At 45.7% G+C, this 55732-nt stretch carries 73 protein-coding genes and 1 other annotated feature (1 of these 74 cut by a window edge); of the genes, 69 read left to right on the top strand and 4 right to left on the bottom strand.

Annotated elements, in window-relative coordinates:
• The 3 genes in view from radA to pssA are tightly spaced (at most 45 nt apart) and all read left to right on the top strand, a layout consistent with a single transcriptional unit that may run on beyond the window.
• Positions 1-560: the end of a DNA repair protein RadA gene (radA, locus tag QVE09_RS30570; protein WP_036671578.1), read on the top strand. It extends 808 nt beyond the left edge of the window; the window shows 560 of its 1368 coding nt (coding positions 809-1368); the start codon falls outside the window, past its left edge; its stop codon occupies positions 558-560.
• A gap of 13 nt (positions 561-573) precedes the next feature.
• Positions 574-1650, top strand: coding sequence for a DNA integrity scanning diadenylate cyclase DisA (gene disA, locus QVE09_RS30565; RefSeq protein WP_315939811.1), 1077 nt, complete (start codon positions 574-576; stop codon positions 1648-1650).
• A 45-nt stretch (positions 1651-1695) separates the two neighbouring features.
• The gene (gene pssA, locus QVE09_RS30560; RefSeq protein ID WP_062836169.1) at positions 1696-2427 is read left to right on the top strand and encodes a CDP-diacylglycerol--serine O-phosphatidyltransferase; all 732 of its coding nucleotides are present in this window, start codon (positions 1696-1698) and stop codon (positions 2425-2427) included.
• A 126-nt stretch (positions 2428-2553) separates the two neighbouring features.
• Here the strand turns inward: pssA and QVE09_RS30555 are convergent, their stop codons facing one another.
• Positions 2554-2949: a nucleoside triphosphate pyrophosphohydrolase family protein gene (locus QVE09_RS30555; protein ID WP_017692049.1), complete on the bottom strand. Its 396-nt coding sequence runs from the start codon at positions 2947-2949 to the stop codon at positions 2554-2556.
• 173 nt (positions 2950-3122) lie between these two features.
• On the opposite strand from QVE09_RS30555, the gene QVE09_RS30550 reads away from it, so the two are divergent.
• The 63 genes from QVE09_RS30550 to QVE09_RS30240 all read left to right on the top strand — a co-directional run bounded on the left by QVE09_RS30550 (position 3123) and on the right by QVE09_RS30240 (position 51697).
• Positions 3123-4208: a PIN/TRAM domain-containing protein gene (locus QVE09_RS30550; RefSeq protein WP_315939810.1), complete on the top strand. Its 1086-nt coding sequence runs from the start codon at positions 3123-3125 to the stop codon at positions 4206-4208.
• 82 nt (positions 4209-4290) lie between these two features.
• Positions 4291-4986 carry a 2-C-methyl-D-erythritol 4-phosphate cytidylyltransferase gene (ispD, locus tag QVE09_RS30545; protein ID WP_091039159.1) on the top strand — a complete coding sequence of 232 codons (696 nt, stop codon included), beginning with the start codon at positions 4291-4293 and terminating at the stop codon, positions 4984-4986.
• A complete protein-coding gene (ispF, locus tag QVE09_RS30540; RefSeq protein ID WP_315939809.1) occupies positions 4983-5459 on the top strand; it encodes a 2-C-methyl-D-erythritol 2,4-cyclodiphosphate synthase in 477 nt (158 codons plus the stop codon). Before ispD ends, ispF begins: the two co-directional genes overlap by 4 nt.
• A gap of 33 nt (positions 5460-5492) precedes the next feature.
• Positions 5493-6950 (top strand): glutamate--tRNA ligase, encoded by a 1458-nt coding sequence (gltX, locus tag QVE09_RS30535; RefSeq protein WP_315939808.1) that lies wholly within the window; start codon positions 5493-5495, stop codon positions 6948-6950.
• Between the two features lie 538 nt (positions 6951-7488).
• A complete protein-coding gene (gene cysE, locus QVE09_RS30530) occupies positions 7489-8148 on the top strand; it encodes a serine O-acetyltransferase (protein ID WP_036607155.1) in 660 nt (219 codons plus the stop codon).
• Positions 8149-8190: 42 nt separating this feature from the next.
• Entirely contained in the window at positions 8191-9591 is a 1401-nt protein-coding gene (gene cysS, locus QVE09_RS30525; RefSeq protein ID WP_315939807.1) for a cysteine--tRNA ligase, read from the top strand.
• The gene (locus tag QVE09_RS30520; protein WP_315939806.1) at positions 9588-10067 is read left to right on the top strand and encodes a Mini-ribonuclease 3; all 480 of its coding nucleotides are present in this window, start codon (positions 9588-9590) and stop codon (positions 10065-10067) included. The genes cysS and QVE09_RS30520 overlap by 4 nt, the downstream gene beginning before the upstream one ends.
• A gap of 43 nt (positions 10068-10110) precedes the next feature.
• Positions 10111-10857, top strand: coding sequence for a 23S rRNA (guanosine(2251)-2'-O)-methyltransferase RlmB (rlmB, locus tag QVE09_RS30515; protein ID WP_315939805.1), 747 nt, complete (start codon positions 10111-10113; stop codon positions 10855-10857).
• A gap of 5 nt (positions 10858-10862) precedes the next feature.
• A complete protein-coding gene (locus QVE09_RS30510; RefSeq protein ID WP_036607162.1) occupies positions 10863-11384 on the top strand; it encodes an NYN domain-containing protein in 522 nt (173 codons plus the stop codon).
• 171 nt (positions 11385-11555) lie between these two features.
• On the top strand, positions 11556-12200 hold the full coding sequence (sigH, locus tag QVE09_RS30505) for an RNA polymerase sporulation sigma factor SigH (protein WP_017692059.1): 645 nt from the start codon (positions 11556-11558) through the stop codon (positions 12198-12200).
• 304 nt (positions 12201-12504) lie between these two features.
• A complete protein-coding gene (gene rpmG / locus QVE09_RS30500; protein ID WP_072735843.1) occupies positions 12505-12654 on the top strand; it encodes a 50S ribosomal protein L33 in 150 nt (49 codons plus the stop codon).
• Positions 12655-12671: 17 nt separating this feature from the next.
• Positions 12672-12863, top strand: coding sequence for a preprotein translocase subunit SecE (secE, locus tag QVE09_RS30495; RefSeq protein WP_017692060.1), 192 nt, complete (start codon positions 12672-12674; stop codon positions 12861-12863).
• 21 nt (positions 12864-12884) lie between these two features.
• Positions 12885-13418 carry a transcription termination/antitermination protein NusG gene (gene nusG, locus QVE09_RS30490; protein WP_024633599.1) on the top strand — a complete coding sequence of 178 codons (534 nt, stop codon included), beginning with the start codon at positions 12885-12887 and terminating at the stop codon, positions 13416-13418.
• Between the two features lie 68 nt (positions 13419-13486).
• Positions 13487-13912 carry a 50S ribosomal protein L11 gene (rplK, locus tag QVE09_RS30485; RefSeq protein WP_017692062.1) on the top strand — a complete coding sequence of 142 codons (426 nt, stop codon included), beginning with the start codon at positions 13487-13489 and terminating at the stop codon, positions 13910-13912.
• Between the two features lie 94 nt (positions 13913-14006).
• On the top strand, positions 14007-14699 hold the full coding sequence (gene rplA / locus QVE09_RS30480) for a 50S ribosomal protein L1 (protein WP_017692063.1): 693 nt from the start codon (positions 14007-14009) through the stop codon (positions 14697-14699).
• Between the two features lie 68 nt (positions 14700-14767).
• Positions 14768-14914, top strand: a sequence feature (ribosomal protein L10 leader region).
• Positions 14915-14938: 24 nt separating this feature from the next.
• Positions 14939-15442 (top strand): 50S ribosomal protein L10, encoded by a 504-nt coding sequence (gene rplJ, locus QVE09_RS30475; protein ID WP_017692064.1) that lies wholly within the window; start codon positions 14939-14941, stop codon positions 15440-15442.
• Between the two features lie 71 nt (positions 15443-15513).
• Positions 15514-15873 (top strand): 50S ribosomal protein L7/L12, encoded by a 360-nt coding sequence (gene rplL, locus QVE09_RS30470; RefSeq protein ID WP_062836176.1) that lies wholly within the window; start codon positions 15514-15516, stop codon positions 15871-15873.
• Between the two features lie 96 nt (positions 15874-15969).
• Entirely contained in the window at positions 15970-16590 is a 621-nt protein-coding gene (locus tag QVE09_RS30465) for a class I SAM-dependent methyltransferase (RefSeq protein ID WP_036607169.1), read from the top strand.
• Between the two features lie 394 nt (positions 16591-16984).
• A complete protein-coding gene (rpoB, locus tag QVE09_RS30460) occupies positions 16985-20530 on the top strand; it encodes a DNA-directed RNA polymerase subunit beta (protein ID WP_091020534.1) in 3546 nt (1181 codons plus the stop codon).
• 113 nt (positions 20531-20643) lie between these two features.
• Complete coding sequence (gene rpoC / locus QVE09_RS30455) at positions 20644-24258, top strand: DNA-directed RNA polymerase subunit beta' (RefSeq protein ID WP_315939804.1); 3615 nt, start codon at positions 20644-20646, stop codon at positions 24256-24258.
• Positions 24259-24463: 205 nt separating this feature from the next.
• Positions 24464-24712, top strand: a complete 249-nt coding sequence (locus QVE09_RS30450; protein ID WP_047841123.1) for a ribosomal L7Ae/L30e/S12e/Gadd45 family protein — start codon at positions 24464-24466, stop codon at positions 24710-24712.
• Between the two features lie 153 nt (positions 24713-24865).
• Positions 24866-25288: a 30S ribosomal protein S12 gene (gene rpsL / locus QVE09_RS30445; protein WP_017692070.1), complete on the top strand. Its 423-nt coding sequence runs from the start codon at positions 24866-24868 to the stop codon at positions 25286-25288.
• A gap of 87 nt (positions 25289-25375) precedes the next feature.
• On the top strand, positions 25376-25846 hold the full coding sequence (gene rpsG / locus QVE09_RS30440; protein WP_017692071.1) for a 30S ribosomal protein S7: 471 nt from the start codon (positions 25376-25378) through the stop codon (positions 25844-25846).
• 49 nt (positions 25847-25895) lie between these two features.
• Positions 25896-27974 carry an elongation factor G gene (gene fusA, locus QVE09_RS30435; RefSeq protein WP_076216857.1) on the top strand — a complete coding sequence of 693 codons (2079 nt, stop codon included), beginning with the start codon at positions 25896-25898 and terminating at the stop codon, positions 27972-27974.
• Between the two features lie 95 nt (positions 27975-28069).
• Entirely contained in the window at positions 28070-29260 is a 1191-nt protein-coding gene (gene tuf / locus QVE09_RS30430; protein ID WP_017692073.1) for an elongation factor Tu, read from the top strand.
• Positions 29261-29696: 436 nt separating this feature from the next.
• On the top strand, positions 29697-30005 hold the full coding sequence (rpsJ, locus tag QVE09_RS30425; RefSeq protein WP_017692074.1) for a 30S ribosomal protein S10: 309 nt from the start codon (positions 29697-29699) through the stop codon (positions 30003-30005).
• A gap of 46 nt (positions 30006-30051) precedes the next feature.
• Complete coding sequence (gene rplC / locus QVE09_RS30420; RefSeq protein WP_017692075.1) at positions 30052-30675, top strand: 50S ribosomal protein L3; 624 nt, start codon at positions 30052-30054, stop codon at positions 30673-30675.
• 25 nt (positions 30676-30700) lie between these two features.
• Positions 30701-31324 carry a 50S ribosomal protein L4 gene (gene rplD, locus QVE09_RS30415; protein ID WP_017692076.1) on the top strand — a complete coding sequence of 208 codons (624 nt, stop codon included), beginning with the start codon at positions 30701-30703 and terminating at the stop codon, positions 31322-31324.
• The gene (rplW, locus tag QVE09_RS30410; protein ID WP_017692077.1) at positions 31324-31614 is read left to right on the top strand and encodes a 50S ribosomal protein L23; all 291 of its coding nucleotides are present in this window, start codon (positions 31324-31326) and stop codon (positions 31612-31614) included. Before rplD ends, rplW begins: the two co-directional genes overlap by 1 nt.
• A 30-nt stretch (positions 31615-31644) precedes the next feature.
• A complete protein-coding gene (gene rplB, locus QVE09_RS30405; RefSeq protein WP_017692078.1) occupies positions 31645-32475 on the top strand; it encodes a 50S ribosomal protein L2 in 831 nt (276 codons plus the stop codon).
• Positions 32476-32546: 71 nt separating this feature from the next.
• A complete protein-coding gene (gene rpsS, locus QVE09_RS30400) occupies positions 32547-32825 on the top strand; it encodes a 30S ribosomal protein S19 (protein WP_062836183.1) in 279 nt (92 codons plus the stop codon).
• Between the two features lie 35 nt (positions 32826-32860).
• Positions 32861-33193, top strand: a complete 333-nt coding sequence (gene rplV, locus QVE09_RS30395; RefSeq protein WP_024633583.1) for a 50S ribosomal protein L22 — start codon at positions 32861-32863, stop codon at positions 33191-33193.
• A gap of 15 nt (positions 33194-33208) precedes the next feature.
• Positions 33209-33874, top strand: coding sequence for a 30S ribosomal protein S3 (gene rpsC / locus QVE09_RS30390; protein ID WP_076216858.1), 666 nt, complete (start codon positions 33209-33211; stop codon positions 33872-33874).
• Between the two features lie 2 nt (positions 33875-33876).
• Positions 33877-34311, top strand: coding sequence for a 50S ribosomal protein L16 (rplP, locus tag QVE09_RS30385; RefSeq protein ID WP_017692082.1), 435 nt, complete (start codon positions 33877-33879; stop codon positions 34309-34311).
• A complete protein-coding gene (gene rpmC / locus QVE09_RS30380; protein ID WP_017692083.1) occupies positions 34301-34498 on the top strand; it encodes a 50S ribosomal protein L29 in 198 nt (65 codons plus the stop codon). Before rplP ends, rpmC begins: the two co-directional genes overlap by 11 nt.
• Positions 34499-34546: 48 nt before the next feature.
• The gene (gene rpsQ / locus QVE09_RS30375; RefSeq protein ID WP_017692084.1) at positions 34547-34813 is read left to right on the top strand and encodes a 30S ribosomal protein S17; all 267 of its coding nucleotides are present in this window, start codon (positions 34547-34549) and stop codon (positions 34811-34813) included.
• Between the two features lie 34 nt (positions 34814-34847).
• Positions 34848-35216 carry a 50S ribosomal protein L14 gene (gene rplN, locus QVE09_RS30370; protein WP_017692085.1) on the top strand — a complete coding sequence of 123 codons (369 nt, stop codon included), beginning with the start codon at positions 34848-34850 and terminating at the stop codon, positions 35214-35216.
• A gap of 39 nt (positions 35217-35255) precedes the next feature.
• Positions 35256-35609: a 50S ribosomal protein L24 gene (gene rplX / locus QVE09_RS30365; protein WP_017692086.1), complete on the top strand. Its 354-nt coding sequence runs from the start codon at positions 35256-35258 to the stop codon at positions 35607-35609.
• 32 nt (positions 35610-35641) lie between these two features.
• On the top strand, positions 35642-36184 hold the full coding sequence (gene rplE / locus QVE09_RS30360; protein ID WP_047841121.1) for a 50S ribosomal protein L5: 543 nt from the start codon (positions 35642-35644) through the stop codon (positions 36182-36184).
• Between the two features lie 73 nt (positions 36185-36257).
• Positions 36258-36443: a type Z 30S ribosomal protein S14 gene (locus QVE09_RS30355; protein WP_013312154.1), complete on the top strand. Its 186-nt coding sequence runs from the start codon at positions 36258-36260 to the stop codon at positions 36441-36443.
• Between the two features lie 32 nt (positions 36444-36475).
• The gene (gene rpsH / locus QVE09_RS30350) at positions 36476-36874 is read left to right on the top strand and encodes a 30S ribosomal protein S8 (protein WP_017692088.1); all 399 of its coding nucleotides are present in this window, start codon (positions 36476-36478) and stop codon (positions 36872-36874) included.
• Between the two features lie 30 nt (positions 36875-36904).
• The gene (rplF, locus tag QVE09_RS30345) at positions 36905-37447 is read left to right on the top strand and encodes a 50S ribosomal protein L6 (protein ID WP_017692089.1); all 543 of its coding nucleotides are present in this window, start codon (positions 36905-36907) and stop codon (positions 37445-37447) included.
• 117 nt (positions 37448-37564) lie between these two features.
• Complete coding sequence (gene rplR, locus QVE09_RS30340) at positions 37565-37933, top strand: 50S ribosomal protein L18 (protein WP_017692090.1); 369 nt, start codon at positions 37565-37567, stop codon at positions 37931-37933.
• Between the two features lie 27 nt (positions 37934-37960).
• A complete protein-coding gene (gene rpsE, locus QVE09_RS30335; protein WP_017692091.1) occupies positions 37961-38458 on the top strand; it encodes a 30S ribosomal protein S5 in 498 nt (165 codons plus the stop codon).
• 13 nt (positions 38459-38471) lie between these two features.
• A complete protein-coding gene (rpmD, locus tag QVE09_RS30330; RefSeq protein ID WP_017692092.1) occupies positions 38472-38657 on the top strand; it encodes a 50S ribosomal protein L30 in 186 nt (61 codons plus the stop codon).
• A gap of 43 nt (positions 38658-38700) precedes the next feature.
• Positions 38701-39141, top strand: coding sequence for a 50S ribosomal protein L15 (rplO, locus tag QVE09_RS30325; protein WP_017692093.1), 441 nt, complete (start codon positions 38701-38703; stop codon positions 39139-39141).
• The gene (gene secY, locus QVE09_RS30320) at positions 39141-40439 is read left to right on the top strand and encodes a preprotein translocase subunit SecY (protein ID WP_047841120.1); all 1299 of its coding nucleotides are present in this window, start codon (positions 39141-39143) and stop codon (positions 40437-40439) included. The genes rplO and secY overlap by 1 nt, the downstream gene beginning before the upstream one ends.
• Positions 40440-40529: 90 nt before the next feature.
• Complete coding sequence (locus QVE09_RS30315) at positions 40530-41174, top strand: adenylate kinase (protein WP_315939803.1); 645 nt, start codon at positions 40530-40532, stop codon at positions 41172-41174.
• 3 nt (positions 41175-41177) lie between these two features.
• On the top strand, positions 41178-41930 hold the full coding sequence (gene map, locus QVE09_RS30310; RefSeq protein WP_036607191.1) for a type I methionyl aminopeptidase: 753 nt from the start codon (positions 41178-41180) through the stop codon (positions 41928-41930).
• Between the two features lie 10 nt (positions 41931-41940).
• The gene (locus QVE09_RS30305; protein ID WP_091039171.1) at positions 41941-42249 is read left to right on the top strand and encodes a KOW domain-containing RNA-binding protein; all 309 of its coding nucleotides are present in this window, start codon (positions 41941-41943) and stop codon (positions 42247-42249) included.
• A 3-nt stretch (positions 42250-42252) separates the two neighbouring features.
• Positions 42253-42468 carry a translation initiation factor IF-1 gene (gene infA, locus QVE09_RS30300; RefSeq protein WP_017692098.1) on the top strand — a complete coding sequence of 72 codons (216 nt, stop codon included), beginning with the start codon at positions 42253-42255 and terminating at the stop codon, positions 42466-42468.
• A gap of 152 nt (positions 42469-42620) precedes the next feature.
• Positions 42621-42734, top strand: a complete 114-nt coding sequence (gene rpmJ, locus QVE09_RS30295; protein ID WP_003333770.1) for a 50S ribosomal protein L36 — start codon at positions 42621-42623, stop codon at positions 42732-42734.
• Between the two features lie 20 nt (positions 42735-42754).
• Positions 42755-43123, top strand: a complete 369-nt coding sequence (gene rpsM, locus QVE09_RS30290; RefSeq protein WP_062329455.1) for a 30S ribosomal protein S13 — start codon at positions 42755-42757, stop codon at positions 43121-43123.
• 19 nt (positions 43124-43142) lie between these two features.
• Positions 43143-43538 carry a 30S ribosomal protein S11 gene (gene rpsK, locus QVE09_RS30285; protein ID WP_017692100.1) on the top strand — a complete coding sequence of 132 codons (396 nt, stop codon included), beginning with the start codon at positions 43143-43145 and terminating at the stop codon, positions 43536-43538.
• A gap of 136 nt (positions 43539-43674) precedes the next feature.
• Positions 43675-44619 carry a DNA-directed RNA polymerase subunit alpha gene (locus QVE09_RS30280; protein WP_017692101.1) on the top strand — a complete coding sequence of 315 codons (945 nt, stop codon included), beginning with the start codon at positions 43675-43677 and terminating at the stop codon, positions 44617-44619.
• Between the two features lie 34 nt (positions 44620-44653).
• Positions 44654-45019, top strand: a complete 366-nt coding sequence (gene rplQ, locus QVE09_RS30275; protein WP_017692102.1) for a 50S ribosomal protein L17 — start codon at positions 44654-44656, stop codon at positions 45017-45019.
• 159 nt (positions 45020-45178) lie between these two features.
• Positions 45179-45952, top strand: coding sequence for a tRNA pseudouridine(38-40) synthase TruA (gene truA, locus QVE09_RS30270; RefSeq protein WP_315939802.1), 774 nt, complete (start codon positions 45179-45181; stop codon positions 45950-45952).
• Positions 45953-46157: 205 nt separating this feature from the next.
• Positions 46158-46595 carry a 50S ribosomal protein L13 gene (gene rplM, locus QVE09_RS30265; protein ID WP_024633564.1) on the top strand — a complete coding sequence of 146 codons (438 nt, stop codon included), beginning with the start codon at positions 46158-46160 and terminating at the stop codon, positions 46593-46595.
• 19 nt (positions 46596-46614) lie between these two features.
• A complete protein-coding gene (gene rpsI / locus QVE09_RS30260; RefSeq protein WP_017692105.1) occupies positions 46615-47007 on the top strand; it encodes a 30S ribosomal protein S9 in 393 nt (130 codons plus the stop codon).
• Between the two features lie 800 nt (positions 47008-47807).
• A complete protein-coding gene (locus tag QVE09_RS30255) occupies positions 47808-48500 on the top strand; it encodes a phosphoadenylyl-sulfate reductase (protein ID WP_315939801.1) in 693 nt (230 codons plus the stop codon).
• 23 nt (positions 48501-48523) lie between these two features.
• Positions 48524-49693, top strand: a complete 1170-nt coding sequence (gene sat, locus QVE09_RS30250; RefSeq protein WP_315939800.1) for a sulfate adenylyltransferase — start codon at positions 48524-48526, stop codon at positions 49691-49693.
• A gap of 68 nt (positions 49694-49761) precedes the next feature.
• Entirely contained in the window at positions 49762-50517 is a 756-nt protein-coding gene (gene cwlD / locus QVE09_RS30245) for an N-acetylmuramoyl-L-alanine amidase CwlD (RefSeq protein ID WP_278298126.1), read from the top strand.
• A 79-nt stretch (positions 50518-50596) separates the two neighbouring features.
• Complete coding sequence (locus tag QVE09_RS30240; RefSeq protein ID WP_315939799.1) at positions 50597-51697, top strand: Mrp/NBP35 family ATP-binding protein; 1101 nt, start codon at positions 50597-50599, stop codon at positions 51695-51697.
• 87 nt (positions 51698-51784) lie between these two features.
• Here the strand turns inward: QVE09_RS30240 and gerD are convergent, their stop codons facing one another.
• Positions 51785-52537: a spore germination lipoprotein GerD gene (gerD, locus tag QVE09_RS30235; RefSeq protein WP_315939798.1), complete on the bottom strand. Its 753-nt coding sequence runs from the start codon at positions 52535-52537 to the stop codon at positions 51785-51787.
• Positions 52538-52662: 125 nt separating this feature from the next.
• Between gerD and QVE09_RS30230 the strand changes: the two genes are divergently transcribed.
• Positions 52663-53295, top strand: coding sequence for a KinB-signaling pathway activation protein (locus tag QVE09_RS30230; protein ID WP_315939797.1), 633 nt, complete (start codon positions 52663-52665; stop codon positions 53293-53295).
• A gap of 101 nt (positions 53296-53396) precedes the next feature.
• Here QVE09_RS30230 and pdaB read toward each other — a convergent pair whose 3' ends face one another.
• Complete coding sequence (gene pdaB / locus QVE09_RS30225; protein ID WP_315939796.1) at positions 53397-54173, bottom strand: polysaccharide deacetylase family sporulation protein PdaB; 777 nt, start codon at positions 54171-54173, stop codon at positions 53397-53399.
• A gap of 122 nt (positions 54174-54295) precedes the next feature.
• Here pdaB and QVE09_RS30220 point away from each other — a divergent pair, with 122 nt between their 5' ends.
• Together QVE09_RS30220 and QVE09_RS30215 are read left to right on the top strand one after the other, a co-directional pair.
• A complete protein-coding gene (locus QVE09_RS30220; protein WP_315939795.1) occupies positions 54296-54913 on the top strand; it encodes a stage II sporulation protein M in 618 nt (205 codons plus the stop codon).
• Positions 54914-55067: 154 nt separating this feature from the next.
• Positions 55068-55298 carry a hypothetical protein gene (locus QVE09_RS30215; protein ID WP_017692114.1) on the top strand — a complete coding sequence of 77 codons (231 nt, stop codon included), beginning with the start codon at positions 55068-55070 and terminating at the stop codon, positions 55296-55298.
• A 176-nt stretch (positions 55299-55474) separates the two neighbouring features.
• On the opposite strand, the gene QVE09_RS30210 is transcribed toward QVE09_RS30215, so the two are convergent.
• A partial coding sequence (locus QVE09_RS30210; RefSeq protein WP_315939794.1) for a hypothetical protein occupies positions 55475-55732 on the bottom strand: 258 nt, incomplete at its 5' end.

Raw genomic sequence — 55732 nt, 5'->3', positions numbered from 1 at the left:
ATGGACTTCGTGAGGTAGGCAATCCGTCCGAACTCTTTTTGTCGGAACGTCCACTGGGTGTAGCAGGTTCAACGGTAGTTGCCAGTATGGAGGGGACACGTCCTCTGCTCGTGGAATTGCAGGCGTTGATCTCGACCACCCATTTCCCTTCTCCTCGCCGTATGGCAACAGGGGTAGATCTGCATCGATTAAATCTGATCATTGCAGTGCTGGAGAAACGAATGGGCATGTTTTTACAGACCCAGGATGCGTATCTGAACGTGGCTGGTGGAGTAAGGCTGGATGAGCCCGCTGTAGATTTGGCGGTTGCTGTCAGCATTGCATCCAGTTTGAGAGATGTACCGACCAAACCGGATGACGTCATCTTTGGCGAGATTGGTCTGACAGGTGAGGTTCGAGCCGTATCACGGGCCGAACAACGAGTGAAGGAAGCCGCGAAGCTGGGCTTCAAGCGAGTCATTTTACCGGAAAAAAGCTTAAAGGGCTGGAAACATCCTCGCGGGATACAACTGATCGGTGTGAATACCGTGGCAGATGCACTAGCGGTTGCTTTAGATTAGGGGGCATAACAAGATGAAAGATTCGAGCCAACTGGATAAAATGAATGAATTGTTAAGGCTGATCGCACCAGGTACACCTTTCCGCGAAGGTCTGGAAAATGTGCTGCGCGCCAAGACGGGCGCACTGCTTGTTGTAGGATACAGCCCTGAAGTAATGGAAGTGGTGGATGGGGGATTCTCGATTAACTGTGATTTCTCCCCGAACTATCTGTACGAACTCGCCAAGATGGATGGAGCCATTATTCTTAGCGAGGATTTGAAGCGTATTCTTTACGCCAATACCCAGTTAATCCCGGATTCTTCGATCTCTTCATCAGAGACGGGGATTCGTCACCGGACGGCAGAGCGTGTAGCGAAGCAAACGGGTAAATTGGTCGTATCCATATCACAGCGCCGGAATATCATTACCTTGTATCAGGGAACACTTCGTTATTCCCTCAAGGAAATCGGGGTTATTTTGACCAAAGCGAATCAAGCGATTCAAACCCTGGAGAAATACAAAGCGGTATTAACACAGTCCCTTACGAATCTGAGTGCCTCTGAATTTGAGGAGCTGGTGACGATTCCTGAAGTGGTTAATGTGATTCAGCGTACTGAAATGGTGATGCGGATCAAAACGGAAATCAAACGATACATTCATGAACTCGGGAATGAGGGAAGACTCATTTCAATGCAAATGGAAGAACTCGTGGGTACAACGGAAGAAGAAGCCTGGTTATTGTATAAGGACTATGCCCGTGACGACAGTGATGACAAAATCCGTGAAATTATCGTGGGACTGAAAAGATTGTCGGACGATGAGTTGCTGGATGCACATCATATTGTCCGTCTTCTCGGCTATCCTTCATCAGCGGCTACTTCTGAGGATTCGGTTGCCCCTCGTGGATTCCGGGTATTAAATAAGATCCCCCGCCTGCCCAATGTCATTATCCATAACCTGGTGGATCAATTCGAACAATTACCTCATGTTATTATGGCTACAATTGAAGAACTGGATGAAGTGGATGGTATTGGTGAAGTTCGTGCCCGGACCATTAAGGAAGGCCTCAAACGTTTGCAGGAGCAGATGTTTATCGACAGACAGATGTAAGGGTTTGCCTATATAAAGGCTTGAAATGGATGAGGTGAAACAACGATGCTAACCAGATTCATTCCGAATCTCTTTACCCTGGGTAATCTGTTTCTTGGAATGATGGCAATTTTGCTTGCGATTGATGGAAATTACAGTTTGGCTGCCATTATGGTCATTGTAGCGATGCTGCTGGATGGTCTGGATGGCCGAGTGGCACGTGCACTCAATGCCCAAAGCGAATTCGGCAAGGAACTGGATTCCTTGTCTGACATGGTTTCCTTTGGTGCAGCACCAGCCCTGATCATATTTATGGTGTCATTTCAAGATTCGATGCCGATGCTCGCCTGGATCGCAACAGCGGCTTTTCCGATCTGTGGAGCCATTCGTCTGGCTCGGTTTAATGTTCGTCCCGGAATTCCCGGGTACTTCACAGGTCTGCCGATTCCGGCAGCCGGCGGAGTGCTGGCTACACTGTCCTTGTTCAACAAGGATATCGGCCCGATCAGCATGATGATTGCTACGTTGCTGTTATCATACCTGATGGTGAGTTCGCTTAAATACCCCAATTTTAAAAAGGTCGGTTTGCCACGCAAGGCAATCTGGATTGCACCATGGGTCGTGTTATTTGCCATAGCCGTAGCCGTTATTTTCCCGGAGCAGTTATCCAAATTGATCTTTATTCCGCTGGTGTTATACGCCTTGTATGGAATGAAGCATAATGTGCGAACAGCGGCCTCACGTAGTCGGGCGAAAAAGAGAAAGGATGAGAAATCTTCCCGTCCTTCCGATCGTTAAGTAACCTTGGGGACAGACACTATACAAAGAAAGCACGTACTCTCCTGAACTGGAGAATGCGTGCTTTTTGTTTATTCAGATCTATTTACGGTAAAAGAAACCCTTGCGAACGATATACATATCTTCTTACGACAGATTAAACATCCCTAATGTTGAACACTTCTGTGATTCGTGATTTACGACCTCTTCCATGTTAATGTCCAGCAGATTACAGAGAGCCGACATGTAGAACAGGTTCCGCCCTAGTTCAGAGCTGATGACCTCTCTGCAGTTCTCACACAACTCACCTTCCACATGCGTTTCCAGCAGGCCCTTGGTTTGAGCGATATCGCTCTCGGGGGCATATTTCTGCTTGGTGGCGTGCAGCTCGATGCAGCCGCATTCGGTAATGGCTTTGGACACGGCACGGTTAACAGACGCTCCGGCTTGTCCCGTTTTGGACAGTACATCAATCAGGCTGCGATGACGCAACAACAGTTCAGAAACTTGATCCTGGAAAGCCTGTAAACTTAGCGTACTCATTTTGCCACTCACCTCGGGATATGAATTGAATTCATTATATGCCAATAATTTACCTACTTTCAACTGACGATTGCAACATTTCCAAAAAGTTCTTGCGGATGGGATTAGCATTTCAGGAATTGGATCATACTGGATATAAAGATCAAGATACATTGAAGGAGGTGCAGGGACTAATGTGGAAAAAAGGCATTTTAACTTTTACAGGATTGTGCGGTGCATGGTTCGGCTACACGGCATATCATCTGGCAGGAAAATCGGTCCCATGGATGGCGGAGTGGATTCAGTCAGCAGGATTACTGGGAGCTGGTATATCGACGCTGCTGGGGGCTGTAATATTTATGGGCGTATGTAATATTGGTGGAACATTGATGGCAGATAGGCTGCATAGTGTAATCAATTCATTGGCAAAAGTACCTATGAACGAACTGGCGGCAGGTGCCGCAGGTACCGTTGCTGGGTTGCTGGTGGCCTTGTTGCTTTACCCTGTTGTGGGATGGATGGGGACGGCAGGAGAAGTGCTGCAAGTGGCGCTGACGGTGATTAGTGCTTATTCCGGCTACACCCTTGCCATGGCAAAGAAAGACGATCTGGGGGCCTTCTGGATGTCTGGGCGATGGGGTCATCCCGAGGTGGACGAGGATAGACGCATGGAAGAACATAAAATTCTGGATACTAGTGTAATTATCGATGGGCGTATCGCTGATATATGTAAAACCGGGTTTATTGAGGGCACAATCGTAATTCCGGAATTTGTTCTGGAGGAGTTACAGCATATTGCCGATTCATCGGATCTGCTCAAGCGGAACAGAGGACGGCGTGGACTGGACATTTTGAACAAAATCCAGAAGGAACTCGATGTAAAAGTCTTGATCTACGAAGGGGACTTCGAGGAAATCTCCGAGGTGGACAGCAAGCTGGTTAAACTGGCTAAAGTGCTCCAGGGCAAAGTGGTCACCAATGACTTTAACCTGAACAAAGTGTGCGAACTCCAGGGTGTATCTGTGTTGAACATTAATGATCTCGCCAATGCGGTTAAGCCGGTTGTTCTGCCAGGTGAGGAGATCATGGTGCAGATCATCAAGGATGGCAAGGAGCATGGTCAGGGTGTAGCCTATCTGGATGATGGCACAATGATCGTTGTAGAAGGCGGACGCGAGTATATCGGCATGATGATGGAAGTGCTCGTGACCAGTGTGCTGCAGACTTCAGCGGGACGAATGATTTTTGCCAAGCCTAAACTGTTGGAAAAAGCCCAATAAAGCGGTATGATGGGTAGTGTATCGTTGAATGATATTGTATATCTTTGGACGATAAACTGACAGACAAGGCAGGGATTGCGGCATGGATAAAGGGTGGGGCGTTGTCATTGTGGCAGCAGGTCGCGGAACCCGGATGGGGACGACCGAGAGCAAACAGTTTCTGTTGCTGCAGGACAAGCCCGTTTTCATACATACGCTTGAGGTATTTGCTGCGCTGGACGAGATCCGCGAGATGGTGCTGGTCACAGGAGCTGCAGATGTTGAACGCTGCCAGGATTGGGTAAAAGAATACCAACTGGATTCACGTGTCCGTGTTATCCCCGGAGGGAAAGAGAGACAACATTCTGTCCATAAAGGCCTTGAGGCACTTGGGACGGATTGGGTTCTCGTTCACGACGGGGTACGTCCTTTTGTGAACCATGAGCAGATCAAGGGATGCATGGCGGCCGCCATATCCGGTGGTGGAGCAGCTGTACTGGCGGTTCCCGTGAAGGATACGATCAAACAAGTGAATGCGGAAGGAGTCGTTACGGCGACGCCAGACCGCAGCAGTCTGTGGAGCATTCAAACCCCGCAGGCTTTTCGTCTTTCTTCCCTGCTCTCCGCCTACGAATCAGCCGAGCAGGACGGATTTCTGGGGACAGATGACGCCATGCTGGCTGAACGTCAGGGAATGTCGGTCAAGGTTGTGGAAGGCAATTATACCAATATCAAATTAACAACGCCGGAAGATTTGCAATACGCTGCGTTTTTGCTGGGGGGAGAGAAGAAGCGATGATACGTGTAGGACAGGGATTTGATGTACATCAGCTGGTAGAGGGACGCCCGTGTATTATTGGCGGAGTATCGATTCCTTATGAAAAAGGACTGCTGGGCCACTCGGACGCAGACGTGCTGTTGCACGCGATTAGTGATGCCATTTTGGGTGCGTTGGCACTTGGGGATATTGGCAAGCACTTCCCGGATACCGATCCGGAATTCAAAGATGCCGACAGCCTGAAATTGCTGGAGCATGTATGGCAGCTTGTGAAGGATCGCGGGTATAAGCTAGGGAATATCGACTCAACGATTATTGCCCAGAAGCCAAAGATGGCTCCTTATGTCCCACAGATGGCTGAGGTTATTGCCAAGGCACTGGAAGCGGATGTAACGCAGGTGAACGTGAAAGCAACAACGACAGAGCAACTGGGGTTCCCGGGACGGGGAGAGGGCATTGCCGCTCAATCCGTTGTTTGCCTTGTACGTGTGTGATATCATCAATCAATTAGTGACGGAGGGGATCATATGAGCACGGAAATTCGTGTGCGTTACGCGCCGAGTCCAACGGGACACCTGCATATCGGGAATGCCCGTACGGCGTTGTTTAACTATCTATATGCCAAACATAATAACGGTAAATTCATTATTCGTATTGAAGATACGGACGTGAAACGGAATATTGCCGGTGGTGAAGAAAGCCAACTGAAATACTTGAAATGGCTCGGAATTGAGTGGGACGAAAGTATTGACGTGGGCGGAGAATATGGACCATACCGTCAAACGGAACGTCTGGACCTCTATCGTAAATATACGCAAGAATTGCTGGATAAAGGTCTGGCTTACCGTTGCTTCTGCACGGAAGAAGAATTGGAGCAAGAGCGCGAGGAACAGTCCGCACGTGGAGAAACACCGCGTTATTCTGGCAAACACCGTGACCTGACTCCAGAGCAAATTAGTGCGTTTGAAGCGGAAGGCCGTGTAGCGAGTATTCGTTTCCGTGTGCCGGAAGAGCGCATATATACGTTTGATGATATGGTTAAAGGCACAATCTCGTTCAACAGCAAGGAATCCGGTGACTTCGTCATTGTGAAAAAAGACGGCATTCCCACATACAACTATGCCGTTGCTGTGGATGATCACTTGATGAAGATCTCCCACGTCCTGCGTGGGGAAGATCACATCTCGAACACGCCGCGTCAACTGATGATCTATGAAGCGCTTGGCTGGGAGCCGCCGCAATTCGGTCATATGACGCTGATTGTGAATGAAAATCACAAGAAGCTGAGTAAACGGGATGAATCCGTTATTCAGTTTATTGAGCAGTATGATCAGCTTGGCTATCTGCCTGAAGCGATGTTTAACTTCATTTCCCTGCTTGGCTGGTCGCCGGAAGGGGAGGAAGAGATCTTCTCGCAAGAGCAGCTGATCTCCATTTTTGATACGAAACGTCTGTCCAAGAGCCCGGCGGTATTTGATACGCACAAGCTGGCTCACTTGAACAACCACTATATCAAACATGCTGACCCTGAACGTATTGCTGAAATGGCCATTCCGCATCTGCAAAAGGCTGGACGTATCTCATCCGAGCTGTCTGCTGAACAAAAAGAATGGGCTTATACTCTGGTACACCTGTACCAGGAGCAGATGAATTCTGCCTCCGATATTGTGGAATTGTCCGAAGTGTTCTTCCGTTCCAATCTGGAGCTGGAAAGCGAAGGAGAAGTAGTGCTTGCGGAGGAGCAGGTGCCAACCGTGCTGAAGGCATTTGCCGATAAAGTACAGGCGAGCGAAGAGTTTACTCCAAGCAAAATGGCTGCATTAATCAAGGAAGTACAGAAAGAAACCGGCTTTAAGGGCAAACAGCTCTTTATGCCAATTCGTGTAGCCTTGACTGGACAGACACATGGACGGGATCTGAACCAAACGATCGTGCTTCTAGGTCGTGATACGGTGATCGAACGTTTGCTTGCGCAAGTAAAATAAGCTTATTCAAGGACATTCCGTTTATTTGGAATCCGAACACAGTCTTATGATGGATGGATTACGTAGGAGGCTGTTGTCAGTCTGAGGCCTTTTCGCTATAATAACAACACAACGAATAATTGATATGATTTATCTAATAGAACAGCAAAGATCGGGAGGAGTAGACTGACCCGGACAGATTCAGAGAGGATGGTCCCGCAGCAAAGAAAGATTTCTTTGGTAGCGGTGGCTGTGAACCATCCACTGTCCATCAGTCGAAATGCGCCCGTGAGCTGCACAGCCGAATCCAGCCCCGCCTTTGTCAATCATGACATGGGAAAACGTTAGGATAGGTTGTGACGATTGGTTTCCGTTACCAAACCGCTTGAGGGCTCATTCTATTTAAGAATGGACCGAGCAGAGTGGGACCGCGATAAACGCCTCTGCAGCTAAATGCTGCAGGGGCGTTTTTTTGTTTAGGCGAGTGTGCAGTACACTACCAAGGAACGCGCCGTCCGGTAAGCCGGAGGACGGGAACCTGAACAAGAGGGGAACGAGCATGTTCAAGAAGATCAGATCAGATATCCAGGCGGTGTTTGAAAACGATCCGGCGGCCCGAGGTTGGTTTGAAGTGGTATTCACCTACTCAGGGCTGCATGCGATATGGGCACACCGGATCGCTCATTTTTTATACAAGCGAAGATGGTTCTCGGTTGCCCGGTTCATTTCGCAGGTTAGTCGATTTATGACAGGAATCGAGATACATCCTGGAGCTACGATCGGAAATCGGTTGTTTATTGACCATGGAATGGGCGTCGTTATTGGGGAAACATGTGAGATTGGCGATGATGTCGTTATCTATCAGGGGGTTACCCTGGGCGGAACAGGGAAAGAAAAAGGAAAGAGACATCCGACCATTGGTAATAATGTGGTTATCTCATCCGGAGCAAAGGTGCTGGGTTCATTTAGCGTGGGGGATCAATGCAACATTGGTGCGAACTCCGTTGTGCTTAAGGAGGTCCCTTCCAATAGTACCGTGGTAGGTATACCGGGCAGAATTGTTAAACAGGATGGTCGACGGGTAGATCGCCTCAGTCAACAATTGCCCGATCCGGTCGTTGACTCCTTGCGCGGTATGCAAAAAGAACTCGAACGATTGCAGGAAGAAGTACGTACACTGCAGAATGCCCGTGAAAATGAGACTGTGCGTGATACGTGATACAATAAATAAAGGCAGTATAGGATGAAAGGATAAGTGACCATGACGCTTCAGATTTATAATACGATGAGTCGTACCAAAGAGGAGTTTGTTCCCCAAGAACCAGGGAAAGTAAAAATGTATGTCTGCGGACCAACGGTATATGACTACATTCACATCGGGAATGCACGCCCGGTTATCTTTTTCGACACGGTTCGTGGATACCTGGAACAGACAGGACATGATGTGAACTATGTGGTGAACTTCACGGATGTGGACGATAAGCTGATTCGCAAAGCAGAACAACTTGGAACAGACGTCCCTCATGTCGCGGAGAAGTTTATTGCGGCTTACTATGAAGACCTTGAGGGATTGGGTATTCCTAAGGCAAGCAGCAACCCGAGAGTAACGGAAAACATGCCGCTGATCATTGATTTTATCCGTGAGCTCGTTGAAAAAGGATTTGCGTATGAAAATGGCGGTGACGTCTATTATCGTACAGGCAAATTCAGCGAATATGGCAAACTTTCGAAACAAAACCTGCAGGAACTGCAATTCGGAATCCGTGTGGGTGTGGATGAGCGCAAAGAGCATCCCGAAGATTTTGTGCTCTGGAAGGCTGCCAAACCCGGTGAGATCTATTGGTCCAGTCCTTGGGGCGATGGTCGACCAGGTTGGCATATTGAGTGCTCCGCCATGGCTAGGGAGTACCTTGGGGATACACTGGACATTCACGGGGGTGGACAGGATCTACAATTCCCGCACCATGAGTGCGAATGCGCCCAATCCGAGGTATTAACAGGTAAACCACTTGCGAACTACTGGATGCATAATGGATTCATCCGGATTGATAACGAGAAGATGTCAAAATCACTCGGTAATGGTGTTCTTGTTAAAGACTTGCGGAATCAATATAAACGCGAAGCGATTCGTTATTTCATGTTGTCTACCCATTATCGCAACCCATTGAACTTCACGGATGATACGATGGAGCAGGCACAGAACAGTGTGGACCGCATTGCAAATGCGGTAGGTAACCTGAACCATCGTCTGAATGCAGTAACTGTTGATCAGGATATCACAGCAGAGTTTGCGGCAAGACTCGACCAAATTCGTCAGCAGTATCACGAGAAGATGCAGGATGATTTCAATACTCCTGATGCGATTACAGCTATGTTTGAGTGGGCAGGGGAAGCCAACCAACTGCTGCAGCAAGAAGTAGTTAATGCGGCTGACATTCGTGCGCTCCTCGAATTGTTCAATGAACTGAATGCTGTGCTGCGCATCTATACTGACGCAGAGCCAGAACTTCTGGATGAGGAAGTAGAACGTCTGATTGAAGAGCGTGTAGAAGCGCGCAAGTCCAAAAACTGGGCAAGAGCGGATGAAATTCGCGATGAATTGTCTGCACGTGGCATTCTGCTTGAAGATACGGCACAGGGCATGAGATGGCGGCGCAAATGAGCGAAGGACATCCAAATACACCAAAACAACAGGAGCAGGTCACAGAGGGAGGATGGTTCCCGTATCCTCCTTCCAGACCTGCGAGGTTGATTCCACCTATTGCACTGGCCTATATTGGTGATGCGGTATATGAGGTAGCTGTTCGTCAATATCTGTTGTCGAAGGCTAACATGCGTCCCAATCATTTGCACCGTAGTGCAACCGGATTGGTATCAGCGAAGGCACAGAGCCGCATACTTACAACGATTGAGGCTGAACTGACAGAAGAAGAACGTGATATCGTCCGGCAAGGGCGGAATGCCAAGTCGGGTAGTGTACCCAAAAATGCAGATGTGTTGGAGTACAGACATGCCACGGCTTTTGAATGTCTCATTGGTTACCTCTATAGCAGTGGTCATCATGATCGCATGATTGAACTGATCGGGCTTGGCATTGAGCACGCGGAACAACAATCGCCATTGCCGACAAAAAAATAGAAATTTCAACAAAACAACGCATTACAGAGAGGATCGAACAACGATGGAAGAAGAATGGATCGCCGGTAAACACTCCGTAACGGAGGCGCTGCGTTCAGGCCGGACCATTAATAAAATATGGATTGCCGATACAGCACAGAAACATCTGACTCAACCTGTTATCTCGGAAGCTAAAAAACTTGGTATTGTCATTCAACACGTGGACAAGCGTAAGTTGGATCAAACGGTACCAGGCATTCAGCATCAGGGGGTAGTTGCTCAGGCGGCACCTTACGCTTATGTGGAGGTAGAAGACATTCTTGCCGCAGCAAAAGCGAAGAATGAGCATCCTTTCCTGATTCTGCTGGATGAGATTGAAGATCCTCATAACCTGGGGTCGATTTTGCGGACAGCGGACTGTACAGGTGCGCATGGCGTCATTGTACCCAAACGTCGCTCTGCAGCGGTAACCGTGACGGTATCCAAAACATCAGCAGGCGCCGTGGAGTACGTGCCAGTGGCTCGTGTAAGTAATCTTGGCCAGACCATCGATCGCCTCAAAGAGGAAGGTGTATGGGTTGTAGGGACAGATGTCACGGCTCATGAAGGTGTCTTTGGTAATGGAGTCTTTACTGGCCCTGTGGCATTGGTAATCGGAAATGAGAACAAGGGAATGGGACGACTTATTCGTGAAAAATGTGATGTGCTGATCAAACTACCAATGCAAGGTCAGATTAATTCCCTGAATGCTTCCGTGGCAGCCGGGGTTGTCATGTACGAAGTGCTCCGCTCGCGTCAAGCGCAGGAATAGAAGGTATGGCTGATTCCCGTGATGTGCTTCTTGTAGACGGGTACAACATGATTGGCGACTGGCCGGAATTAACCAAACTGGCGGAAAGTGGGCTCGAAGAGGCACGTAACAGGCTTCTCTTTCGTCTTGCAGACTACCAGGCTTTCTCCGGCCGGCGAGTCATTGTTGTGTTTGACGCCTACCTCGTGCCTGGACTCGGTAAATCCTTTACTCAGAGCAAAGTGCAGATCTATTTTACAAAGGAAAAAGAGACGGCAGACGAATGCATTGAGAGACTCGTTCGGGAACTAAGCATGCGAAGACGCCAAATCTATGTGGCTACGAGCGATATGGTAGAGCAACATGTCATTTTTGGACAGGGAGCGCTACGTGTATCTGCAAGGGAGTTGCTAATTGAAGTTGAGCAGAACGAAAAAGAATTAAAAAAACGACTGGAAGAAGATCAGGCGAAGACCACGCGTAACACACTCGGGGGCAAGTTGAGTCCGGATGTATTAAAAGAGTTTGAGCGATGGCGCCGGGAATAACAGTGCGTTTTTACAAAATTTAGAATATTGAAACTCTTGACATTTATGTTATTGATGTTCTTTTTTAGGCAGAGCGTGGTTGACGGTGTAAGGTACCATCATATATACTGATCCTATATTTCATAGAGTAGAGTAACGGGGTACCTTGCGTTGCAGCCGGAGGGATTGTCTGTGAGTGTCGACCTCAAAGATATCATGTTATCTAAGTATGATTACCAAAGTGACGAAGACATTGTCGAAGCTTTCCGTGAAGGCGAAAGCGAAGCGTTAGAGTTTTTGATTAACAAATATCGTAACTTTGTACGCGCCAAGGCAAGATCTTATTTTCTGATTGGGGCAGACCGGGAAGATATTATTCAAGAAGGAATGATTGGCCTCTACAAATCCATTCGAGATTTCAAAGGGGACAAGCTGGCTTCGTTCAAGGCTTTTGCCGAACTGTGTATTACAAGACAGATCATCACGGCGATTAAGACAGCAACACGTCAGAAGCATATTCCACTTAATTCTTATGTATCTCTGGACAAGCCTATTTATGACGAAGAGTCTGATCGTACGTTACTCGATGTGATTTGTGGAACCCAGGTCAGTGATCCGGAAGAATTGATCATCAATCAGGAAGAGTTTGTGGGCCTGGAAGATAAAATGTCCGAGATTCTGAGTGATCTGGAACGTAAAGTATTGATGTTGTATCTGGACGGGAGATCTTATCAAGAGATTGCAGTAGATTTGGACAGACATGTAAAGTCCATTGATAATGCACTTCAGCGCGTCAAGCGCAAACTTGAAAAGTACCTGGAAGTTCGAGATAATTAAACACATGTTGTCGTTGACGGAAAAGGCTCGGTGTTTGAGTCTTTTTTTAGTGTCTCAAGTTTATAAAATCTAAGAATGTTTATACTAGTAATCGCTCGGTCCATGCAGGAGAAGAGAAAAACAGAGATGAGAAACGAATGTACGTTGTACGGAAGTAATACCCAATGAATGAAAGGCTATTCTTTCATTGACATGGTTATACCCTTGTGATAAAGTGTTTTAGGTAGGCCTAAATTTATGGCTTTTTTTCAGGATCAATTTAGAGACTCTGCTTGAATGTGGAAGTCTTCGGGAGGTGTACATCATGCGGGTAATTATTACTTTGGCTTGTACTAACTGCAAACAAAGAAATTACACTACGACAAAAAACAAGCGTAATCACCCCGACCGCATGGAGATGAAGAAATTTTGCAAGTTTTGTAACGAGCAGACTTCTCATCGCGAAACCAGATAGTTTTTGGAGGTGTCGGCGTGAAACGAAGTTTCAAATCTCTGATTTCCTTTTTCTCAGAAAGCTGGGCTGAACTTAAAAAAGTTCGCTGGCCTAATCGTAAAGAGCTGACCAACTACACATTGATCGTACTTGGTACTGTTGTGGTTATGACGCTGTTTTTTTGGGTCATTGACATTGGCATCTCCTTTGTGATCGAAGCGATTATTTAAGAAGGGTTCCGGTGGCTTGATATGGAAAAAAGATGGTACGTCGTTCATACCTATTCAGGGTATGAGAACAAGGTCAAGGCCAATTTGGAAAAACGCGTCGAGTCTATGGGCATGGAAGACAAGATATTCCGCGTTCTTGTTCCTATGGAAGAAGAAGTGGTAAACAAGGACGGTAAGAAAAAAACCGTTATGCGTAAAGTTTACCCCGGTTATGTCTTGGTGGAAATGGTACAGACGGATGATTCTTGGTATGTTGTTCGCAACACACCAGGTGTTACAGGATTTGTCGGTTCGACAGGTTCTGGGTCCAAACCAACTGCATTGTTGCCTGAAGAAGTGGAACAAATTCTGAAGCACATGGGTATGGTTGAACCTAAGCCGAAAATTGAGTTCGATATTAAGGAATCCGTACGTATTAAAGTCGGTCCTTTTGCGAATTTCGTAGGCTCCGTGGAAGAAATTTTGGTAGACAAGAGCAAGTTGAAAGTGCACGTGAACATGTTTGGACGGGAAACACCGCTTGAGTTGGAATATACGCAAGTGGAGAAGATATAGTCTCTTCAAGTTTCTTGTGGGAGGGTTGGAAAACCCGTTAACCACTATTTTGCAAGGAGGTGTCAATCATGGCGAAAAAAGTTATTAAAATGGTAAAACTGCAGATTCCAGCAGGTAAAGCAAACCCAGCACCACCAGTAGGTCCAGCTTTGGGTCAAGCAGGTGTCAACATCATGGCATTCTGTAAAGAATTCAACGCTCGTACAGCTGATCAAGCGGGATTGATTATTCCAGTTGAAATTTCTGTATTCGAGGACCGTTCCTTTACTTTCATCACTAAAACTCCACCAGCAGCAGTTCTGTTGAAAGTGGCAGCTAAAGTTGAAAAAGGATCCGGCGAACCGAACAAGAAAAAAGTTGCTACTGTTAAACGTGATGCGGTTCGTCAAATCGCAGAAACAAAAATGCCTGACCTGAATGCAGCAGACGTTGAGTCCGCTATGCGTATGGTCGAAGGTACTGCCCGCAGCATGGGTATCACCATCGAAGACTAATTTTCATAAGAAACATGGCTTCGTAAAACCGGTCGATTCGCGACCGGTTGATGTGGGAGGTATATCCGCTAACACCACAAAGGAGGAATAAAACATGGCTAAACACGGTAAAAAATACCTGGAAGCTGCTAAGCTGATTGACAGCGAAGCAACTTACGAGCCTTCAGAAGCTGTAGAGCTTGTGAAAAAGGCAGCTACTGCAAAATTCGATGAAACAATCGAAGCAGCAGTTCGTTTGGGCGTAGACCCTCGTAAGCAAGACCAGGCTGTACGTGGTGTTGTTGTCTTGCCACACGGCACAGGTAAAACACAACGCGTATTGGTATTTGCAAAAGGTGACAAAGCGAAAGAAGCGGAAGCGGCTGGCGCGGACTATGTTGGTGATGCAGACATGATCAACAAAATCCAACAAGGCTGGTTCGAATTCGACGTCTGCGTAGCGACACCAGATATGATGAGTGAAGTAGGTAAATTGGGCCGACTGCTCGGCGGTAAAGGTCTGATGCCTAACCCTAAAGCCGGAACGGTAACTTTCGATGTAACTAAGGCTGTTCAAGAAATTAAAGCCGGTAAAATCGAATATCGTCTGGATCGTGCAGGTCAAATTCATGCACCGATTGGTAAAGCTTCTTTCTCTTCTGAGCAACTTAATGAGAACTTCAAAGCTCTCATGGAAGCTCTGAATCGTGCTAAACCAGCGGCAGCAAAAGGTGTTTATCTGAAGAATGTTAGTCTTTCTTCCACGATGGGCCCTGGCGCACGCGTGAACGCAGCAGCTTTTAGATAATATCTCTTGACAGGCTTGTCCTGTTTTTGATAAGATATAAAAGTTGTGAGTCCGAGTGACTGACCGTTGACATTTGAATATGCTTGCCGTAGACAGTAGGTGCCATTTGGCTTAATTTCCTGCCGAGGTGTGATTATAGAACTTAGAACGATGCAAATCGATGATGAGTATATATCAAGCCTTCGTGATTCTACGGAGGCTTTTCTTAATGGGATAAATTTGATCAGGAGGTGTACAGATTGGCAAACGCAAAAGTGATTCAAGCAAAACAAGAGTCCGTTGATGCAGTAACAGCAAAATTGCGCGAGAGCGTTACAACTGTTGTTGTTGACTATCGCGGATTGAACGTTGCCCAAGTAACTGAGTTGCGTAAGCAACTTCGTGAAGCAGGGATCGAATTCCAAGTGCTGAAAAACTCGTTGCTTCGCCGTGCAGCTGCAGCAGCAGAACTGACAGAACTCGATAGTGTTCTTACAGGTCCTACTGCAATTGCATTCAGCGTAGATGACGTTGTGGCTCCAGCTAAAATTCTGAACGACTTCGCGAAAAAGAACGATGCACTGGAATTGAAAGGTGCAGTCGTAGAAGGTCGCGTAATCGGAGTAGAAGAAGTTAAGGCATTGGCAGAACTGCCATCCCGCGATGGACTCCTCTCCATGCTCCTCAGCGTGCTTCAAGCGCCAGTGCGCAACTTCGCGCTTGCGGTTAAAGCAGTTGCAGAAAAAGAAGAACAAGGCGCGTAAGCAACTTGATCTGAATGCTGCTTAGGCGGCAAATGAATTAAAAAAATAATATTATATATGGAGGTTCACTCATGAGTAAAGAGCAAATCTTGGAAGCAATCAAAGGCATGACTGTACTGGAATTGAACGATCTTGTTAAAGCAATCGAAGAAGAATTCGGCGTAACTGCTGCAGCTCCAGTAGCTGCTGCAGGTGCAGTAGCTTCTGCTGAAGCTGAGCAATCCGAGTTCGACGTAATCTTGACTAACGCTGGTGCTTCCAAAATCAACGTTATCAAAGCAGTTCGCGAAATCACAGGTCTTGGCCTGAAAGAAGCAAAAGAACTGGTTGACAACGCTCCAAAAGCATTGAAAGAAAAAGTTGCTAAAGAAGAAGCAGAAGCGGTTAAAGCTAAGCTTGAAGAAGCTGGCGCTACAATCGAAGTTAAATAATTTAGCTTTTATAAGCTAGATGAACAAAACAACAAACCCCTTGACTTATATCAAGGGGTTTGTTGCTGTAATTGTAAATGGAAAGTGAGTGAGGGCATGTCCAATCATTATTATTCGGACAAACCGCAAGTAGCGCATGATCGCAGAGCAACTGAAGCGGTTCTTCGCGGATTCAGTCTGCGATTCGTGACGGACGCCGGTGTGTTTTCCAAAAACGGAATCGATTATGGCAGCAGAGTATTGATTGATGCGATAGAGTTGCCATCAGGGGCTCATGTTCTCGATGTGGGTTGTGGATACGGGCCGATGGGTCTTACAGCAGCCAAACTTGTACCGGATGGACATGTCACCATGATCGATATCAACGAGAGAGCCGTTGAACTTTCCAGGGAAAATGCAAAAGCAAACGGAATTAACAATGTTACGGTATTGCAAAGTAATCTACTGGCTGAAGTGAAAAAGCAAGATTTTGACGTTATCCTAACCAACCCGCCTATACGGGCTGGGAAAGAGACGGTTCATACTATTTTCGAACAGGCACATCGCCATCTGAAGGTAGGCGGTTCGTTGTGGATTGTCATTCAGAAGAAACAAGGAGCCCCGTCAGCGAAAGCGAAATTGGAATCTTTGTTTGGAAGAGTGGAAGAAGTGACGAAGGATAAAGGCTATCGGATTTTCAAAGCGGTGAAATCGGAAGAGGTATCTACTAAAAGCTGAATCCGAGTTTGTAAAGTAAGCAGGGGATCATTTTTTTTGCAATAGGACTATTGACTTGAAATTCAGGTCGTGGTATAGTTGTAAAATGTCAGTATTAAGATGCCCTACTTGGCTTTAGCTAACTAAAAATGTCAACCTTTTTTTACGCCGAACGGGCTTATTATGCCTACGTTTGGCGTATAATATGTACATTTTGGGCAAACTGGGGATAAGAATGATTTGGAAAGACATCCGCCGATCAAAGTTGCTCTTTTTTCGAACGACATTTCGAGTAAGGGCTTTTCTTTATTTGTGGATGCATTGCTTTGCTCTGTATGTGTACCATTATAAGGTTACAAACAGAGGTTCGCAACGAAATTTTTAAAGTGAGTAGACATTGAGGGGTGAGTTTAAGTTGGCAGGACATCTTGTTCAATATGGTCGACGCACTCGGCGCAGTTATGCACGAATTAACGAGATACTCGAAGTTCCTAACCTGATTGAAATCCAACAAAAATCCTATGATTGGTTTTTGGAGGAAGGGTTGCGCGAAATGTTCCAGGATATCTCGCCGATCCAGGATTTTACAGGTAACTTGATTTTGGAATTTATCGATTACAGTCTCGGTGAACCGAAGTATACAGTAGACGACGCGAAAGAGCGTGACGTTACGTATGCAGCACCGCTTCGGGTCAAAGTCCGGCTCATTAATAAGGAAACCGGCGAAGTCAAAGAGCAGGAAGTATTCATGGGAGATTTCCCGCTGATGACCAACACGGGCACATTTATTATTAATGGTGCGGAACGGGTTATTGTCAGCCAGTTGGTTCGCTCTCCTAGCGTTTACTTCAGTACCAAAGTAGATAAAAACGCCAAAAAAACGTATACCGCTACAGTTATTCCTAACCGCGGCGCTTGGTTGGAACTGGAGATGGACGCGAAGGATGTTGTTTATGTCCGGATCGACCGTACACGTAAAATACCGGTTACGGTTCTCTTGCGTTCACTTGGTTTTGGCACAGATGCTGAGATTCTGGATCTGCTCGGTAATGACGAATATATCCGCAACACACTGGACAAAGACAACACGGATTCCACGGAGAAAGCACTCATTGAGATCTATGAGCGTCTTCGTCCGGGCGAGCCTCCAACGTTGGATAATGCGAAAAGCTTGCTCGTAGCACGTTTCTTTGATCCAAAACGTTATGACCTGGCTAATGTAGGTCGTTACAAAATGAATAAAAAACTTCACATCAAAAACCGTTTGTTTAACCAACGCTTGGCTGAGTCACTTGTTGACGCTGAAACAGGTGAAATCATTGCTGAAGCAGGTCAAATGGTTGATCGTCGTTTGTTGGATGAAATCATGCCGTATCTGGAGAAGAGCGTTGGATTCCGCACGTATCACGTGGGTAACGGCGTTTTGGATGCCAATGATATCCCTATGCAAACGATTGATGTGTTCTCACCAACTGAAGATGGTAAAGTGGTCAAACTGATTGCCAATGCAAACATTGACAAGTCCGTTAAAAACGTGACACCGGCGGATATCATTTCGTCCATCAGTTATTTCCTTAACCTTCTGCAGGGAATTGGTAGCACGGATGATATCGATCATCTGGGTAACCGTCGTTTGCGTTCGGTGGGTGAACTCCTGCAGAACCAGTTCCGTATCGGTTTGTCCCGTATGGAGCGTGTGGTTCGTGAGAGAATGTCCATTCAGGATGCTAACGTAATTACACCACAGGCTTTGATTAACATACGTCCTGTTATTGCATCCATTAAAGAGTTCTTTGGTAGCTCTCAGTTGTCACAGTTTATGGATCAAACGAACCCGCTGGGTGAGTTGACACATAAACGTCGTTTGTCCGCACTCGGACCCGGTGGTTTGACGCGTGAGCGCGCAGGTATGGAAGTGCGTGACGTCCATCCATCCCACTATGGCCGTATGTGTCCAATCGAGACTCCAGAGGGACCAAACATTGGTTTGATCAACTCCTTGTCTACATTCGCTCGTGTGAATGAATATGGCTTCATTGAAGCTCCATATCGTTGGGTTGATCCGAAGACAGGTATTGTGACCGAGCAAATTGATTACCTGACAGCGGACGAAGAGGACAACTATGTTATCGCGCAAGCGAATGCGAAGTTGAACGAAGACGGTACATTTGAAGAAGAAGCGATCATTGTACGTTACAACAAACAGTCGGATAACATCCTTACGATGCCGAGTGAGCGAGTTGACTACATGGACGTATCTCCTAAACAGGTTGTATCCGTCGCTACAGCGCTGATCCCGTTCCTTGAGAACGATGACTCCAACCGTGCACTCATGGGATCCAACATGCAGCGGCAGGCGGTTCCACTCTTGATTCCTAAAGCACCACTTGTAGGAACAGGTATGGAGCACAAAGCTGCAAAAGATTCTGGTGTATGTATTGTCTCCGATTATGACGGAATTATTGAACGTTCTTCTGCGAACGAGATTTGGGTCCGTCGTGTCGAAGAAGTGGATGGTCAGGAAGTTAAAGGCGATATCGTTAAATATAAATTACACAAATTTATGCGTTCGAACCAAGGAACATGCATTAACCAGCGTCCGATTGTCAAAAGAGGTGCCGCTGTCAAAGCTGGTGATATCCTCGCTGATGGTCCTTCAACGGAAATGGGTGAATTGGCTCTGGGACGTAACGTTGTTGTTGCCTTCATGACTTGGGAAGGTTACAACTACGAGGATGCCATCTTGCTCAGTGAAAAACTCGTTAAGGAAGATGTATACACATCCATCCACATCGAGGAGTATGAGTCAGAAGCACGTGATACCAAGCTCGGACCTGAAGAGATCACACGTGATATCCCTAACGTTGGGGAAGAAGCGTTGCGTAACTTGGATGAGCGCGGTATTATCCGCATCGGTGCCGAGATCAGTGCTGGCGACATTCTGGTTGGTAAAGTAACACCTAAGGGTGTAACAGAGCTGACAGCAGAAGAACGTCTCTTGCATGCGATCTTTGGTGAGAAAGCACGTGAAGTACGTGATACTTCCTTGCGTGTACCACATGGTACTGACGGTATCGTAGTAGACGTGAAAGTATTTACCCGTGAAAACGGTGATGAGCTGCCTCCAGGCGTTAACCAACTCGTTCGTGTATATATCGCTCAAAAACGGAAAATTTCCGAGGGTGATAAAATGGCCGGACGTCACGGTAACAAAGGGGTCGTGGCCCGCATCTTGCCGGAAGAAGATATGCCTTTCCTGCCAGACGGTACACCGGTTCAGATCGTTCTTAACCCACTGGGCGTACCTTCCCGGATGAATATCGGTCAAGTACTCGAGGTTCACTTGGGTATGGCGGCGATGCAACTGGGTATTCACGTAGCAACTCCTGTATTCGACGGAGCGAAGGAGTATGACGTCTTCGATACGATGGAAGAAGCAGGTATGCAACGTAATGGTAAAACTGTCCTGTATGATGGTCGTACAGGTGAAGAGTTTGAACGTGAAGTTACCGTAGGTGTCATGCACATGATCAAATTGGCACACATGGTTGATGATAAAATCCATGCCCGTTCCACGGGTCCTTACTCACTTGTTACGCAACAGCCATTGGGTGGTAAAGCCCAATTTGGTGGACAGCGTTTCGGGGAGATGGAAGTATGGGCGCTTGAGGCATACGGTGCTGCTTATACACTGCAAGAAATCTTGACTGTTAAATCCGATGACGTTGTTGGTCGGGTTAAAACGTATGAATCCATTGTCAAAGGTGAGAATGTTCCAGAACCAGGTGTTCCTGAATCATTCAAAGTATTGATCAAAGAGCTGCAAAGCTTGGGTATGGACGTTAAGATTTTGAGCGAAGATGAGCAAGAGATTGAAATGAGAGAAATGGACGATGAAGATGACGCTGCGAGCGATAAGCTCAGCCTCAACCTTGAGGGTACAGAGGTCGGAGCGGAATAAACCGCTTCGAGCGCATGATGACCGGCGTTTTTCATCAGGCTCACGTCTTGCTCCGGCTTCGGCCGGAGTGGGCGTAACCTAGATTACAGGAATTGGTTAAGGAGGGTTGCTCCTTGTTGGACGTCAACAATTTCGAATACATGAAGATCGGGCTTGCTTCCCCAGAGAAAATTCGTTCTTGGTCCCGCGGAGAAGTGAAAAAACCGGAAACGATCAACTATCGTACGTTGAAACCGGAAAAAGAAGGGCTGTTCTGCGAAAAGATTTTTGGCCCTACAAAAGACTGGGAATGTCATTGCGGTAAATACAAACGCGTCCGTTATAAAGGCGTTGTCTGTGATCGTTGTGGCGTTGAAGTAACACGTGCGAAAGTACGCCGCGAACGGATGGGCCATATTGAGCTCGCTGCTCCGGTATCGCATATCTGGTACTTCAAAGGTATTCCGAGCCGTATGGGTCTTGCTCTGGATATGTCTCCAAGATCTCTTGAAGAGATTATTTATTTTGCATCATATGTTGTAACTGATCCAGGAGAAACTCCACTGGAGAAAAAACAGCTGTTGTCCGAGAAAGAATACCGCAGCTACCGTGAAAAATACGGCTATGGTTTCCATGCTGGCATGGGCGCAGAAGCGGTAAAAAAATTGCTTCAAGACCTTGACATAGACAAAGAGCTCGAGTTCCTGAAAGAAGAGCTCCGGACTGCGCAAGGACAACGTCGTAATCGTGCAATCAAACGTCTGGAAGTTATCGAAGCATTCCGCAACTCGGGCAATAAGCCAGAGTGGATGATCATGGATGTACTTCCTGTTATCCCGCCGGAACTTCGTCCAATGGTACAGTTGGATGGTGGACGTTTTGCAACGTCTGACCTGAATGACTTGTATCGCCGTGTAATCAACCGGAACAACCGTCTGAAACGTCTGCTTGATCTGGGCGCGCCAGATATTATCGTGCAAAATGAAAAACGGATGTTGCAGGAAGCTGTTGACGCATTGATCGATAATGGACGTCGTGGACGCCCGGTAACGGGTCCTGGTAACCGTCCATTGAAATCTCTCAGCCACATGCTGAAAGGTAAACAAGGACGTTTCCGTCAAAACTTGCTCGGTAAACGGGTTGACTATTCTGGTCGTTCCGTTATCGTTGTTGGACCTTACCTGAAAATGTATCAGTGTGGTCTGCCAAAAGATATGGCACTTGAATTGTTCAAGCCTTTTGTTATGAAAGAGCTTGTAAATAAAGGGCTTGCCCACAACATCAAAAGCGCAAAACGTAAAGTTGAGCGTGTAAGTCCTGAAGTATGGGATGTTCTTGAAGAAGTAATCAAGGAGCATCCGGTTCTGTTGAACCGTGCCCCTACGCTTCACAGACTCGGTATTCAAGCATTTGAACCGATTCTCGTTGAAGGTAAAGCAATTCGTCTTCACCCGCTCGTATGTACGGCATACAATGCCGACTTTGACGGTGACCAAATGGCCGTGCACGTTCCGTTGTCCGCTGAAGCTCAAGCGGAAGCACGTATCCTGATGCTTGCATCTGGTAACATTTTGAACCCGAAAGACGGTAAACCGGTTGTTACTCCTTCCCAGGATATGGTGCTTGGTTCTTACTACCTCACTATGGATAACAAGGAAGAAAAGGGCACAGGTATGATCTTGCGTACAGTTAACGAAGCTGTATCGGCATACCAACGTGGTACTGCTGGTCTGCATGCGCGTGTAGCTATTCCGGTTAAGGCGCTTGGTAAAACAAGCTTCACGGAAGAACAGCAAGAAGGAATGTTGCTGACAACTATCGGTAAAATTATCTTCAATGAAATTTTCCCGGCAAGCTTCCCGTATATCAATGATGCGACTCGTGCTAACCTTTACCAAGGTACTGCAGATCACTCATTTGTATATGAAAAAGGTGCTGATCTCAGAGAAGCTATTATGAATGCTCCTCTGGCTGGCGGTGTCGGTAAAGAATACCTCGGCTCCATCATTGCACGTTGTTTTGAAATTTATCACACAACGGAAACAGCCGTTATTTTGGATAAAATCAAACAACTTGGATTCACATACTCTACACGTGCCGGTATTACGGTTGCGGTATCTGATGTTATCGTTCCGCCTGAGAAGTTTGAAATTCTTAGACAATCTGAGGAAAAAGCACAAATCGTTACGAATCAGTACCGTCGTGGTCTGATTACGAATGAAGAGCGCTATGATCGTATCATTGATATCTGGTCAAAATCCAAAGATGATATCACTGAGATTCTAATGAAGTCCATGGATCGTTACAACTCGATCATGATGATGGTAGACTCCAAAGCACGGGGTAACAAATCGCAAATCACCCAATTGGGCGGTATGCGTGGTCTGATGGCCAACCCATCCGGTCGAATTATCGAACTCCCAATCAAATCTAACTTCCGTGAAGGTTTGACGGTACTCGAGTACTTTATCTCCACTCACGGAGCGCGTAAAGGTTTGGCGGATACAGCCCTGCGTACAGCCGATTCAGGTTACCTGACTCGTCGTCTCGTAGACGTAGCCCAAGACGTAATCGTGCGTGATGATGATTGTGGTACAGATAAAGGCTTTACGGTAAGTCGTATCCAGGATGGTAAAGAGGTTATCGAAGATCTCTACGACCGTATTGAAGGCAGATACTGTTTCGAGACTCTTCGTCATCCGGAAACGAAAGAAATCATTGTAGGTCGCAATGAATTGATTGACTCCGATAAAGCAGAAGCGATTATCAAAGCAGGTATTACTAAATTGCAAATCCGCTCCGTCCTCAGCTGCCGTGCAAGTCATGGTGTCTGCAAGAAGTGTTATGGTCGCAACCTCGCAACTGGTAAACATGTGGAGATTGGTGAAGCAGTTGGTATTATCGCAGCACAGTCCATTGGTGAGCCAGGAACACAGCTTACAATGCGTACGTTCCATACCGGCGGTGTAGCCGGAGACGATATTACGCAAGGTTTGCCACGTATCCAGGAGTTGTTCGAAGCTCGTAATCCTAAGGGTCAAGCAACGATCAGTGAAATCGATGGTGTGGTTAAAGAGATTCGCGAAGCGAAAGATCGTCGTGAAATCGAAATTCAAGGTGAAGCGGAATCCAAAGTATACGCCGTTACCTACGGTTCCCGTGTGCGCGTAAGCGAAGGCGCGGAAGTTGAAGCGGGTGACGAGTTGACAGACGGTTCCATTGATCCAAAAGAGATGTTACGGATTAAAGGCATACGTGGTGTACAAAACTACATTCTGCAGGAAGTACAACGCGTATATCGTAACCAAGGCGTAGAAATTAACGATAAGCACGTTGAAGTTATGATCCGTCAAATGTTGCGTAAAATCCGTATCGTAGATGCAGGAGATACAACGCTGTTGCCAGGATCGTTCGTGGATATGCATGAGTACGAAAGAGCCAACAAAATTGCGATTCTTAGTGATAAAGAGCCGGCGGTTGCTAAACCAATCCTGCTCGGTATTACGAAAGCATCCCTGGAAACAGACTCCTTCCTCTCGGCGGCTTCGTTCCAAGAAACTACACGTGTATTGACAGATGCAGCGATCAAAGGTAAAGTCGATCAGTTGCTCGGTCTGAAGGAAAATGTAATCATCGGTAAATTGATCCCTGCTGGTACAGGTATGCACCGTTACCGCAGCATCAAATTTGCTGAGCCAGAAGACGGCCAATCTTCAGTAGAAGAACTTGAGCCAGTTTCGGTTGATTAAATAGATTCCTCCTCATTTAGAGGGGAATGAAAGTTTTGTGCGTCAGGAGGCGGACGCTTGTATAATGTAGGCGGACGAATCCTGATGTGCGTAAACTTTTAAAAAATGTTTTAGGATTAGCATTGACAATGCTTGCGCTAGATGCTAATATATCAAAGGTGCGTGGGCAGCTGATTGTACATGGTTCTATTCGGAGGAATACACAATGTCTAATGAAAAAGCCTTGCAAGATGCTCATGTCAAAATAGGTACCAAACAGACCATGCGGATGGTGCAGACAGGTATGGCTTCTGAAGTCTATGTCGCAGAAGATAGTGATCCGCAGCTCACTTCCAAAATCATTGCTTTGTGTGAACAACACAATGTGAAGTACACGAAAGTGGATACAATGAAAAATCTCGGCAAAGCTTGCGGGATTGGAGTGGGAGCAGCTATGGCTGCTGTCGTAAAATGATAGTGTAAGGAACGTTTTTGTCCGAGAACTTTTAAGGATTCTCCAAGGCAAAAACTTTTCATTTGTCTTTTTATGAACCGCCTGGGTCTGTGGACTTAGCGAAAAGAGGTTTATAAAGAAACATGAATATTTGAGGAAGGGGGTGGCAATCACATGCCAACTATTAATCAACTGGTTCGTAAAGGACGTCAAGCAAAAGTTGAGAAGTCAAAATCTCCAGCTTTGCAAAAAGGATTCAACGCTTTGAAACGTGAATCTACTAACATCAGTGCCCCACAAAAACGTGGTGTCTGCACTCGTGTAGGTACAATGACTCCACGTAAACCAAACTCTGCACTTCGTAAGTATGCCCGTGTTCGTTTGACGAACCGTCTCGAGGTTACTGCTTATATCCCGGGAATCGGACATAACCTTCAAGAGCACAGTGTGGTATTGATCCGCGGAGGTAAAGTTAAAGACCTTGCAGGAGTTCGTTATCACATCGTTCGTGGAGCTCTCGATACTGCAGGCGTAAACAACCGTATGCAAGCTCGTTCGAAATACGGTGCAAAACGTCCAAAAGCTAAAAAAGCCTAAACCATTATAAGCAGAGAACCTGAAAGCCTTCTGACTTAGGTTTGGAAGGTACAGGGTCTGCTGAACAAGAAAGAAAGGGGGATATCCATGCCACGCAAAGGTCCAGTTACGAAAAGAGACGTGTTGCCTGATCCGTTATACAACAGCAAGTTGGTTACTCGCTTAATCAACCGCATCATGATCGGCGGAAAACGCGGTGTTGCTCAAAGCATTCTGTATAATGCGTTCAAGTTGATTCAAGAACGTACGGGTAATGACCCTATGGAAGTATTTGAAGCAGCAATCAAGAACATCATGCCAGTCCTGGAAGTTAAAGCTCGCCGTGTCGGCGGTGCCAACTACCAAGTACCAATCGAGGTGAAACCAGAGAGACGTACTGCTCTGGGATTACGTTGGCTCGTGAACTACTCCCGCAACCGCGGTGAGAAAACAATGGAAGAGCGTTTGGCGGCTGAGATCATCGACGCTTCCAACAACACAGGCGCTTCCGTTAAAAAACGTGAAGATACGCACAAAATGGCTGAAGCAAACAAAGCGTTTGCTCACTACCGTTGGTAGGATTCAGTTCACAATAAAAAAACTTCAATTTTGAAGGGAGACCCATTTCATGGCTAGAGAGTTCTCCTTGAAAAATACACGTAATATCGGGATCATGGCTCATATTGATGCGGGTAAAACCACGACAACTGAGCGGATCCTGTTTTACACAGGACGTACGCACAAAATCGGTGAAGTACACGAAGGCGCTGCGACAATGGACTGGATGGAACAGGAACAGGAGCGCGGAATTACGATTACTTCCGCTGCAACTACCGCTGCTTGGAAAGGCCACCGCGTTAATATTATTGATACCCCGGGACACGTTGACTTCACTGTTGAAGTTGAACGTTCCCTTCGTGTATTGGACGGAGCAGTTGGTGTATTCAGTGCGAAAGAAGGCGTTGAGCCTCAGTCCGAAACCGTATGGAGACAGGCTGACAAGTACGGCGTACCTCGTATCGCATATGTAAATAAAATGGATATCATCGGTGCTGACTTCCTGAACGTTGTATCTGACATGCGTGATCGCCTTCAAGCGAATGCTGTTGCGATTCAACTTCCGATTGGCGCTGAAAATGATTTCACTGGTATCATCGATATCGTTGCACAAAGAGCTCATATGTACAAAGATGACCTTGGTCAAGATATCGAAGAAACCGACATTCCTGCAGAATTTGCAGATCAAGTTGAAGAACTTCGCAACGAGTTGATTGAGCGCGTTGCTGAACTGGATGAAGATTTGACAATGAAATACCTGGAAGGCGAAGAAATCACAATTGATGAGATCAAAGCCGTACTCCGTAAAGGTGTTGTAGATGTTAAGATCTTCCCGGTTATCTGTGGATCCTCGTATCGTAACAAAGGTGTTCAACTGATGTTGGATGCTGTTATCGATTACTTGCCAGCTCCAACAGATGTTCCATCGATCACTGGACATCTTGAAGATGGAACTGAAGCAGTCCGTCAGTCATCCGATGAAGAGCCTTTCTCCGCATTGGCATTCAAAATCATGACAGACCCTTACGTTGGTAAATTGACATTCTTCCGCGTATACTCTGGTGTTCTTCAATCCGGATCATATGTATTGAATGCCACTAAAAACAAACGTGAGCGTATCGGTCGTATCCTTCAAATGCATGCGAACAGCCGTCAAGAAATCACTGTAGTTTACTCCGGTGATATTGCAGCTGCCGTAGGTTTGAAAGATACAGGTACAGGTGATACACTATGTGATGAGAAAAATCCGGTTATCCTGGAGTCAATGAACTTCCCTGATCCGGTTATCGAAATCGCCGTTGAACCTAAAACCAAAGCTGACCAAGATAAAATGGGTGTTGCTCTCGGTAAGTTGACTGAAGAGGATCCAACTCTTCGTGCTCATACTGATGAAGAAACAGGTCAAACAATCTTGGCAGGTATGGGTGAGCTTCACCTTGATATCATCATCGACCGTATGCGTCGTGAGTTCAAGGTTGAAACTACTGTGGGTAAACCACAAGTAGCTTACCGTGAAACATTCCGTGCTCCAGCGCGCGTTGAAGGTAAATTCGTACGTCAATCCGGTGGTCGTGGTCAATACGGTCACGTATGGGTTGAATTCGAACCTCTCGAGCCGGGTACAGGCAGCCAGTTCGAAAGTAAGGTTGTCGGTGGTTCCGTACCAAGAGAATACATTCAACCTGCACTGTCAGGGATTGAAGAGCAAATGAAAAACGGCGTTATTGCAGGCTTCCCGCTTGTTGACGTTAAGGCTACAATCGTAGACGGATCTTACCATGATGTCGATTCCAATGAGATGGCATTTAAAATTGCCGGATCTATGGCGCTTAAAGCGGCTAAAGACAAGTGTAAACCAGTTCTGCTTGAGCCTATCATGAAAGTAGAAGTAACTGTTCCAGAAGAGTACATGGGTGACGTAATGGGTATGTTGAACTCCCGTCGTGGCCGCATTGAAGGTATGGATTCCCGTAGTGGAGCTCAAATCATCCGTGCTAAGGTACCTCTGTCTGAAATGTTTGGTTACTCTACAACTCTTCGTTCCGGTACTCAAGGACGCGGCGTATTCTCCATGGAACTCTCTCACTATGAAGAAGTTCCTAAGAGCATCGCTGAAGAAATCGTTGCCAAAACAAAAGGCACCGAGTAGTTTTCTCACACTGGATGCAAGTGCATAAGAATTCAATTCGGAGCACTTCATTCAGTGAAAACATAAAATTATAATTTTAAGGAGGCCACGTTCAAATGGCAAAGGCTAAATACGAACGTAATAAACCCCACGTTAACATCGGTACTATTGGTCACGTCGATCACGGTAAAACAACTCTGACTGCTGCAATCACAACTGTATTGTCCAAAACTTACGGTGGTGCTGCAATTGCATTCGACCAAATCGACAAAGCTCCAGAAGAGCGCGAACGCGGTATCACAATCTCCACATCACACGTTGAGTACGAAACTGACACTCGTCACTACGCTCACGTTGACTGCCCAGGTCACGCCGACTATGTTAAAAACATGATCACTGGCGCGGCTCAAATGGATGGAGCTATCTTGGTAGTATCCGCAGCAGACGGCCCAATGCCACAAACTCGTGAGCACATCTTGCTCTCCCGTCAAGTAGGCGTACCATACATTGTTGTATTCTTGAACAAATGTGACATGGTTGAAGACGAAGAGTTGTTGGAATTGGTTGAGATGGAAGTTCGCGACCTTCTTAACGAATATGAGTTCCCAGGTGACGATACTCCAATCACTCGTGGATCCGCTCGTGAAGCTCTGGCAAACCCAGATGGCGAATGGGCTCAAAAAATCGTTGAGATGTTCAAAGAGATCGACACTTACATCCCACTGCCTGAGCGTCAAACTGACAAGCCTTTCTTGATGCCTGTCGAGGACGTATTCTCCATCACTGGTCGTGGTACTGTTGCTACTGGCCGTGTAGAGCGTGGTACTGTTAAAGTCGGCGAAGAGATCGAAATCGTTGGTATCACTGAAGAAACTAAGAAATCTGTTGTAACAGGCGTTGAGATGTTCCGTAAATTGTTGGATTCCGCTCAAGCGGGTGACAACATCGGTGCATTGTTGCGTGGTGTTGACCGTACTCAAATCGAGCGTGGTCAAGTACTTGCAAAACCAGGTTCTGTTAAGCCACACACAGAATTCACAGCTCAAATCTATGTTCTGACTAAAGAAGAGGGCGGACGTCACAAACCATTCTTCACTGGTTACCGTCCACAGTTCTACTTCCGTACAACTGACGTAACAGGCATCATCAACTTGCCTGAAGGTACTGAAATGGTAATGCCTGGTGATAACATCACTGTTACTGTTTCCCTGATCTCCCCAATCGCGATTGAAGAAGGAACTAAATTCTCCATTCGTGAAGGCGGACGTACAGTAGGTGCCGGTTCCGTAGCATCTATCCAAAAATAATTCGGCTTAACGCTGAATAAAGCATATGCAACAGTGTACTGGAACGAGTAACATTGTATTGTAACGAAGCTTCGGAAGAGTTCTTTATCCGACATCGGATAGAGAACTCTTTTATTATGTTTAAAGTTCGGAACCTGCGTCATACGAAATGAACATCATTTACGAGTTTAGAAGGATTGGCAAGGCAGCCTGGATATCGAAGATTAACATTGCAATAAACGAAGTCATTTCATCAGAAAAGATAAGTTTAAATGTTTTTCTTAAATATGCTTGCAATACGCCCATCTTTTCTATATAATAATGAATGTTGTTCTGTGACGTTGCGATGATGTGAGAGGTTACTGGCACACCCGGCCCCTTTGCCATGGGAGAGTGGCTAGAAAATTTTCACGGAGTATGTCCGATAAAAAATTGGGCGATAGAAGGAGGGACTAAAATGGCAAAGCAAAAAATTCGTATTCGTTTGAAAGCTTACGACCACAGAATTCTTGATCAATCCGCGGAGAAAATTGTTGAAACAGCAAAACGTTCGGGTGCTGGTGTATCCGGTCCGATTCCGCTTCCTACTGAAAAACAAATCATTACTATTCTTCGTGCGGTGCACAAGTACAAGGATTCTCGGGAACAATTCGAACAACGTACACATAAACGTTTGATCGACATCGTTAACCCGACTCCACAAACTGTGGATGCCTTGATGCGCTTGGATCTGCCGTCCGGTGTAGATATCGAAATTAAATTGTAATACAAGCTACAACAAAGACCATGTATAAAGGAAAAGAGGTGTCAACATGAAAGCAATCTTAGGAAAAAAACTCGGAATGACTCAAGTATTTACTCCTGAAGGTAACGTCGTTCCAGTAACGGTTATCGAAGCAGGCCCTTGTGTTGTTTTGCAAAAGAAAGACATTGAGAACGATGGCTACGAAGCAATTCAAATCGGTTACTCCGATAAGAAAGAGAAAAATGCTAACAAGCCAGAAGCAGGTCACGCTAAAAAAGCGAACACTGCCCCTAAGCGCTACGTTCGTGAAGTTCGCGGTATCAACATCGCAGAATATGAAGTTGGCCAAGAACTGAAAGCTGACATTTTCGCTGAAGGCGAATTCGTTGACGTAACGGGTATTTCTAAAGGTAAAGGTTTTGCCGGCGTTATCAAACGTTGGGGACAAAGCACTGGACCTATGTCACACGGTTCGCGTTACCACCGTGGCCCTGGTTCAATGGGTTCGATCCAAGCTAACCGCGTTCCTAAAGGCAAACGCCTGCCAGGACACATGGGACATGATACTATTACAATCCAACGTCTTGAAGTAGTTAAAGTAGACGCTGAGCGTAACGTGTTGCTCGTGAAAGGTTCCATTCCTGGACCGAAAAACAGTCTCATCAGAGTTAAAGAAACGGTGAAAAAATAACCACTGAAGAAAGGAGGAACACAAAATGCCAAAAGTATCAGTTTACAATGTAGATGGTAGCCAAGTAGGCGAAGTTGAATTGAACGATGCGGTTTTCGGAATTGAGCCGAACCAACACGTTCTGTACGATGCAGTTCTTATGCAACGCGCTTCCCTTCGTCAAGGTACCCACAAAGTAAAAGGACGTTCTGAAGTACGTGGCGGTGGACGTAAGCCTTGGAAACAAAAAGGTACAGGTCGCGCTCGTCAAGGTTCAATTCGTTCACCACAATGGAAAGGCGGCGGTATCGTATTTGGTCCAACACCACGGAGCTATGCGTATAAACTGCCTAAGAAAGTTCGCCGCTTGGCGATTAAATCAGCCCTTTCATCCAAAGTGCTTGACAATGACATTATCGTTTTGGACGCTCTCACGTTGAGCACACCTAAAACTAAAGAATTTGCTGCCATCTTGAGTAACCTCAAAGTGGGACGTAAAGCTTTGATTGTAGCTCCTAGCTATGATGATAATGTAGCTCTTTCCGCACGGAATATTCCAGGCGTGAAATTCGTAGCTGCTGACGGTATTAATGTTCTTGACGTGCTTTCGCACGACAAATTGATCATTACGAAAGAAGCAGTTCAGAAGGTAGAGGAGGTGCTCGCGTAATGAAGGATCCTCGTGATATTGTAAAACGTCCGATTATTACGGAACGTACTGCTGACATGATGAATGACTTGAAATATGTATTTGAAGTCGATATCCGTGCAAACAAAACCGAGATCAAAAAGGCCGTAGAAGCTATTTTCAACGTAAAAGTGAAAAACGTGAACACGCTTCGTGTTCCAGCTAAGCCAAAACGGTACGGACGTTATTCCGGATATACAAGCGAATGGAAAAAAGCGTTTGTAACGCTGACAAAAGACAGCAAAACGCTTGAGTTCTTTGAAACTGTATAATTGAATTTTTGAAGTAAGGAGGGAAACCCAGTGCCAATCAAAAAGTATAAACCAACATCCCCGGCAAGACGGAACATGTCCGTTTCTACATTTGAGGAAATCACCACAAATCAGCCGGAGAAATCGTTGTTGGCCCCGTTGAGCAAACAAGCAGGCCGCAACAACCAAGGTAAAATTACAGTTCGTCACCATGGTGGTGGACACAAACGTAAATACCGTATCATTGACTTCAAACGTACTAAAGATGGAATACCGGGCCGCGTTGCTACGATTGAGTATGACCCGAACCGTACATCCAACATCGCTCTGATTCACTATGCTGATGGTGAGAAACGTTATATCATCGCTCCTAAAGGTTTGAAAGTTGGAGATCAAGTGTTCTCCGGACCTGAATCAGACATCAAAATCGGTAACGCACTGCCACTCGAAAACATTCCAGTAGGTACCGTTATCCACAACATCGAGTTGAAACCAGGTAAAGGCGGACAATTGGTTCGTGCTGCTGGTACAGAAGCTCAATTGCTTGGTAAAGAAGAAAAATACGTTTCCGTTCGTCTCTCTTCCGGAGAAGTTCGTCGTATTTTGAAAGTTTGCCGCGCGACAATCGGATCTGTTGGTAACCAAGACCACGAGCTCATCAAAATCGGTAAAGCCGGTCGTAGCCGTTGGTTGGGTAAACGTCCTGAGGTTCGTGGTGTAGTAATGAACCCTAACGATCACCCACACGGTGGTGGTGAAGGTCGTGCTCCAATCGGACGTAAATCGCCAATGTCACCATGGGGTAAACCTACTCTTGGTTACAAAACGCGTAAGAAAAATAAAGCTTCTGATAAATACATCATTCGCCGCCGCACGAAGTAATACACACTGTGCATAACTTCGTGAGGCATCTGCGGATGCATAATAGCTACGTTTGAAGGGAGGATCTCCACATGGGTCGCAGTTTGAAAAAAGGGCCATTCATTGATGGCTACATGCTCAAAAAGGTAGAAGAGATGGAAGCTTCAGGTAAGAAAAACGTAATCAAAACCTGGTCCCGTCGTTCTACAATTTTCCCGCAATTCATCGGACACACATTTGGCGTTTACGATGGTCGTAAACACGTGCCAGTGTATGTAACTGAGGACATGGTCGGACACAAACTGGGTGAGTTCGCTCCAACCCGTACGTACAAAGGCCATACTGATGATGATAAGAAAACAAGAAGATAAATGAACATCTTTAATGTTTGAGAGGAGGTTACACAATGGAAGCAAAAGCACATGCTAAGTTTATCCGGATTGCTCCTCGTAAAGTTCAACTCGTTGTTGACTTGATTCGCGGCAAGCAAGTAGGTGAGGCGGTTGCCATTCTCCGTCACACTCCGAAATCCGCTTCTCCAATCGTTGAGAAGTTGCTTAACTCCGCTATTGCGAATGCGGAACATAACTATTCTTTGGATGTTAACAACTTGGTTATCTCGCAAGCTTACGTGAACCAAGGACCGACAATGAAACGTTTCCGCCCTCGTGCAATGGGACGTGCAAGTCGTATTAACAAACGTACTAGCCACATTACTTTGGTGGTATCTGAGAAGTAGAAGGAGGGGAAATGTGTGGGCCAAAAGGTAAATCCAGTCGGACTCCGTGTCGGAATTATCCGTGACTGGGAATCTAAGTGGTATGCAGGCAAAGACTTCGGTGATCTTTTGATGGAAGACGTGAGAATTCGTGAATTCCTGAAAAATAAATTGAAAGACTCCGCTTTATCTCGTGTAGAAATTGAGAGAGCGGCTAACCGCGTAAACGTAACGATTCACACTGCTAAACCAGGTATGGTTATTGGTAAGGGTGGTTCAGAAGTTGAAAATCTTCGTAACCAAATTACGAAAATTGCTGGCGGTAAAAAAGTACACATCAACATTTCTGAAATTAAGAACCAAGACTTGGACGCTGTTCTTGTAGCTGAAAGCATTGCACAACAATTGGAACGTCGTGTTTCTTTCCGTCGTGCTCTGAAACAAGCAATTCAAAGAACTATGCGCTCCGGTGCTAAAGGTATCAAAACTCAAGTAGGCGGACGTCTTGGCGGTGCTGAGATCGCACGTTCTGAGGGCTACAGCGAAGGAACTGTTCCACTGCACACACTGCGTGCTGACATTGACTATGGTACAGCAGAGGCTCATACTACTTACGGACGTATCGGCGTAAAAGTATGGATCTATCGTGGAGAGGTTCTTCCTACGGCTAAGAAACAAGCTGCTAAGGAAGGAGGCAACTAATCATGTTGGTACCAAAACGCGTAAAACACCGTAAGCAACAACGTGGACATATGAAAGGCCAAGCTAAAGGCGGAACGACTCTGAACTTTGGCGAATACGGTCTGCAAGCTACGGAACCGGCTTGGATTACGAACCGTCAGATCGAAGCGGCTCGTATTGCGATGACTCGTTACATCAAACGTGGTGGTAAAGTTTGGATAAAAATTTTCCCAGACAAACCAATCACTCAAAAGCCTCTAGAGGTTCGGATGGGTAGCGGTAAAGGTAACGTAGAAAAATGGGTTGCAGTAGTGAAACCAGGTAAGATCATGTTTGAACTTGCTGGTGTACCGGAGGAAATTGCACGCGAAGCAATGCGTCTTGCCGCTCACAAACTGCCAATCAAAACGAAGTTCGTGAAACGTGAAGAATTGGGTGGTGAAGCAAATGAAAGCTAGTGAATTTCGCAACCTAACCTCTGCTGAAATCGAGCAAAAGATTGCCGGATTTAAAGAAGAACTCTTTAACCTCCGCTTTCAATTAGCTACCGGTCAGCTGGATAACCCGACTCGCATCCGTGATGTGCGGAAAGAAATAGCTCGTGCTAAAACCATTATCCGTGAGAGAGAATTGGGAATCGGTTAATTAGGGATAGGATGGACAATCCGTCCGTAATCAGGAAGGAGGCCAACAATGAGCGAAGAACGTAACGCACGTAAAGTGCAAACTGGTAAAGTGGTCAGCGATAAAATGGACAAAACAATTGTTGTTGCTGTAGAAACTTACAAAAAACACAACTTGTACCATAAACGCATTAAGGTTACTAAAAAATTCAAAGCACATGACGAAGAAAACACTGCGAAAATCGGTGACACGGTGAAAATCATGGAGACTCGTCCGCTTTCGAAAGATAAACGCTGGAGACTTACTGAAATCGTAGAAAAAGCGGTTATCATCTAATGCTCAGCAGCACTGCTGAAAGGAGGAATACTAAATGATTCAACCATTTACACGTTTGACTGTGGCTGACAACTCCGGTGCGAAGGAACTGATGTGTATCCGCGTACTCGGCGGTACGGGACGTCGTACAGCTCAAATCGGTGATCTGATCGTTTGTTCTGTTAAACAAGCAACACCAGGCGGCGTTGTCAAAAAAGGTGATGTAGTTAGAGCGGTTGTCGTTCGTACGAAACGTTCTGTACGTCGTAAAGACGGTTCCTACATCGGTTTTGATGAAAATGCAGCGGTTGTTGTAAAAGACGACAGAAGCCCACGTGGAACACGTATTTTCGGACCAGTTGCTCGCGAACTTCGCGATAAAGACTTCATGAAAATCGTTTCCTTGGCTCCAGAAGTTATCTAAAGCTTAATCTCGTGATGTTAGAAACAGGAGGTGTACGAAATGCCAAGAGTGAAAAAAGTTCTGGAATCCCATAACAACAAACTTCACGTTAAAAAGGAAGATACGGTTATGGTGATCAGCGGTAAAGACAAAGGTAAAAAAGGCCGTGTCATCGCTGCTTATCCTCGTGAGAACCGCGTCCTTGTGGAAGGTGTTAACATGGTGAAAAAACACCAGAAGCCTAACCAGCAAAATCCGCAAGGCGGCATTATCGAGAAGGAAGCTCCGATTCACGTTTCCAACGTAATGCACATCGATCCGAAGAGCGGAAAAGTAACCCGTGTAGGTTACAAAGTTTTGGATAACGGAAAGAAAGTGCGCGTTGCTAAACGTTCCGGAGAAATTATCGACTAATTGAACCGAATGAGAAAGGAGGGCTATGATTCATGGCATCAAGAATGAAAGAACGTTACCTGCAAGAAATCGCTCCTGCTTTGATGCAGAAGTTTAACTATACAACGGTAATGCAAGTGCCGAAAATCGAGAAAATCGTTATCAACATGGGTGTGGGCGACGCTGTCCAAAACTCTAAAGTGTTGGATTCCGCAGTAAACGATTTGCAACTGATCGCAGGTCAAAAACCTGTAATCACTCGTGCTAAAAAATCTATCGCAGGATTCAAACTGCGTGAGAATATGCCTATCGGTGTGAAAGTAACATTACGCGGTGAGCGTATGTACTACTTCCTAGATAAATTGCTCAACGTAACGCTTCCTCGTGTCCGCGACTTCCGCGGTGTATCGAGTAAAGCTTTCGATGGACGTGGTAACTATACACTGGGTCTGAAAGAGCAACTGATCTTCCCAGAGATCGAGTATGATAAAGTTGATAAAGTCCGCGGTATGGATATTGTCATCGTAACAACGGCGAAAACAGACGAAGAGTCCCGCGAATTGCTCACGCAAATGGGAATGCCTTTCGTTAAGTAATGTTGGCATAACGTTTCCGGGTGTCTGGAAAGACTCCCTTTTCTCCGAAATTATTTAGGAGGTGTCAGGCTAAGTGGCAAAAACTTCGATGAAAGTTAAACAACAACGTACACCTAAGTTTAAAGTACGTGCATATACACGCTGTGAGCGTTGCGGACGTCCACATTCGGTCCTGCAAAAGTTCAAAATTTGCAGAATTTGTTTCCGTGAATTAGCTTATAAAGGCCAGATCCCTGGCGTGAAAAAAGCAAGCTGGTAAAAAGTCCTGAACGGGAAGGAGGTTAACTCACAATGACTATGTCTGATCCAATTGCAGATATGCTTACTCGTATTCGTAACGCGAACACTGTTCGTCACGAAACGGTAGAAATGCCTGCTTCGACAATGAAAAAACAAATCGCCGATATCCTGAAGCGTGAAGGTTTCATCCGTGACGCTGAAGTTATCGATGATAACAAACAAGGGATTATCCGTGTTTTCCTGAAATACGGTCAAAATAACGAGCGCGTTATCACTGGTCTGAAAAGAATCAGTAAACCTGGTCTTCGTGTTTACACGAAAAGCAACGAAGTACCTCGTGTACTTGGTGGCCTGGGAATCGCGATCATCTCGACATCTAAAGGTATCATGACGGACAAAGAAGCTCGTCAATCGAAATCCGGCGGAGAAGTCGTTTGCTACGTTTGGTAATATAACGTCACAAGATAGGAGGTGCAACATATGTCTCGTATTGGTCGCAAACCAATCACAGTACCAAGTGGTGTAGACATCACCCTGGACAACACCGTTATTACGGTAAAAGGACCTAAAGGAACTTTGACTCGTGAGCTTCATAAAGACATGAAGGTTACAGTTGAAAATAACGAAATCACAGTTGTGCGTCCTTCCGATAACAAAACTCACCGTTCTTTGCACGGCACAACGCGTAGCGTTGTAAACAATATGGTGAGCGGCGTTACTGAAGGATTCGCAAAATCTCTGGAATTGGTTGGGGTCGGATATCGTGCAAGCAAATCCGGAGATAAAATCGTTCTGAACGTTGGTTACTCTCACCCGGTTGAAATTACACCGGAAGCGGGAATCGAATTCGAAGTACCTTCGAATACAAAAATCATCGTTCGCGGAATCGACAAAGAGCGTGTAGGTGCTTACGCTGCTAAAATCCGTTCCGTACGTGAACCTGAGCCGTACAAAGGTAAAGGTATTAAATATGAAGGCGAGCGTATCATCCGTAAGGAAGGTAAAGCCGGTAAGAAGAAATAAGATTTCTCTTACCGCCTTTGCGCGGCTTTCGGCTTGCTTGCTTCGTGTGTTTCTAATATACCCCGTGGCTTCTGCTTTGAAGCCAGCGAGGTAACCTGAAAGGAGTGAATCTTTGAGATGATTACGAAACCAGATAAAAATAAGGCTCGTCTGAAAAGACACCTTCGTGTTCGTAAGAAAATCCAAGGAACGGCAGCACGTCCTCGTTTGAACGTATTCCGTTCTGGTAAACATATGTATGCTCAAATCATCGATGATGTTGCTGGTGTAACAATCGCTTCCGCGTCTACCGTAGACAAAGAATTGAGCACTGACATCAAAAATGGTGCATCTGTTGAATCAGCTCGTAAAGTTGGCGAACTCGTTGCTAAACGTGCTAAAGACAAAGGTGTTTCCAATATCGTATTTGACCGTAGCGGTTATCTGTACCATGGTCGTATCGCAGCATTGGCTGAAGCGGCTCGTGAAGCAGGACTTGAGTTTTAAGATATTTTTCAAAAGGAGGTTAACGACTTGCGTGTAGATCCGAATACTTTGGAACTGACTGAAAGAGTTGTAAATATTAATCGCGTAGCTAAAGTAGTAAAAGGCGGACGCCGTTTCAGCTTTAGCGCACTGGTTGTAGTCGGCGACGGCAACGGCTGGGTTGGAGCTGGTATCGGTAAAGCGGGCGAAGTACCTGATGCAATTCGCAAAGGTATTGAAGACGCTAAGAAAAACCTTGTACACGTTCCACTCGTAGGAACATCGATTCCTCACTTGGTAACAGGTAAGTTCGGCGCAGGACGCGTGCTGTTGAAACCAGCATCTGAAGGTACTGGTGTTATCGCTGGTGGTCCTGTACGTGCGGTTCTCGAACTTGCTGGTGTAGGTGACATTTTGACAAAATCTCTGGGTTCTTCGAATTCCATGAACATGGTCAATGCGACTTTGGAAGGTTTGTCCCGTTTGAAGCGTGCTGAAGACGTGGCTAAACTGCGCGGAAAATCCGTCGAAGAGCTTCTGGGTTAAGGAGGGAATTCTCATGGCTAAATTAGAAATTACCCTCGTCCGCAGCTTGATCGGACGTCCGGAGACGCAAAGAACAACTGTGAAAACATTGGGTTTGCGCAAAATCAATAGCAAAGTGGTACAAAACGATAATCCTGCCATCCGTGGTATGATTAACAAAGTAAGCCACTTGGTTGCTGTTAAAGAAGTAGAAGCTTAATAACGGGTTAATCCCACAAATCTTTAAGGAGGTGCAACGAACGATGAAGTTACATGAGCTTTCACCATCTCCTGGATCCCGCAAAGAACGTAAACGTCTTGGTCGCGGTCCAAGTAGTGGTACAGGTAAAACATCAGGTCGCGGTCACAAAGGACAAAATTCTCGTTCTGGCGGTGGAGTTCGTCCAGGCTTCGAAGGTGGACAAAATCCATTGTATCGTCGCTTGCCAAAACGTGGTTTTGTAAACCCAACTCGCAAAGAATATGCAGTTGTGAATACTGAAGACCTGAACAGTTTTGCTGCGGGTACTGAAGTAACTCCAGAATTCTTGATGACGAATGGCGTAGTTAAAAACGCTAAATCCGGAATCAAAATCCTGGGTAACGGTGATGTCACTGTGAAGCTGACTGTTAAAGCTAACAAGTTTTCTCAATCTGCTATTGAGAAAATTGAAGCTGCTGGCGGTACAACTGAGGTGATTTAATGTTCAAGACCCTAAAGAATATCTGGCGGGTTGAAGATCTGCGCAAAAGGGTATTATTTACCCTTTTTGTACTGATCATTTACCGCATCGGCTCCTTTGTCCCCGTGCCGGGAGTTAACAAAGATGTGTTCGAAGCGACAAATTCTGCGGGTAAAGAAGTTTTTGGACTTCTCAATACGTTCTCGGGTGGAGCGCTCTTCCAGTTCTCGATATTTGCGCTCGGGATCGTGCCTTACATCACTGCGTCTATCATAGTACAGTTGCTTTCCATGGACGTTATTCCTAAATTAGCGGAGTGGGCAAAGCAAGGTGAACAAGGTAAGAAGAAATCTGCACAGTTGACCCGTTATTTAACCATCGGACTGGCATTGATTCAAGCGTTTGGTACGTCGATCGGATTCAACCGCTTGTACAATACAGAGATGGTGCCTAACGCTACATTTGCAGATTATATCTTGATCGCGATTGTACTTACGGCCGGTACTTCATTCCTGATGTGGCTTGGTGAGCAGATCACCGAGAAGGGCATAGGAAACGGGATTTCGATCTTGATCTTTGCGGGTATCCTATCTACGGTGCCTAACATTATCAAGCAAACGATCGAATCTGACTTCATTCAACCTGACCAACTGTTTATGAATATTCTTAAAGGTGTTATCATCGCAATTGTTATTGTGTTGATCATCATAGGGGTCATTTACATTCAGCAGGCGATTCGAAAGATTCCGGTACAGTACGCTAAACGTGTCGTAGGTAACAAAATGTACGGTGGACAGAATACACATATCCCGCTGAAAATTAATGCAGCAGGTGTTATCCCTGTCATCTTTGCTTCATCGCTGTTGATGTTCCCAACGATCATCGCCAACTTCTGGGCAGATCGCCTCTGGGCACAGTGGATCGGACAGAATCTGACAACACACAAACCTCTTGGTATGTTGCTGTATGTCGTGATGATCTTCGGTTTCACATTCTTCTATACTTTTGTACAGATGAATCCACAGCAGATGGCTGATAATATGAAAAAGAACGGCGGTTACATCCCAGGCATTCGCCCGGGTAAAGCAACCGAGAAATATCTGACCCGTGTCATGACTCGTTTGACAATGGCCGGAGCCATCTTCTTGGCAGTCATTTCCGTTCTGCCTGTATTCTTAGGGGCACTTTCTGGTTTGCCTCAATCTGCGCAAATTGGAGGAACATCCCTCCTGATCGTTATCGGTGTTGCGCTGGATACGATGAAGCAAATCGAAAGCCAATTGATCAAACGCCACTACAAAGGTTTTATCAATAAATAGGCAATAGGTACCGGTCGAGTGAAGATTTACTTGCCGGCACCTATTGTGCTGTTTGTTGATGTAGGGTAGTCTTGGAGGGAGTGACATAACGTGAACATCCTATTCATGGGCCCTCCGGGGGCAGGAAAAGGAACGCAAGCAGACGTCATCGTGAAAGAGTTCGGTATTCCCCATATTTCAACAGGCGATGCATTTCGTCTCGCGATCAAACAGGGAACTCCCATTGGCATGAAAGCCAAGGAATATATGGATCAAGGATTGCTTGTACCAGATGATGTAACCATTGGCATCGTTGAAGAACGTTTGCAGCAGCCTGACTGCAGAGAAGGGTTCCTCTTGGACGGATTTCCAAGAACCCTTTCGCAAGCAGAAGCGCTCGATGGCATTCTGGATCGATTGAACTCAGGTCTCGATCATGTAATCAACCTGAAAGTGGATCGCAACAAATTGCTCGCTCGTCTGACGGGTCGTCGAATTTGTAAAAACTGTGGTTCTACTTATCATGTGGTATTCAATCCGCCTAAGCAGGAAGGTATTTGTGATAAATGCGCTGGTGAGTTGTATCAACGCTCTGATGATAATGAAGAGAGTGTAGGTACACGACTGGACGAGTATATCAACAAAACAGCACCACTCCTCACGTTCTATGAGAATAAAGGTCTTCTTCGTCAAATGAACGGAGAACAGGATATCGATCAAGTTTCTCAAGAAATCGTGTCCTTACTGAGAGGTTAATTGATGATCATTGGTAAGTCCGAAACGGAACTGGGCTTGATGAGGGAAGCAGGGAGAATTGTTGCGGAAACGCATCGTCTCTTGGCAGAGCATATCGCTCCCGGTATTACGACTGGAGAACTTGACCATATGGCCGATCAATATATCCGCAGTCAAGGAGCTGTGCCGTCTTTCAAAGGTTATAACGGTTTCCCTGCCAGTGTGTGCGCTTCAGTCAATGAAGAGTTGGTACATGGATTTCCCGGCAAACGCAAGTTGAACGAGGGCGATATCGTTACGTTTGACATTGGCGCGCAGTACCAGGGGTATCATGGAGATTCCGCCTGGACTTATCCGGTCGGCCGTATTTCCGAAGAAGCCCGTCGTCTTCTGGACGTTACCGAGGCTTCGTTATACGCAGGTCTGGCGCTGGTAAAACCGGACGTTCGCTTGTTTACAATATCTCATGCGATTCAGAAATATATTGAAGATGAAGGGTTCTCCGTAGTTCGTGAATATGTCGGTCACGGCATAGGCGCAGATCTGCACGAAGAACCACAGATTCCGAACTATGGTCTTCCCGATCGGGGACCACGGCTTAAAGCGGGCATGGTGCTGGCCATAGAGCCGATGGTTAACGTAGGTAGACGGTATGTGAAAACGTTGGAAGATAACTGGACTGTCGTCACAGTTGATGGAAAGTTATGTGCCCACTTTGAACACACCGTAGCAGTTACACCAGATGGTATGGAAATTTTCACGAAACTGAATGCGTAGGTGATGAGGCATGAACAGTCAGTCTAATCCGCAGCTCGGTCAACTTGTGAAGATCCGTAAAGGCCGCAATGCGGACCAAGCCGCAGTAATTGTTGCTATAGCGGACAGTAAGTTCGTATATATTGCGGATGGAGACAAACGTAAGTTTGATCAACCCAAGAAGAAGAATCTTCTTCATCTTGAACTCCAGCCCATGATTAGCAGCGAGGTTGTGAACAGTTTAAACGAGAGTGGTCGGGTGACAAATGGAAAGCTCCGTTATGCGGTTCATTCATTTCTGGAATCCACCAACATTCAAGCTGAAGAGAAAGGAGACTGACTAATGGCCAAGGAAGATGTCATTGAAGTGGAAGGTACGGTTCTTGAACCGCTACCGAATGCAACATTCAAGGTTGAGCTTGAGAACGGTCATCAAATTCTCGCTCACGTTTCCGGAAAACTACGGATGCACTTTATTCGTATCCTGACTGGAGACAAAGTAGTTGTTCAGTTGTCGCCTTATGATTTAACAAAAGGTCGCATAACTTACCGTAAATAGTAGTAGACAGTTGCAATGAACTGTGAAGCTTATGAAGCGGGTTTTGCCCGGCAAAACTTGCGAAAGCTTCGAAGCCGGTTTTACAATAGTAGAACAAGGTCAATGCTTACGAAGAGGGTTTTGCTTAGCAAAACTTTGAGGAGGTAATTCACATGAAGGTAAGACCTTCGGTCAAGCCGATTTGCGAAAAATGCAAAGTCATTCGCCGCAAAGGGAATGTTATGGTTATCTGTGAAAATCCGAAACACAAACAAAAACAAGGTTAAAGAAGGGGGTGTAGCGTAAAATGGCACGTATAGCTGGTGTGGATTTGCCACGTGATAAGCGCGTTGAGATCGCCTTGACTTATATTTTCGGAATCGGTAAAACGACTTCCCAGAAAATTCTGAGCACAACAGGCATCAATCCGGACACTCGTGTTCGTGATTTGACGGAAGATGAAGTCAGCAAATTGCGTGAAAGTATCGATAAAGAGGTCAAAGTAGAAGGTGACCTGCGTCGAGAAATCTCTTTGAATATTAAACGTTTGACGGAGATCGGTTGTTACCGTGGAGTTCGTCATCGTCGTGGTCTGCCTGTTCGTGGACAACGTACGAAAACGAATGCTCGTACTCGTAAAGGTCCTCGTCGTACAGTAGCGAACAAGAAGAAATAATAAGGGGGGATAAGAGAAAATGGCTAAACCGAAAAAAGTCGTACGTACTAAACGTCGTGACCGTAAGAATATTGAATCTGGCGTGGCGCATATCCGTTCCACTTTCAATAACACTATCGTTACTATTACGGATCCTCACGGAAATGCAATTTCGTGGGCAAGCTCCGGCGGCCTCGGATTCAGAGGTTCCCGTAAATCGACTCCGTTTGCTGCACAAATGGCTGCTGAGACTGCTGCCAAAGCTGCAATGGAACATGGGATGAAAGCCGTTGAGGTTATGGTTAAAGGACCAGGCGCAGGCCGTGAAGCAGCGATCCGCTCTTTGCAAGCTGCTGGTCTTGAAGTTAACCTGATCAAAGACGTAACTCCAGTCCCGCATAACGGATGCCGTCCTCCAAAACGTCGTCGTGTCTAATGAGATTTGCCCCTGCGTGTGGTATATTTCCGGCACAATCTGCTAATAATGGTTGTTTAGGCATACTACTACATGTTTTCGCAAGAGAAGGTAAATGTTTCATAGAGGACCGACGTTTTGAAGGAGGGGTATTGCAGTGATTGAAATCGAAAAGCCGAAAATTGAGACGGTAGACGTCAACGATGATGGCACCTATGGGAAATTCGTAGTAGAACCGCTTGAGCGCGGATACGGTACGACGCTTGGAAACTCGCTTCGCCGAATCTTGCTCTCGTCACTGCCGGGTGCGGCAGTGTCTTCGGTTCAAATCGATGGCGTTCTGCATGAATTTGCTACAGTTCCTGGCGTAATGGAAGATGTTACGGAGGTTATTCTTAACCTGAAAGCTTTGTCGCTTAAGATTCATTCGGATGAGGAGAAAGTGCTCGAGATTGATGCTGAAGGCGAAGGAGCAATTACGGCTGGAGATATCCGTGCTGACTCCGATGTGGAAATCCTTAACCCGGATTTACACATTGCTACGCTCGGACCAGGTTCGAGACTTCACATGCGTATTTTTGCCAATCGCGGTCGCGGCTACGTCCAGGCAGATCGGAATAAACGCGATGACCAGCCGATCGGCGTCATCCCAGTCGATTCCATCTTCACCCCGATCAGTCGCGTTAACTACGCTGTGGAAAATACGCGTGTCGGTCAAGTGACCAACTATGACAAGCTCACGTTGGAAGTTTGGACTGATGGAAGTATTCGTCCTGAAGAGGCTGTAAGCCTCGGCGCTAAAATTTTGACTGAGCATTTGATGCTCTTCGTGGGTCTTACAGACGAAGCGAAAGATGCAGAGATCATGGTCGAAAAAGAAGAAGACAAAAAAGAAAAAGTACTCGAAATGACGATCGAAGAGCTAGATCTCTCTGTTCGTTCCTACAACTGCCTCAAACGTGCCGGTATTAATACCGTGCAAGAGCTGACTACGAAAACGGAAGAAGACATGATGAAAGTCCGTAACCTCGGACGCAAGTCTTTGGAAGAAGTTCAAGAGAAGCTTGAGGAACTTGGTTTGGGACTCCGTACAGAAGAATAGACAGCCGAGTGCTTGAAGTGAAGGAGGGAAAACAATGGCATACCAAAAGTTGGGCCGTAATTCCAGCGCACGTAAAGCTTTGTTCCGTGACCTGGTAACCGACCTGTTCTTATACGAACGCATTCAGACAACTGAAGCGAAAGCAAAAGAGGTTCGCTCTATTGCTGAAAAACTGATCACTAAAGCGAAAAAGGGAGATCTTCATGCCCGTCGCCAAGTGGCAGCTTATGTTCGCCGCGAAACTATCGATGGTGAGCAAGATGCAATCCAAAAACTGTTTAGCGAATTGTCCGGTCGTTACGCTGAGCGTCCAGGTGGATACACTCGTATCTTGAAACTGGGACCTCGTCGTGGTGACGCAGCGCCAATGGTTTACTTGGAACTGGTAGACCGCGCGTAAAACAGATGAGATGAGGAAAGGGGACAGAATCAACGATTCTGGATTAACCCTTTTTTTCTCTTCATTTCGGAATTCGTGCTGTAATAGAAGCTCCGTAAGGGGCTTCTTTTGCTGTTCGGGATAGGGATATGTATAGTATGGAACAAAGGTGTGTTAATAATGCGGAACTTATGTATGACGTTAACTTATGATGGCACTGCCTATTACGGCTTCCAAGTACAGCCGGGTGGGAATACCATTCAGGATCATCTTGAAGATGCGATTCGTGCTTTAACCGGTGAGAAGGTTAAAATTACAGGTTCAGGCCGAACAGATGCAGGTGTTCACGCCCGCAGACAAATCTTTAATTTTCCTACGGAGTCCCAGATCCCGATTGAACGCTGGTGTATTGCACTCAACTCCAGATTACCCTCCGATATTGTCGTTATTGATGCGATTGAAGTTTCGGCTGATTTTCATTCTCGCTATGCAGCGAAAAAGAAAACGTATCGTTATACAGTCAATGCGAATCAATTTCCGGATGTATTCAACAGAAGACTGCAATATCATCATCATGCGAAGCTTGATATTATGGCAATGCAGGAGGGCTTACGACATTTCATAGGGACGTATGATTTTACCTCTTTTGCTTCACGCAAGTCTCAGAAAGAGAATCATATCCGTTCGGTGTACGAAGCATGGATGGAAGTGGACCGATCAATGTGCAGAGACCATCCGCGCGATCAGGGTGTCATTCACATTTATGTGAGTGGTAACGGCTTTTTGCAGCATATGGTTCGTATCATTGTAGGGACACTGCTGGAGATTGGAGAGGGCAAACGGAAAGCCTCTGATGTACCAAATATGATTGCTGCATGTAATCGATCTGCTGCAGGACCTACTGCAGTTAGCTGCGGTTTAATGCTCTGGGATCTTGAATACAAAAAAGATTAAATTTGGTGAGTGAAAAGCTTAATTAACACTTGCGATTTAATCGCCTATCATGTAATATAAAAGTTGTGTTTTCTTAATGGCTTTCCCACAGCCCCAATTAAGAGGTTCACATCAAATTTACAATCCATCAACACCTAAAGTTATAACTTAACGAACGAAGATAAATGAAAATGATGATTTTGAACATTTTAAGGAGGAACTTTTCATGCGTACTACGTACATGGCGAAGCCTAACGAAGTTGAGCGCCAATGGCACATCATTGATGCTGAAGGCAAAACCCTCGGACGTTTGGCGAGCGAAGCAGCTGCTTTGATTCGCGGCAAACACAAGCCACAATTCACTCCACATGTGGACACTGGCGATTTCGTTGTTATCATCAATGCTGAGAAAATCGTATTGACTGGTAAGAAAATGCAAGGTAAAAAATACTACCGTCACTCAATGCACCCAGGTGGTTTGAAAGTAACTACTGCTGAAGAGATGGTTAAAAACAAACCTGAGCGTATGTTGGAATTGGCTGTTCGCGGTATGCTTCCTAAAACTCGCATGGGCGAGAAAATGAAGTTGAGACTTAAAGCGTACAGAGGCACTGAGCATCCACATGCAGCACAAAAACCAGAAGTTTACGAACTTCGCGGTTAATTAAAAGGAGGACAGTTTCATGGCACAAGTACAATACTATGGGACAGGTCGTCGTAAACATTCGGTAGCACGTGTTCGCCTTGTACCGGGTGAAGGACGCATTGTCATCAATAAACGTGATATTAATGAATACTTCGGTTTGGAAACACTCAAACTGATCGTAAAACAACCACTGAACTTGACAGAAACGCTCAACAACTATGACGTTCTTGTTATTGCTCATGGTGGCGGAATCTCCGGTCAAGCCGGCGCAATCCGTCATGGTATCTCCCGCGCTCTGCTCAAAGCAGATCCGGAATACCGTGCATCCCTGAAAAAAGCAGGATTCCTGACTCGTGACCCACGTATGAAAGAGCGTAAAAAATACGGTCTTAAAGCGGCTCGTCGCGCACCTCAGTTCTCCAAACGTTAATATTAAAAGCCTTTGGCCTCGGTCAAAGGCTTTTTTATATGTTCATGACGATTCAGCCTTTTACTATATATGTTTTGCAATAGCTCTCATATCTTTGATGTCTCTCCCCATGCTTCTGTATTTTCCTTTCAATGCACTTTTCAATGCACTTTTCAATGTACTCATAATCTCCCTCAGTACAGTCCTATAATATATGCGTTAATACATCTTACTGAACCTCTCTAATCATTTTAAAACATTCGATTTGCTCTTACCCATCGTTCACCACACATCTATAACACCTCCTTATAAAATTATCTATTAGCGCTCAAGCCAGATTTCTTGAATGCACTCGCTAATTGTTTGCGTACTTGATTCTTTAGTGCAAACCTTATCAGTATTTCTTATGGAAACGATAAAAGTCCCTTACATATCAACCGCTAAATGTCGCAACGCTGCTCTAATTAAATCTTCTGTTTTTTGTCCTTCACTTTCAATCGCCCAGTGATTTTTTGATGCTGTTCTTGGCGACATGAACTGTCCAAACCCAGCAGCAGCAAAGGTTTCCCAGGCTAAGAGATGTATTTTTACCTACCTAATGACGTGGGCCAACATCATTGTTTTTATCTCGTTAACAAAGAAATGGATAAATTGAACCAAAATATTGTGAGAGAGCGATGATCAAAAATGGACAAAAACTGATTTATTTTACCATATGGCAGGCATTGACATCCCCAATGAAAGATTTATACTAAACATAATTCATATTAGATTAGTCGGCTTTAAGATGTATTGAAATGCAGAATGGGGGAAATTCACAGATGAACTTGTTGGAGAAAGAAGATTTGGCACGGACGAAGGCAGAGGAACTGGAACACGCCAGTCCAGAGGATATTATTCGGTATGCTATTGAAACATTCCCAAATATCACTTTTGCATGTAGCTTTGGTGCAGAAGATGTTGTACTTGTAGATATGTTGCAGAAGATCAGCCCATCCACAGATATTTTTTATCTGGATACAGATTTTCACTTTAAAGAAACATACGAAACACGTGATAAGATGCAGGAGAATTACAACCTTGAATTTGTTCGCGTGTCACCTAAGATTACTCCGGAAGAGCAGGCAGCTCAACACGGTGACGAGTTGTGGAAGTCTGATCCTAATGGATGCTGTAACATTCGCAAAGTTGAACCGTTAACACGTATTCTTTCTCAGTATGATGCATGGATTACAGGTATTCGTAGAGATCAAGCACCAACTCGTGCAAACTCGAAGAAGGTTGAATATGATTCCAAGTTTGGCCTGATGAAGTTTAATCCAATTGCGCACTGGACGACTGAGGATGTATGGCAATATATTCGTGACAATAACGTTGTATATAACCCTCTTCATGATCAGAACTACCCAAGTATTGGTTGTGAGCATTGCACACGTCAGGTTATGCCTGGTGAGGACCCTCGTGCTGGACGTTGGTCTGGTAATGATAAAACGGAATGTGGCCTTCATAAATAATAGATATACAAGGAGCTGACAAGATGACATCGATTCTGCCTCATGGAGGTACGTTGGTTCAGCGTATCGTACAAGGAGAAGAACGGGAGCAATTGTTGCAAAACAGTAAAAACTTATCCTCATTGCTTATTAATACCTGGACGATATCGGATTTGGATCTGATTGGCGTGGGTGCGTTCTCACCACTTCAAGGTTTCTTGAATGAGGAGGATTACCTTTCGGTGGTGTCTCGCATGCGTCTCGCGGATGGAACAGTCTGGAGTATACCGATTACTCTTGCTGTTGACGATAAACAAGCCGCATCCCTCCAGATTGGTGAACTTGTGAAACTTGTTGGTGATCAAGATGGAGTAACTTATGGACTGCTCGAAGTCCAAAGTATATACCAGGTGGATCAGGGTGAAGAAGCTCGGCGTATATTCAAAACAGATGATCCCGAGCACCCGGGTGTTAAAAAACTGTTGGAACGTCCTGCAACATACGTAGGAGGTCCAATCCAAGTGTTGAACCGTCCAAAACCTTCGAAATTCGAAGAGTTCTATTATGATCCTGCAGATACCCGGAAGATTTTTCAGGAGAAGGGTTGGAAGACGGTAGTTGGTTTTCAGACACGTAATCCGGTCCATCGGGCTCATGAGTACATCCAGAAGAGCGCTATGGAGATTGTAGACGCACTCTTCCTGAATCCGCTTGTTGGAGAGACGAAGTCAGACGATGTTCCCGCAGATGTTCGGATGAAGAGTTATCTGGTATTACTGGAGAACTATTACCCGGCTGATCGTGCGTTCCTTGGTGTGTTCCCCGCAGCGATGCGGTATGCCGGCCCACGAGAAGCTATTTTCCATGCGATGGTTCGCAAAAATTACGGGTGTACCCACTTTATTGTTGGTCGTGACCATGCGGGTGTGGGTGATTATTATGGAACATATGAAGCACAGGAGATCTTTACTAACTTTACAGCAGAGGAACTGGGGATCACTCCGTTGTTCTTCGAACATAGTTTCTTCTGTACCAAATGTGGAAACATGGCATCCAGCAAAACTTGCCCACATGATAAAGAACATCATATGGCGCTTTCCGGCACCAAAGTACGCGGGTTGCTCCGTGACGGCCAGTGCCCTCCACCTGAATTTACACGTCCTGAGGTAGCTGAGGTGCTGATTGAAGGAATGGCGGAGCAAGTCCGGTCCTAGCGGTATATTTGTCCATCTTGTCCCATATAGATGATTAGAGTCATTTATAGGGACGAGGTGGTTTTTTTATGCGTAAAAATATGGGGAAACACTTTGTAGTCTGGATCAGGTTAAAAACAATCAAAAGGGTCATGCTGAGCCTCTGTCTGCTGGCCATGTTAGTGGCAGTAATGTCCTATGAACTGCCTTCCGCAAAGACGTCAGGTTATTGGAGTTTGCCGATGGCGGGTAAGGTCATTGCCATTGATGCAGGACACGGAGGTCCAGATGGAGGAGCTGTAAGTAAACAGGGGGTTATTGAAAAAGATATCAATCTGTCTATCGCCCTGTATGTGAGAGATTATTTGCAGCAGGCAGGTGCCTTAGTGGTGATGACACGAGAAATAGACACCGATTTGGCGGAATCGGACACCAAGGGGTATTCTAAACGCAAGACGGAGGATCTGAAACAAAGAGTACGGCGGATAGAGGATAAGCAAGCAGATCTCTTTATTAGTATTCACATGAACAGTGTCCCATCCAACCGATGGAGTGGAGCGCAGGTTTTCTATACACCTAACCATCCGGATAACGAAGGTTTGGCTAATCTGCTTCAACAAGAGATGGTCCGTAATCTGGAGAATACAGATCGAATCGCCAAAACGGTGAATACGGTTTATCTGTTACAGGCTCTGAAGATCCCTTCAGCGCTGGTAGAAGTGGGTTTCCTTTCTCATCCGGAAGAGGCACGTATGCTTGCCGACGAAGCTTATCAACGCAAAGTAGCTGCTTCGATCTATAATGGGATTCTCAGATATTCCTCAGGAGAACGGCCTAAAAGTTAGTCAGAACAAGAAAGGTAATGATATAATTGGATCAGCATACCTAATTACATGCCAATAGATAAAGCTGAGGTGCTGTCTGATGTTATCAAAAGAACAGATACTTGAACTATTACAGCCATTACAAGAACCACAATTGGGAGTAAGTCTGACCGAACTGGAATGGGTTCGAGATATTATGGTGAAAGAAAATCATGTGGCTCTGACCATAGTGACACTGGAAAATCGACCTGAGGATACAACAGCCTTGAGTGATGCAGCGCGTAATCTGTTGTCCCAGCACGGGCTGAAGGATGTACATATTCGTGTACGTGCGGCTTCTGAGCATGATCGTGAGAGCCTGAATATGGGACAACCCGATAATGAGCCAGATCGGGACGAAGTGCTCGTAAAAGGTCACGCAGCGGGTCTGGATGGACATGAGCTGTTAAGTCCTGAATCAGGTGTTCGTTTTATTGCTGTGGCCAGTGGTAAAGGTGGCGTTGGTAAATCAACGGTAACCGTTAATCTCGCTGCAGCCTTGGCACGTCAAGGCAAGAAAGTGGGCTTAATTGATGCGGATATCTATGGCTTCAGTGTACCCGACATGATGGGGATTGAAGAATATCCGGTCGTTGAAGATGGCGTTATTCAACCGGTTGAACGTTTTGGCGTCAAAGTTATGTCGATGGGCTTCTTTATTCGGGAGAACAACCCGGTAATCTGGCGTGGACCTATGCTAGGTCGGATGCTGCGTCAATTCTTTACGGATGTCCAGTGGGGCGAGTTGGATTATATGTTACTGGATTTGCCACCTGGTACGGGAGATGTCGCTTTGGATGTGCACCAGATGTTGCCACAGAGCAAGGAAATCATCGTTACCACACCGCATGCAACAGCAGCTTTTGTCGCAGCACGTGCGGGGGCGATGGCCATTCAGACCGATCATGAGTTACTTGGTGTGGTTGAGAACATGGCTTATTATGAGTGTGGCAGTTGCGGAGAGAAGGATTATGTCTTTGGTCGTGGAGGCGGGGGAAGACTTGCGGAAAGTCTGCATACAAGCTTGCTTGCCCAGATTCCATTAGGCACGCCGGATAATCATCCATCCGAGCCTGATTTCTCACCTTCGGTTTACAAAGCAGATTCCCGTATAGGGGCTATCTACGATGAAGTTGCCCGGTCCATTGAATCCAAATTCTAATGGGATGAGTGTTATAATACTAATAAAGCCTGCGTCCACTTGGATGCAGGCTTTTCAGTATCTGTGGTGTGTATTAATACCTGCTGTTTATGATCCTCCGCCGCCTGAATCTCCACTGCTTCCACCATCTCCGCCATCACTACCACCTTGGCCTTGACCGTCTTGCTGTCCGCCTTGCTCTTGCCCTTGTTGTCCGCCACTTTCTACTTTGGGTTGCAATTCCTCCTGCACTACCTTCTTGAGCAAAGTGAGTACTTCCATGCGGAACAACGGGTTTTGCATCACTTCCTGCATGACAGTCATCGTCTGTTTACGATAATCCGGAGTCTTCGTCATATCCATGAACATCTTGGATACCTCAGGTGACTTCATGATGTCCTCAACAGACTTTTGATATGTGGGATCTTTAATCAATTGCATATGAAGTTGTTTACTTTGTGCGTTGATCACTTTGGCAAATTCACCCGCAAACTGCGGATCGGTCATGATCTTTTCAAATTCCTTCTTATACTCGGGAGCTGTGATGGTATCTTTTACTGCAATACGTATTTGTTCCGAAGATTGCACAGGCATTAACATTTTCATACCAATGGATCCCGAAGCACCACCTGAACCGCCACCTTCTTCAGAACCGCTGCTTCCGCTAGATGAGCTTTGCCCTGTAAGAGCCTCCTCCACCGCTTTCTTGCCTTCGTCACTTTTCAAAATATCTACAACCATTGTTTTCATCTCTTTATAACTGCCCTGAGGAGGCGAAGAACTCTGATCTGAACCGCAGCCGGCAAGCATGACGGATAGCCCCAGTACGACACAGCATAGCTGCCACAAAGGCCGTTTCATGTGTACGATCCCTCCTTGATTAGATACTGGTTGTAGTATGTGATGGGAAAGGGGGAAATATGTTGAGCAATGATGGTTTTTTGCTGAGAAGGTTGGTAAAATAAACACTCGGGGGTGGAAAACATTTGAATTTACGTAAATGGTTTTTCCTGTTTTGGACAGCCTTGCTTATTGGGGCAGCGGGAGCATTAGGTACAGGATTGATTATGATGCTGGTGAACGGGGAGAAAACAAATGGATTGAATGATTTTCTTCTGTATCTTTTGATCCTATTTGGATCAGGGGTTATGATCAGCGTGTATTCACAAATGGGTTTCTTTGCATATCTGATATTGAATTATATGGGTAAAGGTGTATTTCCAAAGCGCGGTTGGCAGATCGTGCAGATTGTATTAACGGTGTTAGCCCTGTTTGACGTGATGTTTTTACGTCTGTTTGTTGGGGGAGACCGGGAGCGGATATCGGATATTGTGTTAGGTATCATTATTTTGGCAGCTGCAATTGTTACCGCTTACGTTAAAGTAAAGCTGACTCATGTCTCCGCGCTTGTGCCTACACTTTTTTTCATGATTGCCGTCACCATAGTGGAGACGATCGGCGTATTACGTATTGATGTGAATGCTGCAACCATATTTATTGTGGTTCCCTTGCTCTTATGTAATGCATACCAAATGCTGATATTGCACAGGCTGGTGGATGTATCGACGAAACGCAGCGTAAGTGGAAAGGCAGAACAGTTGAAAGAAAGCAGAGCATAGAAATCATTTTGCATAAAAAAACATACCAAAAAGAGCTAACCCGGTTAGCTCTTTTCAACTTTTACACTCGTATTCGAGCTGTAGCACCAGCATTCAACCACTTATTGACCACTGGCTTGATCACGAACTTCCTTACCTTCCACACTGGAATGGTTAAGCAACTCAGACACGGTTACGAATTCATAACCCTGGTTTTTTAATTTGTCGATAATGACAGGGAGTGCCTCATGAGTCTGTTTAGAGGAATCGCTTGCGTGCAGCAGCACGATGTCCCCTGGATGTGCTTTGCTTACTACGCGATCAACAATGGTCTGTACACCAGGGTTTTTCCAATCCAAGGAGTCAGTATCCCACTGCACAACCTGATAATTCAGACTATTGGCTACCTGAAGCACTCGCTTGTCAAAGTCCCCGTTGGGCAGACGCAGTAATTTCGGTTCTTTTCCCGTTAAATCGGTTAAAATGCTATGAGCTGTCGAAATTTCTTTGCGAATTTCTTCTTCAGTCAGGCTGCTGTAGTTCTCATGTCTGTGACCATGGCTGCCAATTTCATATCCTGCCTCTTTGATGGCAGTAACAATTTCGGGGTGTGTCTTGCTCCAGGGGGAGGAAAGGAAAAAGGTTGCCTTCTGCACTTTATTCTTCTGAAGAACTTTCAGAATCGGCTCTGTCCGTTTATCCCCCCAGCTAATGTCAAAGGTAAGTGCGAGTACCTTCTTCTCGGTTGGAACGCTGTAGACGGCTGATGGTGCTTCCTCCGAGAATACGGAGACATTGCCTCTCTCCAGATAGATAATACCGATCGCAAAGATGGCAGCAACGAGGACAATCAGGTACCGTTTAATCTTTTTGCCGCTAAATACATAGAACGAGTTCATTTCAATAAGCGCCCCTCTCCCATAAGAAATGCTTGTTTACTCTCCAATGTATGCTCGTACTGCCCAGTTATTCGTCACTGATCCTTGTTTGTCCATCATTTTAGATTCTACAGGAGGTTATTATGTTAAAATTCAGTACATTTCTTAGAGATCTTGGTGCCATCCGCAGTGCATTAATCTGGTCAGTAGTTTTGTTTGCTGTTGGAATAGGGGCAGGATGGGTGAGTACAGGGCCACTGGAAGAACTGTTGTTGAATCAAATTGGAGGATTACGTGAAGTCAGTGAACGGCTGGAGCAGGGGGGCAATGTGCAATGGAACTTCTTCCTGTTTATCTTTTTCAATAATGCCATCAAAAGTGTGCTTGTGATCTATGCCGGTATATTCTTCGGTATTCTGCCTGTCATCTTCCTGCTGATCAATGGGATGGTCCTTGGATTTGTAGTACACACCACGATGAATTATGGAGCAAGCTTCTATGATATTGTGGTTAAAGGTTTACTTCCGCATGGCATTATTGAGATACCGGTTATTATTATTGCTTGTGCCTTCGGACTGAAGTTTGGTGGTCTGGTTATCAAAAGCCTTGCACAACTTGGAAGTGACAAGCGAAATACGATGGGTACCCGGTGGAGAGCATTCATGAATGGGACGTTAACGGCATCCTTCTGGGTTGTCATCTTGCTTCTTGTTGCAGCAATCATCGAAAGCACACTTACGTACACTCTGGTGAGAGGATAAAATTTTGTGATGGTTGGCATTCATAAATTTTCAGAAAGTTGACCATAACAATAAAACGGGTTCCAGCAGCACCCGCAAAAAGCGATTGCACGGGGTGTTGCATGAAACTTGTGTAAGTGTGATAAAGAGGCTATGCACAAAAAGGAGAACTCTAATGCTGGGTATGTTGTTTAACGAGAAGGAATGTAAGGAACTAGACTATGTGCTGCGTAAAGAATTAGATGAGATGCTTTTCGATCTAAGTGATAATCGTCTTGACCAAGAGATCAAATATGCTATCGCGAGCCGATATAAGACTGTGTTCCGCATGTATGCACGCTTTGCCCCGCCAAAAGAGTTGTCCAAGTATGCAAGAGGTGGGAAGCTGAAAAAGTCGAAGCCGTAATGCTGAAGCTGGTCATATATTCGCTTTACAGTAATGGAAGTGAGGTGCGGCTCTTGTTAGCGGGTGCTGTACCTCTGAACCATGAGAATGTGAAATTGTTAAGGGGGTTCATACTTTTTGTCGAAAAAGGGTTGACCTTTCTAATTTCATATGGTAAATTAATTTTCGTTCCTTTTTTAGGAGCGGTTCACCGAAACAAGCATGAAAATAAAGCGATTGAAAACAATCGAAAAAATAATGCTTGCAAAGAGAACTTCAACATGATATATTATAAAAGTCGCCGCTGAAACGACGACAACTTGAAAAACAGCACCAAATTGAATGTTTGATCTTTGAAAACTGAACAACGAGTGAGTAAACATTCTGCTTGCAGAATGAACGCGAAAGTTTGAGACAAGCCTTGGCTTGGATCGACTGGAGCACAAATGAGATTT

Source organism: Paenibacillus sp. ClWae2A (assembly GCF_032452295.1).
Lineage (GTDB): Bacteria > Bacillota > Bacilli > Paenibacillales > Paenibacillaceae > Paenibacillus.
Note: the sequence above shows the minus strand (reverse complement) of the source record. Positions and strands in the feature narration are given on the sequence as shown.

Excerpts from the sequence above, each read along its gene's own strand:
- gltX (WP_315939808.1), top strand. The coding sequence starts at position 5,493 with ATGAGCACGGAAATTCGTGTGCGTTACGCGCCGAGTCCAACGGGACAC.
- rpsL (WP_017692070.1), top strand. The coding sequence starts at position 24,866 with ATGCCAACTATTAATCAACTGGTTCGTAAAGGACGTCAAGCAAAAGTT.
- rpmC (WP_017692083.1), top strand. The coding sequence starts at position 34,301 with ATGAAAGCTAGTGAATTTCGCAACCTAACCTCTGCTGAAATCGAGCAA.
- QVE09_RS30240 (WP_315939799.1), top strand. The coding sequence starts at position 50,597 with ATGTTATCAAAAGAACAGATACTTGAACTATTACAGCCATTACAAGAA.
- QVE09_RS30255 (WP_315939801.1), top strand. The coding sequence starts at position 47,808 with ATGAACTTGTTGGAGAAAGAAGATTTGGCACGGACGAAGGCAGAGGAA.
- rpsM (WP_062329455.1), top strand. The coding sequence starts at position 42,755 with ATGGCACGTATAGCTGGTGTGGATTTGCCACGTGATAAGCGCGTTGAG.
- rplV (WP_024633583.1), top strand. The coding sequence starts at position 32,861 with ATGGAAGCAAAAGCACATGCTAAGTTTATCCGGATTGCTCCTCGTAAA.
- rplC (WP_017692075.1), top strand. The coding sequence starts at position 30,052 with ATGAAAGCAATCTTAGGAAAAAAACTCGGAATGACTCAAGTATTTACT.
- pssA (WP_062836169.1), top strand. The coding sequence starts at position 1,696 with ATGCTAACCAGATTCATTCCGAATCTCTTTACCCTGGGTAATCTGTTT.
- rpsK (WP_017692100.1), top strand. The coding sequence starts at position 43,143 with ATGGCTAAACCGAAAAAAGTCGTACGTACTAAACGTCGTGACCGTAAG.
- QVE09_RS30450 (WP_047841123.1), top strand. The coding sequence starts at position 24,464 with ATGTCTAATGAAAAAGCCTTGCAAGATGCTCATGTCAAAATAGGTACC.
- map (WP_036607191.1), top strand. The coding sequence starts at position 41,178 with ATGATCATTGGTAAGTCCGAAACGGAACTGGGCTTGATGAGGGAAGCA.
- cysS (WP_315939807.1), top strand. The coding sequence starts at position 8,191 with ATGACGCTTCAGATTTATAATACGATGAGTCGTACCAAAGAGGAGTTT.
- rplW (WP_017692077.1), top strand. The coding sequence starts at position 31,324 with ATGAAGGATCCTCGTGATATTGTAAAACGTCCGATTATTACGGAACGT.
- rpmD (WP_017692092.1), top strand. The coding sequence starts at position 38,472 with ATGGCTAAATTAGAAATTACCCTCGTCCGCAGCTTGATCGGACGTCCG.
- rplD (WP_017692076.1), top strand. The coding sequence starts at position 30,701 with ATGCCAAAAGTATCAGTTTACAATGTAGATGGTAGCCAAGTAGGCGAA.
- rplA (WP_017692063.1), top strand. The coding sequence starts at position 14,007 with ATGGCTAAACACGGTAAAAAATACCTGGAAGCTGCTAAGCTGATTGAC.
- QVE09_RS30520 (WP_315939806.1), top strand. The coding sequence starts at position 9,588 with ATGAGCGAAGGACATCCAAATACACCAAAACAACAGGAGCAGGTCACA.
- rplL (WP_062836176.1), top strand. The coding sequence starts at position 15,514 with ATGAGTAAAGAGCAAATCTTGGAAGCAATCAAAGGCATGACTGTACTG.
- rplP (WP_017692082.1), top strand. The coding sequence starts at position 33,877 with ATGTTGGTACCAAAACGCGTAAAACACCGTAAGCAACAACGTGGACAT.
- infA (WP_017692098.1), top strand. The coding sequence starts at position 42,253 with ATGGCCAAGGAAGATGTCATTGAAGTGGAAGGTACGGTTCTTGAACCG.
- rpmJ (WP_003333770.1), top strand. The coding sequence starts at position 42,621 with ATGAAGGTAAGACCTTCGGTCAAGCCGATTTGCGAAAAATGCAAAGTC.
- QVE09_RS30510 (WP_036607162.1), top strand. The coding sequence starts at position 10,863 with ATGGCTGATTCCCGTGATGTGCTTCTTGTAGACGGGTACAACATGATT.
- rplX (WP_017692086.1), top strand. The coding sequence starts at position 35,256 with ATGCCAAGAGTGAAAAAAGTTCTGGAATCCCATAACAACAAACTTCAC.
- rpsG (WP_017692071.1), top strand. The coding sequence starts at position 25,376 with ATGCCACGCAAAGGTCCAGTTACGAAAAGAGACGTGTTGCCTGATCCG.
- rpsS (WP_062836183.1), top strand. The coding sequence starts at position 32,547 with ATGGGTCGCAGTTTGAAAAAAGGGCCATTCATTGATGGCTACATGCTC.
- QVE09_RS30215 (WP_017692114.1), top strand. The coding sequence starts at position 55,068 with ATGCTGGGTATGTTGTTTAACGAGAAGGAATGTAAGGAACTAGACTAT.
- cysE (WP_036607155.1), top strand. The coding sequence starts at position 7,489 with ATGTTCAAGAAGATCAGATCAGATATCCAGGCGGTGTTTGAAAACGAT.
- ispD (WP_091039159.1), top strand. The coding sequence starts at position 4,291 with ATGGATAAAGGGTGGGGCGTTGTCATTGTGGCAGCAGGTCGCGGAACC.
- QVE09_RS30550 (WP_315939810.1), top strand. The coding sequence starts at position 3,123 with ATGTGGAAAAAAGGCATTTTAACTTTTACAGGATTGTGCGGTGCATGG.
- rplR (WP_017692090.1), top strand. The coding sequence starts at position 37,565 with ATGATTACGAAACCAGATAAAAATAAGGCTCGTCTGAAAAGACACCTT.
- rplQ (WP_017692102.1), top strand. The coding sequence starts at position 44,654 with ATGGCATACCAAAAGTTGGGCCGTAATTCCAGCGCACGTAAAGCTTTG.
- rpmG (WP_072735843.1), top strand. The coding sequence starts at position 12,505 with ATGCGGGTAATTATTACTTTGGCTTGTACTAACTGCAAACAAAGAAAT.
- nusG (WP_024633599.1), top strand. The coding sequence starts at position 12,885 with ATGGAAAAAAGATGGTACGTCGTTCATACCTATTCAGGGTATGAGAAC.
- rplO (WP_017692093.1), top strand. The coding sequence starts at position 38,701 with ATGAAGTTACATGAGCTTTCACCATCTCCTGGATCCCGCAAAGAACGT.
- disA (WP_315939811.1), top strand. The coding sequence starts at position 574 with ATGAAAGATTCGAGCCAACTGGATAAAATGAATGAATTGTTAAGGCTG.
- pdaB (WP_315939796.1), bottom strand. The coding sequence starts at position 54,173 with ATGAACTCGTTCTATGTATTTAGCGGCAAAAAGATTAAACGGTACCTG.
- sat (WP_315939800.1), top strand. The coding sequence starts at position 48,524 with ATGACATCGATTCTGCCTCATGGAGGTACGTTGGTTCAGCGTATCGTA.
- QVE09_RS30220 (WP_315939795.1), top strand. The coding sequence starts at position 54,296 with ATGTTAAAATTCAGTACATTTCTTAGAGATCTTGGTGCCATCCGCAGT.
- QVE09_RS30465 (WP_036607169.1), top strand. The coding sequence starts at position 15,970 with ATGTCCAATCATTATTATTCGGACAAACCGCAAGTAGCGCATGATCGC.
- rpsQ (WP_017692084.1), top strand. The coding sequence starts at position 34,547 with ATGAGCGAAGAACGTAACGCACGTAAAGTGCAAACTGGTAAAGTGGTC.
- ispF (WP_315939809.1), top strand. The coding sequence starts at position 4,983 with ATGATACGTGTAGGACAGGGATTTGATGTACATCAGCTGGTAGAGGGA.
- secY (WP_047841120.1), top strand. The coding sequence starts at position 39,141 with ATGTTCAAGACCCTAAAGAATATCTGGCGGGTTGAAGATCTGCGCAAA.
- fusA (WP_076216857.1), top strand. The coding sequence starts at position 25,896 with ATGGCTAGAGAGTTCTCCTTGAAAAATACACGTAATATCGGGATCATG.
- rplE (WP_047841121.1), top strand. The coding sequence starts at position 35,642 with ATGGCATCAAGAATGAAAGAACGTTACCTGCAAGAAATCGCTCCTGCT.
- QVE09_RS30555 (WP_017692049.1), bottom strand. The coding sequence starts at position 2,949 with ATGAGTACGCTAAGTTTACAGGCTTTCCAGGATCAAGTTTCTGAACTG.
- gerD (WP_315939798.1), bottom strand. The coding sequence starts at position 52,537 with ATGAAACGGCCTTTGTGGCAGCTATGCTGTGTCGTACTGGGGCTATCC.
- cwlD (WP_278298126.1), top strand. The coding sequence starts at position 49,762 with ATGCGTAAAAATATGGGGAAACACTTTGTAGTCTGGATCAGGTTAAAA.
- QVE09_RS30305 (WP_091039171.1), top strand. The coding sequence starts at position 41,941 with ATGAACAGTCAGTCTAATCCGCAGCTCGGTCAACTTGTGAAGATCCGT.
- rplK (WP_017692062.1), top strand. The coding sequence starts at position 13,487 with ATGGCGAAAAAAGTTATTAAAATGGTAAAACTGCAGATTCCAGCAGGT.
- truA (WP_315939802.1), top strand. The coding sequence starts at position 45,179 with ATGCGGAACTTATGTATGACGTTAACTTATGATGGCACTGCCTATTAC.
- rpsI (WP_017692105.1), top strand. The coding sequence starts at position 46,615 with ATGGCACAAGTACAATACTATGGGACAGGTCGTCGTAAACATTCGGTA.
- rlmB (WP_315939805.1), top strand. The coding sequence starts at position 10,111 with ATGGAAGAAGAATGGATCGCCGGTAAACACTCCGTAACGGAGGCGCTG.
- rplM (WP_024633564.1), top strand. The coding sequence starts at position 46,158 with ATGCGTACTACGTACATGGCGAAGCCTAACGAAGTTGAGCGCCAATGG.
- rpsH (WP_017692088.1), top strand. The coding sequence starts at position 36,476 with ATGACTATGTCTGATCCAATTGCAGATATGCTTACTCGTATTCGTAAC.
- rplN (WP_017692085.1), top strand. The coding sequence starts at position 34,848 with ATGATTCAACCATTTACACGTTTGACTGTGGCTGACAACTCCGGTGCG.
- rplF (WP_017692089.1), top strand. The coding sequence starts at position 36,905 with ATGTCTCGTATTGGTCGCAAACCAATCACAGTACCAAGTGGTGTAGAC.
- rpsJ (WP_017692074.1), top strand. The coding sequence starts at position 29,697 with ATGGCAAAGCAAAAAATTCGTATTCGTTTGAAAGCTTACGACCACAGA.
- tuf (WP_017692073.1), top strand. The coding sequence starts at position 28,070 with ATGGCAAAGGCTAAATACGAACGTAATAAACCCCACGTTAACATCGGT.